Below are 57,671 nucleotides of genomic sequence, written 5' to 3'. Positions count from 1 at the left end.
CCTACCCTGTGATAAATATCCCAAGCATTTAAACATACTTGCATGGCTCTAGGGTCGGCATTGCCAATGTCTTCAGTGGAGATAGCTAATAAACGTCTTGCTACTGCTAAGGCATCACCACCGGCCGTTAATATTCTGGCGTACCAATATAAAGCACCATCAGCAGAAGAACCGCGAACGGATTTATGAAACGCCGACAGCATGTCATAAAATAAATCGCCGCCCTTATCAAACTGTGAAACTTTCTCACCCACCGCTTGAGCAACGGTATTGAGCTTTATATGACTATTTTCGGCAAAATCAGCACTGAGTTCTAAATAATTGAGCAAGCGACGGGCATCACCGCCAGCTAATTCAATTAAACGTTTTTGCGCATCTTCATCTAATTGAATGTTTTGCTTGCCTAAGCCTCTTTCATTATCCGTTAACGCCTGTTCAATAACTTGTTGTAAGTCATCGTTATTCAATGCCTGCAACACATATACTCGGGCACGAGATAACAAGGCGTTGTTTAGCTCAAAAGAGGGGTTTTCCGTGGTTGCGCCAATAAAGGTCACGGTACCGTCCTCTATAAAGGGTAAAAATGCATCTTGTTGGGCTTTATTGAATCGATGGACTTCATCTACAAACAAAATCGTTCGTTTACTTTTCACCGCGGCATGTTGTTTGGCGACTTCAATGGCACTGCGGATATCTTTAACCCCAGAGGTAACCGCTGAAATCCGCTCAATATGAGCATCACAGTGACTGGCAATGATCTCAGCTAGAGTTGTTTTACCTGTACCAGGTGGCCCCCAGAGGATCATCGAATGGCAGTTGCCATTTTCTAATGATTTTCGCAGAGGCTTATCCGGCCCAATAATATGTTGTTGACCTACATATTGATCAACGGTTTTAGGTCGCATTTTTGCCGCTAAGGGTTCAAATGAAGGCGTGTCGTTAAAATCCAATTCCATTTTTAACGTTGATCGTCCAAATCAAAACCATCGGGAATGGCAAAAACGAATTGCTCATCACCGATTTGAATATTTTGTTTTACATCTGAAAATGTAAGTTCACTTGTTTGTTGTTGACGATCGATAAAACTTAACTGGCTCAATTGATTATTTTCAAACTTTAGTTTTAATTCGCTGATTTGCGACTCTGGAGAAATTGCAATAATGCTATAGACCTCATCATCAGAGTAGCTAATGGTAAACTCTGACCACTGTTCATTGCTTGGATTGGTTAATAATACGATAGGGTTGTTGGATACCGAATCGGCTTGATTAATGGCTGTAACTTGTTCCACAAAAGGGTCTGAATACCAAAGTGTGGTTCCATCCGCGACCATAAGATTTTCATCTGGCGCGTTAACTTTCCATATCATTAAATTGGGTTGTTTTAATGTCATTTGACCGGAGGATTCTTGGACTAACTCCCCCTGCCCATCCGTAACTTTTTGTTCGAAGGCTGCGGTAAATGTCTTTAAGGTTAACAATTTTCGTTTTAACTGTTCACCAGCAAACTCTTGTTGTTGATTGGCATTTGCCAAACCGGCATTTAGTAACATCAGCATCCAGACGCTGATAAATAAAGAAGTTGTTTTGATTAATTTACGTCTCATTTTGATTAATCCTTTGGTGGCGGTGGTGCTAAAACTTCACGAGTACCATTATGACCCGCTGCACTTACGACGCCACTTTGCTCCATTTGTTCAACTAATCGTGCTGCACGATTGTAACCAATTCTAAATTTACGCTGCACACTTGATACCGATGCCCGTCTCGATTCGGTAATAAACGCTACGGCTTCATCGTAAAATGCATCAAACTCCTGATCTGCGCCCTCTGGTTGCTCACCGGGTAATAAGACTTCCGCACTGCTTTCGCCATTGAGGATCTCATCAATGTAATTAGGTTCGCCGCGTTTTTTCCAATCCGCTACCACTGCGTGTACTTCATGATCATCCACAAAAGCACCATGTACTCGAGTTGGTACGCCGGTACCTGGGGGTAAATACAGCATATCACCCATACCCAACAAAGACTCAGCTCCTTGTTGGTCTAAAATAGTTCGAGAGTCAATTTTCGACGATACCTGAAACGCAATCCGAGTAGGAATATTTGCTTTTATCAAGCCGGTAATTACATCCACTGAAGGACGCTGTGTGGCAAGAACTAAATGAATTCCTGCGGCCCGGGCTTTTTGTGCGATTCGTGCAATCAATTCTTCCACTTTTTTACCAACAATCATCATCATGTCAGCAAATTCGTCTACCACCACCACTATAGCGGGTAATTTTTCTAAATCAGGGGCTACGGTTTCCATGCTTTCTTCAAATCTCCACAGGGGATCTTTGATAGGATTACCGTCTTCAATAGCCTGTTTTACTTTTGCATTATAGCCTTTGAGGTTTCGCACGCCCAAGGCTGACATCAACCGATAACGGCGTTCCATTTCGCCAACACACCAACGTAGTGCATTCGCCGCTTCTTTCATGTCTGTTACCACTTCAGACAATAAATGAGGAATACCTTCATATACCGAAAGTTCAAGCATTTTCGGGTCAATCATGATCATGCGAACATCTTCAGGGGAAGATTTGTATAACAAACTGAGGATCATTACATTGACCCCCACAGATTTACCAGAGCCGGTGGTACCCGCCACTAATAAGTGAGGCATTTTAGCTAGATCCACAATTACCGGTTTACCGGATATGTCTGCACCTAACACCATAGTCAATGCTGATTCATTGCCTTGGAACGCTTGGCAGGCAATAACTTCACTCAAACGTACCATTTCTCTATTTTTGTTCGGCAGTTCAAGGCCAATAACAGATTTGCCGGGGATCACTTCCACCACTCGCACCGACATCGCCGACATGGCTCGCGCCAAATCTTTAGACAGCGCAGTAATTCGACTAACTTTTACACCAGGAGCAAGATCTAGTTCGAACCGAGTAATCACCGGGCCTGGAAAGACACCAACCACTTTAGCTTCAATATTAAAATCTGCTAATTTTTCTTCCACTAAGCGAGAAACCATATCTAACTCTTCTTGAGTAATCGGGTTTTTCACTTTGTCGGCGCGCTCTAACAAATCGAAAGACGGTAATGGACCTAATGACTCATCACCCTCCCCTACCGTGTCAGAATTTGTATTGCCATTCAAATTTGGCGTTGAGGTATTCTGAGTTGGTGTTGGTGTTGGTATTACCTTGGGGGCATCGTGACTAGATTGCTGCCTGTGGTTTGACTCAGTGTCATCTGACTTTTGTTTGTCCTTTTTACCGGATATTTTCTTTTTAAGCTCAGAGACAGACAAAATACTGGGCTTCGGCTCAGGCTCTGGCTGTTCAAAAATTTCATCGGGAATCGTAATTGATGGCTCAACAGGTGTTGCCCGCTCAGCGGCTTTAAAAGTGGTAATTTCTACATCATTGTCTTTTTCTTCCTTATTGGAAGGTTTAAATGACAATCTAGCTATCGGGCTTTGCTCAATAAGTTTAGGAGCTTGATACAAAAATAAGCCAGACTTAATGCTCACTTCACCCAGCTTGTCGATTACGGTAACTAAGGAAATCCCCGTAACCAACGTCAAACCAGTTAATAAAAAACACAAAAGTAATAAGGTGGTCCCCACAAGACTAAAATAAGGGATTAACGAGGTGCTAATGACATCTCCAATCATACCGCCCGCTGAGAAGTGGAAAATATCATCGAAGTTAATACTCAAAATGCCCGAGATGCCCACTAAGAACAATATAGAGCCGATAATACGCAGACCTATGGTTAGGTAGTCAATTTGTTCAATACGTTTAACTTGCTGAAACAAAAACCAACCAGTGAAGGCTATGATAAACGGTAAAATATAGGCGAATCGTCCAAAACTGAAAAAAAGCACATCGGCGAACCAAGCACCAATGGTTCCTACCCAATTGTGGATATTGCCTTGAAAACCAGCTTGAGACCAACTTGGGTCTGCACTATTAAAAGATGCTAGAGCAAGGAGAATAAAAAATGCGAAAGCACATGATAAAATCATGCCGACTTCCATTATTCGTTGTATTCCAGTCAGACGCGCCATAAAACTATAATTCAATTCAAGGTGTTATTTTTATACCCTTACCTTACCAGTGACAGTGCCAAAATCCTAGCTAATGCACTATCAATCAGGGTGATTTACTTCAGATTGATTTTAATTTGAGCAGTATGCTTCACTTCTTCCATAACTACGTAAGTTCTTGACTCACTTACTCCCGGTAATCGCAATAAAGTATCTCCTAATAACTTCCGGTAACTGGACATATCTGCTACCCGCGCTTTAAGCAGAAAATCAAAATTACCTGAAACCAAATGACATTCTTGAATATCGTCATGTTTTCGCACGGCCGCAGAAAATTCTTCAAAAATATCGACACTGGTTTTAGTTAGCGTTATTTCTACAAACACTAACATAGCTGCGCCTAATTTTTCAGGATCGACTTGCGCATAATACCCTGTAATATATCCTTGTTGTTCTAGACGCTTTACTCGCTCCAAACAAGGACTGGCGCTTAAGCCAACGGATTTTGCCAGATCGACATTTGAGATTTTGCCATTTTTCTGCAATGCAATCAGAATGTTACGATCGATTCTATCGAGGTGTTTAGGCGTCTTTATCAACATTATAAAAATCCGTTAAAATACAATTTTGCAATATAATACACTGCATATTTAATAATTACAGGACAAAACTTCTTTTAATGTCGCATATACTGCACACTTATTCTTACAATAAAAAGGTTGGGTTAAAAAATGCTAATTGGAGTTCCTAAAGAAATTAAAAATCATGAGTACCGTGTTGGTTTAACACCTGCTGCAACAAAAGAGTTTGTTACACATGGACACGAAGTACTGATCGAAAACAATGCTGGTGCTTCAATAGGGTTTGATAATGAACAGTATATTGCTGCTGGTGGCGTGATTGTTGATACTGCAGAAGAGATTTTTGCTCGAGCAGAAATGATTGTGAAGGTAAAAGAGCCTCAGCCTAACGAATGTAAAATGCTTCGTGAAGGACAAACTTTATATACCTATCTACACCTTGCTCCTGATCCAGTACAAACAGAGCTATTAGTTGCATCTGGCGCAACTTGTATTGCTTATGAAACAGTTACAGATAATAGAAACGGTTTGCCTTTATTAGCGCCGATGAGTGAAGTTGCAGGCAGAATGGCCGTGCAAGCTGGTGCTCATTACCTTGAAAAAGCTCAAGGCGGCAGCGGCACACTACTTGGTGGTGTACCAGGTGTTGCCCCCGGTAAAGTTTTAGTAATTGGTGGCGGTGTTGTAGGAACGAATGCAGCTAAAATGGCTATTGGTCTAGGTGCTGATGTGACTATTTTAGATCGTTCATTGACACGTCTACGTGAACTGGATGATATTTTTGCGAACCAAGTAAAAACGGTTTATTCCACCATTGATGCGATTGAATACTACTCTTCTAAAGCAGATTTAGTGGTTGGAGCGGTATTAATTCCAGGGGCTGCTGCGCCAAAACTACTTACTCGTGAACATATCACAAACATGAAAGAAGGTTCTGTAGTGGTAGATGTCGCGATTGATCAAGGCGGATGTTTCGCCACCTCAAAAGCAACGACTCACCAAGATCCTGTTTACATTGTTGATGGCGTTGTACATTACTGTGTTGCGAATATGCCTGGCGGTGTCGCTAGAACCTCTACAATGGCATTAAATAATGCAACATTGCCTTTCGGTTTAGCGTTGGCCAATAAAGGTCCTAAACAAGCTATGCTAGATGATGTTCACTTATTAAATGGTTTGAACGTGCATAAAGGCAAAGTGACATACAAAGCTGTTGTTGATGCTTTAGGTGAAGAACTTAATCTAGAGTATATGGATGCTAGCGCTGCATTAGAAATGTAGTACCGCTGCATTTTAAACAATAAAAAAGCTGCTTTTAAAGCAGCTTTTTTGTTACCTCAAATAAATCAATCTATACCACTGACAGGTTAATATCTAACAGCGCTCGCAATGGATCAGCTGCTTGGGTAATAGGTCGACCAATCACCATATAATTTACCCCTGCTAAAATAGCCTCTGGCGGTGTCATAACCCTTTTCTGATCGCCGTTATCGGTACCTAAAGGACGAATTCCAGGGGTCACTAGTAGAAAATCTTTATCTAGTGAATTTCGTAAAATCGGCGCTTCCTGTGCAGAACAAACCACACCGTCTAAGCCACAATCTTTAGTTAACTTAGCAAGCCTTAACACCTGCTGTTCTGGAGAGTCTTGTATACCAATGGCACTCAGTTGGGTTTGCTCCATACTTGTGAGTACGGTGACCGCAATCAATTTCGGCTGCTGAGCACCCAATGTGGCTAATTGATTTTTGGCATTTTCCATCATTTTAGGACCACCGGATGCATGTACATTCAACATCCATACACCTAAGTCTGCAGCCGCCAAACAGGCTTTACCCACAGTATTAGGAATATCATGGAATTTAAGGTCTAGAAATACATCAAATCCCCTTTTCACCAACTCCTTAACAAATTCTGGTCCAAAATAGGTAAACATTTCTTTGCCAACTTTTAGTTTGCATAAATCACTATCTAGTTGGCTCACTAAATTTAAAGCTTTGGCTCGATTATCAAAATCTAAAGCAACGATGACTCTTGTATCACTCATAAATCGATTATTCTCCGTCTAATCCTTTTATGGGTTTTACCACACCCCATTTCTTACATGATGGACACAACCAATGTATTTGACGTCCCGAAAATCCGCAACTCAAACAACGATATTTTGGTCGCATTTTTATTTGTTCTTCAACTAAGCCCTTAACCATTGTTAGGCTTTCACGGGTTTTTTCATCCACTTCATCTTCTATGAAAAAGCCCATCAAAGTTTTGAAGCCTTTCATAGTCGGTGTTTTTTTCAACTGATCGAACAATACTGTTTCTGCGGTTTCAGTATTTTCTTTTTTCGCTAACAGTTTTACCTTGGCTAAATACGAAGTCGCACATTGCTGCCAGTAAAGATCTAACACCTCTTCTAACTGGTCATCATTGCCCAATTTCGCTGCACACTCTTCTAATTTAGGCACAGCTTCACTAAACCAAGTGATATCACGAACAGGTATTTCTTTCAAATAATCGAAAGCTTTTTGATATTCAGCTTGTTGAATGGCAAGGTCGCCTAAAATCAACCAGGGGCGAACACCATGTTCATAGGCTGATACTGCTTTTTGCAAGGATTTTTCAGCTTCATCGTACTTCTCTGCTTTAATTAGTTTTAAAGCTTGTTCACAATAAAAATGTGAAATACGTACGCATAATTCATCACTATCACCATGACAATCCATCATTCGCTCACCCAGCTCAATAGCTCGGTCCCACTCTTTAGTGGTTTGATAGATACTAAACAATTGCTGTTGAGCGTCTAAAAAATGTTTATCACTATCTAATAATTCTAAAAAGGCATTTTCTGCGCGCTCTAAAAAGCCGGCCATCATGTAATCTTTGCCCAGTTCTCGAAGCGCTTGTCTGTTTTGAGATTCGGAAAGCTCTTGTTTACTTACCAAATTTTGATGGACACGGATGGCGCGATCTAATTCACCGCGATGTCTGAAAAAATTACCCATAGCAATATGTGTTTCAACAGTATCACTATCAAGACTCATCATCTTCATTAAGGTATCAACGGCTTTATCTGGTTGATCGGATAATAAAAAGTTTAAGCCTTTAAAGTAATGGCGGGAAAGAATACTGGACTGTTTTCGTTGTGCTTGTCGAACGCTATTGCGCCCCATAACATAACCATAACCGGCAGCAACTGGTAGCAGTAAAAAAAGTAATTCAAGCATCCAGATTAACTACTTGCAATGTCGGTAGTACGGTTACGTTTCTGTAACCTGTTTATACGCCATTTCAACCTAAGCCAAATTAGTGTAAAAACCAACGAACTGAAAATAACGCCAGCAGCGAAAAAAGCCATTAATAAAATTGAAAGGCGCATTTCCATCGAGCTCATTAAATAATCAAACATAACTGCTTGATCATTTTTTGCACCTAATAGTGATGCTACCAGCATGATAATAATGAAAATGATAACGATCAGGAATATTTTCAATCTCAAACCTCAAATTGTTAGGGGAAAACGCTAATTAAAACGAGCAGAGGTTATAGTACAAAACTATCGACCTATTTGTCACCCAAACAAAAACGGCACTCTAAAAAGAGTGCCGTTTTTTACAAATAAATAAGCTTAATGTGCCAGACCTTCGTTTACACGTTCACGCAATTCTTTACCAGGTTTGAAATGAGGTACATATTTGCCCTCAAGTTCAACTGTTTCACCTGTTTTAGGATTACGACCTACTCTAGGAGCACGAAAATGCAATGAAAAACTACCAAAGCCACGTATTTCTATGCGTTCACCCTTTTGCAGAGTTTGCGCCATTTGCTCTAGCATTTCTTTAATTGCAGACTCAACATCCTTAGCAGGAACGTGACGAGCTTTATCGGCAAGTCTTTCAATAAGTTCAGATTTAGTCATTGGAAATCTCCGTTACTCAAAAAATACTATACCGATGAGACTGACAAACAGGCACTTTAGTTCAAGTGCCTGATATTAGCTTTATTCTTCGCCTTTAGCAGCTTTGAATGCTTCAGCCATCGCGTTAGCAAATCCAGCATCATCTGGCTGTTGATTTACTTTTTCGATAGCTTCTTTTTCGTCTGCTTGGTCTTTCGCTTTAACTGACAAGTTAACAACGCGGTTCTTACGATCTACACCCATAAATTTGGCTTCAAGATCATCACCAACGTTAACAACTTCAGAAGCATCTTCTAAACGTTCAACAGTCAAATCACCAACTCGAACGTAACCATCTACTTCTTCTGCCAAGTTAACCGTAACACCTTTAGCGTCTACAGCGGTAACCTTACCAGTAACGATAGCACCTTTCTTGTTATCTGTCAGATACTTATTGAACGGGTCTTCTTCAATCTGTTTAACACCTAGTGAAATACGCTCGCGCTCTGGGTCAACTTGAAGTACCACAGCTGAGATTTCATCACCTTTCTTGTATTCACGAACAGCGTCTTCGCCAGTCTTGTTCCAAGAAATGTCAGATAAGTGAACTAGACCGTCGATGCCACCGTCAAGACCGATGAAGATACCGAAGTCAGTGATAGATTTGATCTTACCGCTAACTTTATCGTTCTTCTCGTGAGACTTAGCAAACTCTTCCCAAGGATTAGCTTTACATTGCTTAAGACCTAGAGAGATACGACGACGTTCTTCGTCAATTTCAAGAACCATAACTTCAACAACATCACCTAGGTTAACAACCTTAGATGGGTGGATGTTTTTGTTAGTCCAATCCATTTCAGAAACGTGAACCAATCCTTCAACACCGTCTTCGATTTCAACGAAACAACCGTAGTCAGTAAGGTTAGTAACCGCACCAGATAATTTAGAACCTTCAGGATAACGGTTAGCAATTTCTTGCCAAGGATCGCTGCCCATTTGCTTCATACCAAGAGAAACACGTGATTTCTCTTTATCGAACTTCAATACTTTAACGTTAATTTCGTCACCAACGTTAACGATTTCACTTGGGTGCTTAACGCGTTTCCAAGCCATATCGGTAATGTGAAGTAGACCGTCTACACCGCCTAGGTCAACGAATGCACCGTAGTCAGTAAGGTTCTTAACGATACCTTTAACTTCATGGCCTTCTTCAAGGTTAGCAAGTATTTGATCACGTTCTGCACTGCTTTCAGCTTCGATAACAGCACGACGAGAGACAACAACGTTATTACGTTTAGCGTCTAACTTGATAACTTTAAATTCTAATTCTTTGCCTTCAAGGTGAGTTGTGTCGCGAACTGGGCGAACATCAACCAATGAACCAGGCAAGAATGCACGCACTGTATTCACTTCAACAGTAAAGCCACCTTTGACTTTGCCATTAATTACACCAATGATGGTTTCTTTTTCTTCGTAAGCTTTTTCCAGTTCAACCCAAGCTTCATGACGCTTAGCTTTTTCTCTGGAAAGAATAGTCTCACCAAAACCGTCTTCAACCGCGTCTAGAGCAACATCTACTTGGTCGCCAATAGCTACTTCAAGCACGCCTTCAGCGTTTTTGAACTGCTCAACGGGAATTGCGCTTTCAGATTTAAGACCTGCATCAACAAGAACTATGTCTTTATCAATTGATACGATAGTACCTTTAACGATGGCACCAGGACGTGTTTCAAGTTCTTTTAAACTTTCTTCAAATAGATCAGCAAAATTTTCAGTCATAGATTACTTTAATAGTTACTTTTAAGTGTATCCACGAAAAATCCAATTAACGTGGGGTTGTTATTCAAAACCAGTTTAATCCTTTATCTGGCGGGTAGAGCAATTAAAGAGCGCATTGGACACTAAGTTTTGAACCAACGAATTCTTTAACCTTTTCAAGGACTTGCTCTACATTCATATTGGTAGAATCAAGTACTAATGCGTCATCAGCAGGTACTAAAGGAGCCACACTTCGGTTAGCATCTCTATCGTCTCTGGCCTTGATGTCGGTCAAAAGGCGCGCAATATTAACATCATGCCCCTTATCTTTCAACTGATTGTATCGCCTCTGCGCCCTTTCTTCTGCGCTGGCTGTAAGGAAAATCTTGGCTTCTGCATTAGGAAATACTACGGTTCCCATATCGCGACCATCAGCTACTAATCCAGGTTCTTCACGAAAAGCCCGTTGGCGTCTTAATAATGCTTCGCGAATTCGTGGCAAAGATGCTATTTGTGAAGCAATACTGCCAACTTCTTCGGTACGAATTTCGTAAGTTACATCCTCGCCTTCAAGGATAATTTTACTACCACTGTCTGAGGTTGTAAAATTAACATCTAAGCTACTGGCTAAGGGTAATAGCGCATCTTCATCATCGGCTTCAATTTGATGGTGAATAGCAGCTATGGCTAAAACCCGATAAATCGCACCACTGTCCAGAAAATTCCAACCCAATGATTTTGCCAATAATGCACTCAATGTTCCCTTTCCTGCACCGCTAGGACCATCGATGGTGATGACGGGTGATACTTGCATGTGCTCTCCTGAGCTGTATTAAAAAATCGGGCGGAATTATACTCGTTAACGAAACTTAAGCAATGCAAGCTATCTAATTAGCGCTTAAAGGCTTGATTTAGAGTGTAATTTTAACCATATATTTACTTGTAGGCATAAAAAAAGAGATGGTATTAACCATCTCTAATTAGTAGAACGAATAAACGTTAGCTGCTGATGCTAGCAAATCGCTCAAAATAATCGGGAAAGGTTTTCGCGGTGCAAGCAGGATCATTAATTACTACAGCAGTATCACTTAATGCCACCAACGAAAAGCACATGGCGACACGGTGATCATTGTAAGTATCAATTTCCGCTTCTTGCAATTGTGCAGGCGCCGTAACTTCAATAAAGTCATGTCCCTCATTAACCGTTGCGCCTAATTTACGTAACTCAGTGGCCATAGCCGCTAAACGGTCGGTTTCTTTTACGCGCCAGTTATAAATATTAGTCATTTTGGTTGTCCCAGAGGCAAACAATGCTGTAGTTGCAATTGTCATAGCTGCATCTGGAATATGATTCATATCCATATCAATGGCGGTCAATGGTGCTCCTGTGACTTCGATATAATCATCACCCCAAGTCACTTTTGCGCCCATTGCCGATAATACGTCAGCAAACTTAATATCACCTTGAATACTTTTCGCACCCACACCAGTGACCTTTACTGTTCCACCTTTAATCGCACCGGCGGCTAAAAAGTACGATGCGGATGACGCATCCCCTTCAACTAAGAACGTGCCCGGAGACTGATAAGTTTGCTTACCGGTTATTTTAAAACTTTGATACTCATTGTTTTCGACGGTGACACCAAACTTGGCCATAGTATCTAAGGTGATATCAATATAAGGTTTAGACACCAACTCGCCGATTATTTCAATCTCACTATCAGCAGAAAATAATGGAGCAGCCATTAGAACAGCAGTTAAAAACTGACTTGAAACACTACCATCAACTTGGATTTTTCCACCTGATAGGGCTTTGCCTTTAATATTCAAAGGTGGATAACCATCGTTCTTCAAATAGCTGATTTCCGCTCCAGCTTGCCCTAAAGCATCGACCAACGCACCGATTGGTCGCTCTTCCATCCGAGGCTCGCCAGTTAATACGTATTCGCCATTTGAAGCAGCCAATGCCGCACATAAAGGACGCATGGCCGTACCGGCATTGCCTAAAAACATCTCTATTTTGCTGTCGGTATTGAATACACCATTGTTACCTTTAACTACGCACTGGGTTTTATCTTCGCTAAGTTCATAGGAAACGCCTAATAAACTCAACGCATCCAACATATGTCGAATATCATCACTATCCAGCAAGTTGGTCAGTGTTGTTTCACCTTGCGCTAAAGCAGCTAAAAGCAGTGCTCGATTAGATAAACTCTTTGAACCTGGTACATTGACTGTACCTTGTACTTTAGAAATGGGTTCAAGTCTTAGTTGTTGCATCTTTTATCCATTCCTTTTAGCAAAATCATTCATAAACTCGGTTAAAGCTTTAACCCCGTCGATAGGCATTGCGTTATAAATACTGGCACGCATACCACCGACAATTCGGTGACCTTTTAACGCTTTTAAACCAGCAGCTTCTGATTCTTGTAAAAACAAAGCGTCTAACTTTGTGTCTGCTAAATGAAATGGCACATTCATCCGAGAACGGTTTTGAACCGCCACACTATTGGAATAAAAATCGTTGTTATCAATAGCCTGATACAACAAATCAGACTTTTCTTTGTTACGTTTTTCAATCTCAGCAACACCGCCTAAATCAAGCAACCACTCAAACACCAAACCTGCTAAATACCAAGCAAATGTTGGCGGTGTGTTATACATAGAGTCATGTTTGGCAATCAGGCTGTAATTCAGAATAGAAGGCGTTTCGATTCGAGCTTTATCTAACATGCTGTTATGCACAATGACCACTGACAATCCTGATGGACCAATGTTCTTTTGTGCACCGCCGTAAATAACTGCGTAGTTATTGACATCGATTTGTTTAGACAAAATATTAGATGACATATCGGCAACAATAGGCACACCTTGGGTATCGGGTACCTCGTTTATTTCAATGCCTTCTACGGTTTCGTTTGGACAATAATGAAAATAAGCGGCTTTATCATTTAAATTCCATTGGCTTTGCGGCTGAACTTGAGTAATGCCGTCAACCACATCGATACCACCAACCACATCTGCGGTTAAGTAGTTATTTGCTTCATTTACTGCACCTTTAGACCAAGATCCGGTGACTAGGTGATCGGCATGATCGCCAGCAGCAGAAAGGTTCAATGGCACAGCAGAGAACTGCCCTCTTCCACCACCGTGGGTAAACAGTACTTGATAATCATCGGGAACCGCTAATAGCTTTCGCAAATTATGAGTAGCACGCTCAGCAACCTCAATATAAGCTTTGCTGCGATGGCTCATTTCCATCACCGAGCACCCTTGACCTTGCCAATTGATAAACTCTTGTTGTGCTTTCAACATAACATCAGTCGGTAACATCGCCGGACCTGCACTGAAATTATAAGTAACTGCCATAATTTGATTTTCTCCCGAAAAAAAACGAGCGGAATAAGCCACTCGTTTTAAGTATGATTAAAAACTAGCGTTTAAGATTTATTCAGTAGGGTCAGAGTCAACTTGTCCAGCATCATCATCTGCCACTTCCGCTTGTTCAGCTTCAACAACATCTTCGCCTTCTAATAGCTCTAAATCTTCTGTTTCAATCTCTTCAATTTTTTGTAATCCCACCACATGTTCGTCTGTACCTGTGCGGATCAATCTTACACCTTGGGTATTTCGACCCACGGTGGAAACTTCATCTACTCGTGTTCTTACCAAAGTACCTTGGTCACTGATCAACATAATTTCTTGACCTTCGAACACTTGTACTGCACCAACTACCGCACCATTACGCTCTGATACTTTAATAGATACAACACCTTGGGTAGCACGACTCTTAGCTGGGTAATCGGCAATAGGTGTACGTTTACCGAAACCATTTTCCGTTGCAGTTAAGATAGCACCGTCACCTTTAGGTACGATAAGTGAAACCACTTTTTGACCGTCTTGTAAACGAATCCCTCTAACACCGGTAGCCGTTCTGCCCATAGGACGTAACGCCAATAGCTCTTCACCCGTCTCTGGGTCGCGTTTTACTTCACCGGTTTCTGAGTCACGTTGTTTTTCGTTAAAGCGAACGACCTTACCTGCATCTGAGAACAACATAATGTCGCTTTCGCCATCGGTAATATCTACACCAATCAACTCGTCACCTTCATTTAAGTTCACAGCAATAATGCCGTTTGAACGAGGACGTGAGTATTGCGATAGAGCAGTCTTTTTAACAGTTCCGTTTGCCGTCGCCATCAACACAAATTTATCGTCTTCAAATTCTTGAATAGGTAAAATTGCTGTGATTCGTTCGCCTTCTTCAAGAGGAAGAATATTCACGATTGGACGTCCACGTGCATTACGGCTGGCAAATGGTAGTTGATACACTTTCAACCAATATAAGCGGCCTCGTGTAGAGAAACACAAAATGTGATCGTGGGTATTGGCGACCAATAATTTTTCAATGAAGTCTTCATTCTTCATTTTGGTTGCTGACTTACCTTTACCACCACGTCGTTGCGCTTCGTAGTCAGAAAGCTTCTGATACTTCACATAACCTTCACGAGACAATGTTACAACGACATCTTCACGTTCAATTAAATCTTCCATGTCGATGTCGTGTGTTGCCGCAGTAATTTCTGTGCGTCTTACATCGCCATATTCATCGCGAATTAATTCAAGCTCTTCTCTAATCACTTCCATCAAACGTTCAGAGCTTGATAAGATAAGTAACAATTCAGCAATAACGTCTAACAGTTCTTTGTATTCAGCTAAGATTTTATCGTGTTCTAAACCAGTTAGTTTATGTAAACGTAAATCTAGAATCGCTTGTGCTTGCTGTTCAGTTAAGAAATATTCGCCTTCAGAGATACCGTATTGCGGTTCAAGCCAATCTGGACGAGCCGCGTCATCACCAGCACGAGCTAGCATTTCAGCAACATCACCTAGTGCCCAGCCGCGCGCCACTAATGAGGCCTTAGCATCACTAGGGCTTTGCGATGCTTTGATCAACTCGATAATTTCATCGATATTAACCAACGCAATAGCTAAACCTTCAAGGATATGAGCACGGTCACGGGCTTTTTTCAGCTCGTAAACAGTACGACGGGTAACCACTTCTCGGCGATGCAGCACAAAGGCTTCTAAAATATCTTTTAGATTAAATACGCGAGGTTGATTATTATCGAGGGCAACCATGTTGATACCAAACACAGTTTGCAATTGTGTTTGAGCATACAAGTGGTTTAATAGTACTTCTGCTGACTCGTTGCGTTTTACTTCAACAACAATACGCATACCGTCTTTGTCAGACTCATCACGCAGTGCAGAAACACCTTCAATTTTCTTTTCTTTTACCAGTTCAGCAATCTTTTCAATCAGTCTTGCTTTGTTAACTTGGTAAGGGATCTCGTGAACAATAATGGTTTCTTTACCACTATCTTCAGTTTCGATTTCAGCACGAGCACGCATGTAGATTTTACCACGCCCAGTGCGGTAAGCATCATCAATACCCTTGCGTCCACTAATTAATGCAGCTGTTGGGAAATCAGGACCTGGAATATGCTGCATAATTTCTTCGATAGTCATATCGGGATTATCGATTAACGCGATACAGCCGTTTACAACTTCGGTTAAATTATGTGGGGGAATATTGGTTGCCATACCTACGGCAATACCTGATGAACCATTCACTAACAAGTTAGGAACACGCGTAGGTAATACATCTGGAATATGTTCTGTGCCGTCATAGTTAGGCACAAAATCAACCGTTTCTTTTTCTAGATCAGCTAGAAGTTCATGGGCAATTTTAGCCATGCGAACTTCGGTATAACGCATTGCCGCTGCGGAGTCACCATCAACAGAACCAAAGTTACCTTGGCCGTCAACAAGCATATATCGCAAAGAAAATGGCTGCGCCATACGAACGATAGTGTCGTACACTGCGGTATCACCGTGGGGGTGATATTTACCAATTACGTCACCTACAACACGAGCAGATTTTTTGTATGGTTTGTTATAATCGTTTTTCAACTCATTCATGGCGAACAATACACGACGGTGAACGGGTTTTAATCCGTCACGAACATCAGGTAGTGCGCGTCCAACAATGACACTCATTGCATAATCGAGGTAAGAATTTTTAAGTTCTTCCTCTATATTAATGGGGAGAATTTCGTTGGCATTGTCTGTCATATACAGCCTTGTCCCTAAATTATTTTCTGAATCTACTGATTAAACTGGTCAAGTCAGTTTTAAAAGTTCGACTTCACTTATAGTTATAGTGGGTTCTAAATCGACTGTGGATTCTACCACTGAGAAAACAAAATAAATAGCCGTGATTCGCTTATATAGTGTGCAATCAAACAATTTTTTAGCATATCTTCGGGTATAAAGGTCTGGTTATCTAAATTAATGACTGCTTATAATAGTAAATAGCGAAAATAAGGAGCAAACAATGACCAATCAAAACGTAGACGCAGCAGAAATAAACAAATTTGCAGCTTTAGCGTCTAGGTGGTGGGATTTGGAAGGTGAATTTAAACCCTTACACGAAATTAACCCCCTTCGAGGAGACTATATTCAGCAGCGCACCGAGGGTGTGTTTGATAAAAACATCATTGATGTTGGATGTGGTGGCGGTATCTTATCTGAATACTTAGCCAAACAAGGTGGTCATGTCACAGGTATTGATATGGCTTCAGAATCACTGGAGGTAGCACGTCTTCATGGTTTGGAATCTGGTGTTAAAGTTAACTATCAACAAATTACCGCAGAACAAATGGCCGCTCAGCACGCTAATCAATTTGATATTGTCACCTGCTTAGAAATGTTAGAACACGTTCCAGATCCTGCCTCTATAGTGCAAGCTTGCGCGGCATTGGTAAAACCTGGTGGTCATGTATTTTTCTCAACACTCAATAGAAATTTGAAATCTTACTTAATGGCCATAGTTGGGGCAGAGAAGATTTTAAATTTGGTGCCCAAAGGTACCCATGAATATGAAAAGTTTATACAACCTGCTGAATTGTTATCATGGGTAGACAATACAGATTTGATTCCCCAGCATATGACAGGGTTACATTTGAATCCGTTATCTAAACAGTATTATTTGTCTGAACAAAATGTGGATGTTAACTACATAGTTCATTGCCAGAAAAGTGAAGGATAAATATGAGCTCAACTCCCCCATTATTTAATAACAAGTTTGCCGGTGTGTTGTTTGATTTGGACGGCACTTTATTGGATACAGCTGCGGATTTAGGGAATGCCTTAAATCACGTACTAGCCCATTATAAGCGACCACTATGTCAATACGATGAATATCGATGTGTTGCTTCAGATGGCGCTTTAGGGTTATTAAAATTGGGGTTCGCAGATGACTATGACAATTTATCGGAACAAAAATTACTCAGTTGCAGACAAATGCTACTTGATCACTATGAACAAAATGTCTGTGTCGATACAACCTGCTTTGACGGAGTGGAAGATACCTTAAGCCATCTAAATCAACATTCGATTCCATGGGGCATTGTGACTAACAAACCCGGCTTTTTAACGACTCAGTTACTTACCCACTTTCCCATTATGGAAAACTGTGGGGTAATTATTAGTGGCGATACTTACATTAAACGTAAACCTCACCCGATGCCATTATTAGAAGCGGCAAGAATACTTGCGCTGCCACCTGAAAATACCTTGTATGTAGGAGATGCAAAGCGAGATATCGAAGCGGCGCAAAACGCAAACATGGTAAGTGTTGCCGCCCTTTATGGTTACATCAAAGATGCTGAAGAAGTTAGCCATTGGAAGGCAGACTATTCCATCAATGATTTTGCTCAGTTGTGCCATATTAAGTGATACAACAATTCATCAAATTTATACTTCAAAGCTTTGTCATAAATAGAGGATAGGAAGCATAAAGAATACCAGATATAGTGATTGTGAACATTTTTAACACTATATATCGTGATATTATAAAAATTGATTTCAACCTACAAAAATAATTTAACTTTAAAATTTAATAAAAAATAAGCTTGCAATCAGCTTAACTCGTTCAACAATACCCCTTCTAAGTTAGTCAACACTAACCTACCATTTGGTTCAGTTTTATTGGTGATAAAACCACCAGATATTGGGTTGCAAACGGAAGCAAACACCTCTATCTTGTGCTGGTCACACTTTTTCTAACTACTCAAAAAACAATAACAAGTAAACGCTGTTGAAAGCGATTAATTTACTCGCATAAGTGTGGACAGAAAACTACATCATTAATTTAAAAAGTTAATAAAAAATATAATGTGTTCGTTAAATTTATTTCTCAGAACATTCGGCGCTAATTATTTATACGGCTATCAAATACATGAATAACTCTCTAAATGTCACGAAACGCGATGGTGAACGTGAAGTCTTAAACTTGGACAAAATTCACAAAGTCATAACTTGGGCTGCGAAGGGATTAAAAAACGTCTCTGTTTCTCAAGTTGAAATCAAAGCTCATATTCAGTTTTATGATGGTATTAAAACCGAAGATATTCACGAGACATTAATCAAATCAGCTGCTGATTTAATTTCAACAGACACTCCAGACTATCAATATTTAGCTGCTCGTCTAGCCGTTTTCCACTTGCGTAAAAAAGCCTACGGTCAATTCGAACCGCCGGCGTTAGTTACTCATGTTAAAAACATGGTTGCCAAAGGAAAATACGACGAACACATTTTAGAAGACTATTCAGAACAAGAACTTAATGAACTAGATCAATATATGGATCATTGGCGTGACATGAATTTTAGTTATGCCGCAGTGAAACAATTGGAAGGCAAATATTTAGTTCAAAACCGTGTAACCGGTGAAATCTACGAAAGCGCTCAATTTTTGTATATTTTGGTTGCCGCTTGTTTGTTTGCAAATTATCCCAAAGACACGCGTTTAGATTATGTAAAACGTTTTTATGATGCAGCTTCGCTATTCAAAATTTCGTTGCCGACACCCATTATGTCTGGCGTTAGAACCCCTACCCGTCAATTTAGTTCTTGTGTATTAATTGAAGCTGGGGACAGTTTAGATTCGATTAACGCTACCGCAAGTGCCATCGTTAAATACGTAAGCCAACGAGCTGGTATCGGTGTGAATGCGGGCCGTATTCGTGCCCTAGGTAGTGAAATTCGAGGTGGTGAAGCCTATCACACAGGTTGTATCCCGTTTTACAAATACTTCCAAACTGCAGTGAAAAGTTGTTCACAAGGTGGCGTTCGTGGTGGTGCTGCAACCTTGTTTTATCCAGCCTGGCATTTAGAAGTTGAGTCTTTATTAGTACTCAAAAATAACCGTGGTGTTGAAGAAAACCGAGTTCGTCACCTCGACTATGGTGTGCAGTTTAATAAACTCATGTACACACGAATGATCAAGGATCAGCACATTACCCTATTCAGTCCTTCAGACGTACCTGGACTTTATGATGCCTTCTTTGCTGATCAAGATGAATTTGAAGCATTGTATGTTAAGTACGAACAAGACGACTCTATTCGTAAGAAGAAAATTAAAGCAGTTGAGCTATTTAGCTTATTTATGCAAGAACGCGCAAGTACTGGTCGTATTTATCTACAAAATGTAGATCACTGTAATACTCACAGTCCATTCGACCCTAAAGTAGCGCCAGTTAGACAAAGTAATTTATGTCTAGAAATCGCGTTACCTACCAAGCCTTTGCAGCACATTAACGATGAAAACGGCGAAATCGCCCTTTGTACATTGTCAGCGTTCAACTTAGGTGCAATTGAAAGCCTTGACGAATTTGAAGAAATGGCTGACTTAGCAGTTCGCGCATTGGACAGCTTGTTAGATTATCAAGATTACCCTGTTCCAGCAGCATATCGCGCTTCAATCGACAGAAGAACGCTAGGAATAGGCGTTATTAACTTCGCTTACTATTTAGCTAAAAACGGTAAGAAGTATTCGGATGGCAGTGGAAACGCGCTAATTCATAGAACTTTTGAAGCCATGCAATATTATCTTCTCAAAGCGTCAAATAACTTGGCAAAAGAGAAAGGTGCTTGTCCTAAGTTTAATGAAACCACTTATTCTCAAGGTATATTGCCCATTGATACCTATAAAAAGGATTTGGACAAAGTATGTAATGAACCCCTTCATTACGACTGGGAAACCTTGCGTAAAGAGATTGTTGAACACGGACTGCGTAACAGTACCTTATCAGCCTTGATGCCTTCTGAAACATCATCGCAGATATCCAATGCCACAAACGGAATTGAACCACCGCGTGGACACATAAGCGTTAAATCATCTAAAGATGGTGTTTTGAAACAAGTAGTACCTGAATACGAGCGATTGAAAGAGCAATACGAATTGTTATGGGATATCAACTCTAACGATGGTTACTTGCAATTATGCGCCATCATGCAAAAATTTATCGATCAAACAATTTCTGCCAACACCAGTTACGATCCTGGTAAATATGAAGGTGGAAAAGTGCCTATGAAGTTGTTGTTAAAAGACTTGCTGACCACCTATAAACTAGGTATCAAAACTTTGTATTATCACAACACTCGAGATGGCGCTTCGGATACATCTCAACTTGAGTTAAAGAAAGAAACCGCTACCCCATTGGCGCAAGAAGTTGTCATTGAAGAAGATGACGATTGTGCCGGTGGTGCATGTAAGATATAGACAAAAACCAAGTTTGGTGGCGCATTATGCGCCGCCTAGTGTTAAACCTCACAGAGTACTGACGGTAAATGAAATATACCACTTTTAATCAAAAACCAACGAATCCTCTATTGGAACCTATGTTTTTCGGCAATCCAGTGAATGTTGCTCGCTATGATCAACAAAAACACAGTATTTTTGAAAAGCTAATTGAAAAACAAATTAGTTTTTTCTGGCGTCCAGAAGAAGTTGACGTCAGTAAAGATCGCGTTGATTTTCAATCTTTAAGTGACTCTGAAAAGCATATTTTTATTTCTAATTTGAAATATCAAACATTGCTAGATTCAGTGCAAGGAAGAAGCCCTAATATCGCTTTTTTGCCGATAATTTCATTACCTGAATTAGAGACTTGGACTGAAACTTGGTCATTTTTTGAAACTATACATTCTCGCTCATATACTCACATTCTGCGCAATTTATTCACTGATCCCAGTGCAATTTTTGACGACATTGTGGTGAACGAACAAATCAAACAGCGTGCAGGTGATATTTCAAAATACTACGACGACTTGATCTTTTATACACAACTTTGGCAAACCCAAGGTGAAGGCGTTCATACAGTCGACGGTATTGCACATACCGTGAACATGCGAGAATTAAAGAAAAAGCTGTATCTTTGCATGAACTCAGTGAATGCATTGGAAGCGATTCGTTTTTACGTTTCTTTTGCTTGTACCTTTGCGTTTGCAGAGCGTGAATTAATGGAAGGAAATTCTAAGATAATTCGCTTGATTGCTCGTGATGAAAACCTTCATTTAACCTCCACTCAACACATTATCAACCTTTGGCAAAAAGGCAAAGATGATCCCGAGATGGCAGAGATTGCTGAAGAGTTAAAAGACGAAGCAAAAGCCATCTTTATGCAAGCAGTTGAGCAAGAAAAACAATGGGCCGGTTATTTGTTTGCACAAGGCTCAATGATTGGCTTAAATGAAGAAATACTCTGTCAATATGTTGAGTACATTGCCAACCACCGTATGTCTGCCATTGGTATGGGCCAACCTTTTGATATCACCAGCAATCCTCTCCCTTGGATGAACAACTACTTAAACTCAGACAACGTTCAGGTTGCACCGCAAGAATCTGAAATAAGTTCTTATTTAGTGGGTCAAATTGACTCAGAAGTAAATGCGGGTGACTTTGACGACTTCGATCTTTAATGAGTCAAAAGAAACAATTTGTGATCACCATCCAAGGTGATCACAAACCTATTACTACCAATACTTCAGACACTATTCTAGAGAGCTTAGAGCAACAAAATGTAGAAGTGCATTATCATTGCCGCGAGGGTTTCTGCGGAGCATGTAGAAGTAAGCTTATATGTGGTGAGGTAGATTACACGACTGACCCCCTAGCCTACATAGATGATGATGAATTCCTGCCTTGCTGCTGTATCGCCCTTGGCGATATCGAAATTAAATTAGTCTAGCAACACGTTACTGACCGAATACACATTTGCCCGCATACCCTGAACGTACCTTGTGCAAAAGTCTAAATTCATTGCCATCAAATTGATAATAATAGGTGAATGCCCAATCTGGAGTTTCATCACCAAAGTCATTAAGCCTGGGATTAACAATTAATAATGAACTATCAGCTTGATGACAAAGCCCCAGCCCTGAAGTAACAGTGTCAATAATCTTGCCGGTCTCCACGTTAACCACAAGGTTATGTTGACATCCAGTACCGCATCCTGTGCCAAAAATAGTAAACTTGCCGGCAAAATTGGCTGGCTGTCCAATAACAGATGCCATCATGCCATGCCAACTTTGTTCAACATAAACACCATCAGTATGGCTATCAAAATCCACTTCTTTTAGGGTCGTTAGGGAAATATCAGAAACCTTAAACTGTTCAAAGCTTGGCATGTCTTCAGCATAGATACTAACGCTAAAAGCTACACTCAAGCACAGAATAAGTTGCCTAAAACAACTCAGGTTAATTGGAAAATATTTATTAGTGCGAACCATGGTTTTATACCTAAATCATGCCAAATACTTTGAGTAAAAAGATCCCTAATGTTGTGGTCACTAAGGACAAAACACTGGTGACAGCGATAATAGCCGCGGCCAAGAAATGATTGCCATGCATAGCCTGCACCATGGGATAACTGGCGGCCGCAGTAGGTGATGCACACATTAGATATAAAACACCTAACTGCTCGCCTCTAAAGCCTAGTAACACTCCACCTAAAGTAATTGCAACGGGTACTAAAATCAATTTCATCGCGGAAGACCAATACAGCACGCTGGAAGAGTGAAACTCTTTAATCCGAATTGAAGCCCCTGCACATAACAGGGCTAAGGGTAAGGTCATACCCGCAAAATACTCACCAGTGTGTAATGCTATTTTAGGTATAGGTATATTTAACAATGACACCACAACACCCGCTACAATAGAGATAATCAAAGGGTTCTTGATAATCGCTATTAACATTCCCCCTAGTCGATTGCTGCCCCTTTGTTGCAAATGCCGAGACAAGGTCACTACAGATAAAACATTAAACAATATGGTTAATACGGCTAAGTAAATGGAAGCAATACCTAAGGCCTTTTCTCCATAGGCACTCACCACGAAGGCAAGGCTAATAATACCCATATTACTTCTGAAAGCGCCTTGTACAAATACGCCTTTGTCAGCTTTGTCATCAATCAATTTGGTTGCAAAAACGTCCAACAAAAGAAATATGAATAAGGTTGCAAAAAACGCATAGATCACCAATGCAGTAGGCAGACCATGGGTAAAATCAGTAGTGGATAGTTTAGTAAAAAGCAAACAGGGTAAAGTCACTTTAAAGACTAAAGCGGATCCCATTCTTGCAAAATCATCATTTAGCCAACCAATTCGTTTAAACAAAAACCCAAGACCAATAATAAAAAATATAGGCGTGGTAATTTGTAGTGAAAAATTTAGATCTGAGAGCAAACTCGCTCCTTATGATGATTTTAAAAATTAAAGTTAATTATATAGTTAGTGCGCTTGTCTTAAGCCTCTACTCTAGATAGGAATGACTTACTCGTCCCTGCCCATTTATTTCAATGACACAACGATAAGCCCCAAAAGTGAGCTTGCTATCCATTACAATCAAGGAATTTGAATCACTTTCTGTGACAGAAAAATTAGCTAAATGCAGTGTATTGAGCTGCCTTAAAACACTTTCTTTCGTTACTCCTTCACTAAAATTGCCACATAAAAATACCACTTCTTTACGTGCTTCATTCCAGTAAAAGGCGAATATAATCCCGCCAATGAATGTTAAGCTAATAATGACAAACTTTAGTGTAATCAAACGACGAATTGAATTAACAGAAATAGTCGCGACTCCTTAGCCAATATACACACATCATTAAGCCATGCTTTTTAGTTAACTAGTATTGATTCAGTTCGACTCTGTTCTAACTTAGCGCCTAGTCTAACTTAGAGCATTAGAACTTAGTCTACGGTTAACACCCAATTAGTACAATAAACGAATCTTTTTATCCGTTTTTGATTTAGATTTTGATGAACTTTATTGGGTTATTATAGGCACAAAAAATCCGATAAATCTTAATGAAAAATACAAGGCATTGAACAACAGCTTATATTTAATTCAAATCGATATTATCGGATTGAAGGCTACAAATGTTCTTAAACATTAGATAGCCATATTATTTTGTTTTCAGCAAACTAACCACTGCTTAAAGTAGCTAGCAAATGATGCTGTTTTACTTTTCTAATTTAAGAAAATAATCGAAAATTTCAGGAACGTTACCGTGACCCATACCTTCGTCGAAAGCTGCTTGAAGGTTATGTGAAGTCCCTTCTGCAATCTCGGCGCGAGTACCAAGATCTTCAACCATCTTAAGGAAATAACCCAAGTCTTTATTTGCATTAGCAATAGAGAAACCTAAGTCACTTACACCATCAACTGCATAGTTCTTACAGAATTGCATAAACGGTGAATTAGATGGGCCAGTTGACATAATATCGAACAACTGTTGACGATCAACACCAGCACGGTCAGCTACAGCGAAAGCTTGTGACATAGTACAAACTGTTGTCATACCCATGAAGTTGTTAATTAGTTTAGTAGTATGACCTGCACCTAATGCGCCAAGATAAAAGATGTTTTCGCCTTGTTGGTCAAGCACTGGCTTAACTTTGTCAAACGTCTCTTTATCTCCAGAAGCCATAATATTGAGCAAACCGTCTTTAGCGTGAGCTGGCGTACGACCTAGAGGTGCGTCAATCATGCCTGCGCCTTTTTTGGCTAGATCAGCGCCGATCTTACGAGTAGATGCTGGAATTGAAGTACCAAAATCAATTAAAACAGCACCTTCTTTGATGCCAGCAAGGATACCGTTATCACCGTAAACAACTTTCTCAACAATATCAGAAGTAGTAAGAGCAAGCATAATGATATCACTAGCAGCTGCTAATTCAGCAGCAGATGATGCGGCTTTACCACCACGAGCAACAACTGCGTCAACAGCGTCTTTGTTTAAATCCATTACGATTGGCTCGTAGCCTTTTTTCTGCAAGTTTTCTACCATATTGCCGCCCATCAGACCGAGGCCGATGAAACCGATTACTGGTTTTGTCATTTCTAACTCCTGGAGTTTTGATATGTAAAGTTGAGTATAAAGAATATACACCTGTTAAATTTTAAAACCTGATGAACAGCGCACAAAGTTGCTATTCTTTAATGACGTAATTGGTGATCAAAAATAGAATTTAATCAAAAAGATGTTTGCTCACCTAACGATTACGAAATAAAAATCTCGTAAAATACAGGCTTGCCTTTTGCAAAAATATCTAGACTTATTAAAGCCAACTTTGATACATCGCCGTTAACACCAATCAGCAAATTTAAAAAATCACAAATGCTATGTCATTACCAAATTATCATACCATTGTAGGTTAAGTAAAACCACATGTCATTACCAAATTAAAAATAATGGTAACCAATTGGTAATAATAAATACTTGTTAACAGAGTTTTAAATTATTAGCGCAATTATTAATTAGTTAAACGGCCCAAATCATTGCTTAGTCGAAACGGTTTAACTATATGACTAAATTTTAATAATCTTCAAAGCCTAGTCTAATTTAAAATATTCGTGACTGTTTTTTTAATGACAATAATTAACAATCAAAAGAGCGTCGCCTTACTTCCACTTCAATTGTTGCTTAGCTAAAGACGTTTTATTGATTAAGTGCCTGGTTAAAAGCTTCTATAAAGGCTGGATAATCTTCATAGTGTGGCATATGCCCTAGCCCTTCCAACTCATATAAAACCGAACCTTTTATTAATCTCTGCGCTGTTTTGCCTAATTTAGTGTAATCACCTAAGGTTCGAGTTACCCCAGGTTTTAACCAACCTCGACCTGGTCCCGTCTTATCGCGAGTGCCAATAATTAAAAAGGTTTTATTTTTAATTTCCGAGAACTTAGCCACCATATTTTCAGAAAAAATCGGACCGTAGGTTAATGCGTTATTCCAAGCAACAATTTCCCAATCATTGCCAGCTAACATTCCTTTTAAAGGAATAAGAAGCTTCTCGTATTCCGCAGACCACTTACCATCGTAGTAATTATTCTTTTGGTAATTGATAGCCCCTTCCAGGGTTGTTTTAAGCTGGTTTTGATAGAAAAAATTAGTATCTTTAAATTCAACGTATTCGCTGTAATTTTCCAACCCAATAGGATTAATAAGAATAAGTTTCTCAACTGTCTGGCTATAATTTGCAGCAAATGTCACTGCCAACATGCCTCCCATCGAATGACCAACAATATCAAACTTTTTAATATTTAAGCTGCCCAATAATGAATAAGTATTTAAAGCTAGTTGAGCAAAGCTATACTGATAAGCTCGTGGTTTGGATGATTTCCCAAATCCAATTTGATCAGGAATAATAACTCGATAACCTTGCTTAACTAGATCCTGTGCAACTCTCTCCCAGTAGTATCCAGCAAAGTTTTTACCATGTAATAACACAATTACTTTATCTGAAGCTCTATCACCTATATCCATATAACGCATTTTCAAACTTTGATTTTGCGAGTTGAAATTAAACGTACCAACTGAAAAAGGATAGCTGAAACCATCTAGCTCTTTATTAAATTTAACCGATTCATGAGCACAAATTGGTAAAGTCACAGCAAAATAAATCACTACTAGTAAAACACTAAAAAAGGATTTCATTCTTTGATTGCCTTGTTTTATGGTTTGAAGAATTGTGCAAAAACGCGCTCTGCGTATATAGTTATATTATTCGTTAGTTTGTTTTCATGAGCACCAGGTAAAGTGCATTTGTCCTCAGTTAGAGTAAAAATTAACACAATTTCAGCTAATTTTTCTTCCAATTAGTAATACAACGATTATTATATTGACCAGAATATATACTTGAGGCTCGCTTAGTATTTTCGTGGCTCAAGTTTAATAATACTTATTTGAATAAACTATCTCCACAAACCCTATTAACACAACGCACGTTCTAATTTAGTTGTAAGGTGAACTAAATTCCCTTAACTTAGCTCTTTAAGGATACAACACTTGGATTTTTCATTTTACTCAGATAAGAGTAAATAAACGAGTTGATAATACATGAAGTATAAAGAAACTATTCTCTATGTAGAGAATAATGATGACACCCGTGCGCTTTACGCAGAATTCCTAAGAGGAATATTCACTACCGTTCTTGAAGCTTCAAATGGACGAGAAGGTCTTTCAAAATATCTCACGCACAGACCAGATGTTATCATAACAGAAATTCAGATGCCCCATATGAACGGGCCGGAACTCATTCAGAAAATTCGCAAAACAGAAGAAAGTATTCCCATCATTGTGTTCAGCGCACATATTGAAGAAGATTTCATTTTAGATACGATTAAAGAGCAAATTAACGGTTTTATAAGCAAACCCGCTGACACCAAAAAATTAAAGCGTGTAATCGATGGTGTTCTATTAGGTGACAAAGACGAAGTTAATGACAGCGCCAAAAATACGGGCGAAAGCTTTGCATTAAATAATGAAATTGAAGAAGAGTATGGGCTTTTTACCAACAGTATTATGGTGGTAGGAATTGGTTCAAGTGCCGGCGGATTAGAAGCCTTAACCACGTTAATTAAAGGTCTTCCACTTAACAACAATACAGCTTACATCATTGCTCAGCACCTAAGTCCTAAGCACAATACGATGTTAGTTGAGTTGCTTTCCCGAGAATGTAGCCTGATAGTTAAAGAAGCCGAGCATAATGAGTTTTTAGAAAGCGACACTCTGTACATCACTCCGCCCAGTAAAAATGTAGAAATTAATGATAGTAATCAAATTATTCTTTCTGCACCAGAAAAGCACTCATTTCTGCCAAAACCCTCTGTTAACCAGTTGTTTATATCAATTGCAAAACACAAACGAGAAAAGTCTGTAGGTATCATTTTATCCGGAACAGGTTCAGATGGATGCCAAGGAATGCGAGCCATCAACTCCGAAGGTGGTATTACTATTGTACAAGAGCCAAGCACAGCGAAATACGACGGTATGCCAATGGCCGCAATCAATGGCTCCGTGGTCGACATACTAATAGAAGCAGAAAAAATTGGTGAAGAATTAGTTGCTTTAGCTAACTTTCCCAGAAACAAAGTATTAAAGAAACACCAAGTTACACCCGCGAACGATCATATTTCGGTTATTTTTGCTTTGCTTTATAAATATAAACATGTGGACTTTTCTGTCTATAAAAAAGCCACAATTGGCCGCCGTATTGAGCGTAGAATGGTGGCTTTGAAGGTCACAAATTTAAGTGAATATGTAGAGCTAATAAAAAAAGATGAAAACGAAGTTGAGTTGCTTTACAAAGATATTCTAATTGGAGTTACTAGTTTCTTCAGGAACAGAGACGCTTACGACTCACTCGAAAATCTACTAGATAAATATTTAGACGAAATACCCGATGCCAAAGAGCTTAGAATTTGGATGCCCGGCTCATCCACTGGCGAAGAAGCATACTCCGTTGCAATTATCGTAAATGAACTGTTGAATGACCGACAAAACTCTCTTGATTTAAAAATCTTTGCCACTGATATTGACGAAGATGCATTAAAAATTGCCCGTCAAGGTGTTTACAGTCAAGCCTCCATGACTGAAGTCTCGGATGCACATATTAAAGACTACTTTCACATAACCAATAATGAGTTTGAGGTTAAGAAAAGCTTAAGACAATCCATTGTGTTTTCGTACCATAACTTGCTCTCAGATCCCCCTTTCAAAGATCTAGATCTAATAGTTTGCCGAAACCTACTTATTTATTTCAATATTGATGCGCAAAAATGGATCATGCCTGCTTTCCATTATGCGCTCAAAACTAATGCTTTACTTTTCTTAGGAAAATCGGAAAACGCCACTTATTTTGAGCACTTATTTGCGCCTGTCGATAAGCACAATAAAATATTCAAAACAGTAGCCAGTTCTAAAAAAAATCATCAGTCAATAAACGTTAGTCCGCCCAAATACGTCAAAATGTCACAACAAGAACAATCTAAAATTCCAGAAGGAACTCCACTCCAAGAGACGATTGTTACTGAAGCTGCAAAGCTTTTAATGCCAAATATCATTGTCACGAACGAACAACTTGATGTGATATATAAAAAAGGTAATCTTGATTTTGTTTCAGTACCAGAAGGGTATGTTTCGTATAATCTATATAAGATTATCGATTCTCGGCTAGCAATTGACTTAAGAAAATTAGTCAGCGATGCCAAAAAAGTATCTAAAATTAGTGCCAGTAGTTATATCCCTCTACCTCAAAAAGATGGAAAGTCGCGTCTTATAAAAGTGCATATAGTGCCCGTATTAAACGGCCGCAATCAAATGTATATCTTTTATTTCCAAAGTGTCTCCGTAAATGATCTCCCTATGATCAACACCGAGATTGATGAGAAAAGCGTATCCTCTACCCACGAGTTAGAATTCGAGTTACAACGCATTAAAGAGCACATGCAAACGCTGGTTGAAGAACTTGAAACCTCGAATGAAGAGTTACAGTCGACAAACGAAGAATTGCAAAGCGCCAATGAAGAGTTACAAGCGACCAATGAAGAAATGGAAACCAGTAACGAAGAACTTCAATCAACCAATGAAGAGCTTCAAACGGCCTATGCTGAACTCAAAGAGATGTTCAATGAAAACTCTTTAATTAAAGAGAAATTTGTATCCCTTAATCGCCGCTATGAATCCGTTTTAGAAAACATACATGACGGCGTCATAATTACCAATTTACAAGGCATGATCCTAAAGACCAATCACGCCATGCAAAAATTTACGGGGCTAAGTAAAGAGCAGTTATTAGCTAAAAGCCTTTTAAATATATACCCCATAGACGATACCGGCTATTTTTTAAGTCGACAAAAGGAACTCATAGAAAAAGGCACCTTTGGTCCTTACATTATCGAATTAAACTCAGCAAGCAATGGCAATAAAATTCTTGAAATTGAAGATTATCTGAGTCGAGACGAATCCGGTAATACTCAAGTTTGGTCTTTTGCGTCTGATATTTCAAAAGAAAAACATGCCCTTGCAGAGTTGTCTCTGAGCCAAAAGAAATATAAAGCAACCTTTGAAAATGCCAATATCGGAATTGGCCACGTCGCCTTAGATGGTTCATGGGTTTCGGCAAACAATGTATTAGCCTCTATGTTGGGTTATAGCCACGAAGAATTGTTAAAACTATCTTTCCAAGACATAACCTTCAAAGACGATCTGAAAGAGGACTTAGATCTTGCTCAACAACTTATAAACGGCGAGCGAGACTCGTATAAACTAGAAAAGCGTTATTACAAAAAGAATGGCAAGATTTTTTGGGCGAACCTTTCCGTTGCCATCGTAAGAGACAACGGTGTTCCTTTATATTTTATTTCAGTTGTAGAAGATATTAATGATAAAAAACGTGCTTCTTTAGAGAATGTGCAAGCCAGAATGGTATTTAACTCTACCCAAGAGAGCATTGTAATAACCGACAAAGAAACGCGAGTTATTAATGTAAACCCTGCATTTGAAAACCTAACAGGTTACTCTTTAGATGAAATAAAAGGTGAAAAAATCAGCATCCTAAAGTCTGAAAAACACAGCGCAGAGTTTTTCAGCGAAATGGAACGCTCATATAAACAAAGTGGTTTTTGGTCTGGTGAGGTCTTAAATAAATCAAAAAGTGGTGATATTTTTCCAGTCTTTTTGAATATAAGTGCAGTTAAAGATGATAAAGGCAATATCATTCAGTACATTGGCGTAATAACCGATATTTCGTTGATCAAACAATCTCAGAACAAAATTCAATACCTAGCTAACCACGATTCTTTAACCGGTTTACCCAACCGAACCCTATTAGCTGACCGTTTAGAGCACGCTTTACAGGAATCTCGACGAACTAAAAATCAACTTGCGATCCTATTTATCGATTTAGACCGATTTAAAATTGTGAATGATGGATTAGGACATAACATTGGCGATGCGGTTTTAATCGAGGTCGCGAAACGATTTACCGATATACTACGTTCTGTTGATACCGTTGCTAGAGTGGGTGGCGATGAATTTATTGTTATTGTTCAAGACTTAGAATCAGCCTTAAATGCATCAAAGATTGCCACCAACTTAATTCAAGCCGTTAAACGAGAAATCGTTGTCAAAGAGCATAAAATTAATATCGGAGCAAGTATTGGCATCAGCATCTATCCAGATGATGGCCATACAGCAGATGACTTGATACGACAAGCAGATATAGCCATGTACGACGCCAAAGAAAATGGCAAAAATATGTATCGTTATATCTCGCAAGAACTTTCTTCATTTGCTTTTGAAAAAGCCTCTATGGAAAGCTTGATCCGTGAAGGGTTAAATAAAGATGAGTTCGAAGTTTATTACCAACCTATTATTGATTTGAAAACCATGAAGGTGTCTCATTTAGAGGCGTTAACTCGTTGGAATCATCCTAAACTTGGTTTGGTTATGCCCAACAAGTTTATTCCCCTAGCAGAGGAATCTGATTTAATTACTGAAATCACTAAGTATGTGGTTTTCAAAGTAATGAAAACCATCAGCGAATTAAACCGTGAGAACAATTACCAGTATAAAATTGCTATAAACTTTTCATTAAAAGATTTGGAAAGTGATGCCTTATTTTATTCATTTAAGAAATACCTACAGCAATTTAAAATCAAAGGAAATGCCATTTCTTTGGAAATCACCGAACGTAAAGTGATTTTATCGAATGAGAAGAATCACAAACATCTAGAACGTTATAAAAAGTTAGATGTATCTTTTTCCATGGATGACTTTGGTACGGGCTACTCAAACTTGGGTTACTTAATCAACAAGCCGTTCGATATGTTAAAAATTGACCGCTCTTTTATATCTCAAATTGGTACAGTTAATAAATCTGAAGAGGTAGTTAAAGCCACTATATCCATTGCTAAAGCCTTAGGGTTAAAAACCATAGCTGAAGGTGTGGAAACAAAAGAGCAATTCGAATTTATCAGCAATCATCATTGTGATTTTGTGCAGGGCTTTTTGTTCCAGACGCCAGAACCCATTCACAAACTAATTAACTATCTCAAGAATGACGATAAAAAAGAAATTAAGGAATAGCTAAGCATAAAATAGCCCAATTCACTTCCAAGGATGGAATGAGTTTGGTGTGTAAACTCTGTCGTAAAGCACGCCATAGTTACTAAGTACTTTAGCGGCTATTAAATAACTTACCCTTGTTTGCCCTATCTCAACCATTTAGCAGCGTTATCGTGGAGGATTCCATGCTTTTGTTTATCGGTTAAAAACGGCGCTGACTCGATCACCTCAATACTACCAGCAATAGCTCCCCAAAAATCGGAGCCAAAAACAATTCGATCCTCATGACCCGCCTCTATAAAGGCCTTTAAGGCTCCATAAACAAGTGGTTTGGGAACCGACATCATAGGCGACGTTTCCACCATCACATTTGGGTATTTATCTAATAAAGCGATGGCTTGTTGAACAAAGTCGGGCCTAAATGCATGGTACAACACCAACCTTAGCTGTGGATGCCGGGCAAGAATCGGTTCATATAGTTCGGGCCTCGCAAAATCTCCATTGAATGCTTCACAACACCCTGCAACACGACGCTCAGGTGGTGGACCTACATCGGCATGGACCAAAACCATGAGGTCGTATTGTGCAGCTAGCTCGTAATATGGCCTCATTCTAGGATCATCTGGCGCTACCCCTGCGTAAACATTGTAGAGCTCTCCGATTGCTCCTATTCGGCCTGCCTCGACCTCTGTACGCAACCAATCCACTTCCGGCCAATTGCCTCCATTTTCAAAACACGGAAAAAGATTTGGATCTAGTCCTTTAGAACATGGAAATGCGACGCTACCGATTAGCCGAGATGGATCTGCGCTTCGAATACGTTCGACGTCTGATGGAGGACCACCAATGACACCTTTGACGATAGAATGCGCCTTAAATGTCTCCAATAAATAACGTGTCTGAGCCCCATCAGTGGTTTCGTCTTTGCCAACAGAATACCATTTTGAGCTAGTTCCACTCGGTCCAGCGTGCAAGTGCAGGTCGATAACCGGAGACGGTGCGGCGTGGATAGGAGAAATGTAGATGATCAGTAACAGACTGACAAAAAAATAAATAGCTCTTAACGCAAACATGTAAAATCCTCCTGCAGATAATAGTCTCTTCTTTCATTATCTAACCTTTAAACAAAATGATTCTGTTGTTCGGTTTGCTCGGCTTAATAATCAACATAGATTCTCAATCTTGAAAGGACCAAACAATAACTGAGGGATTTATTAAACATAGCAAAGTGCTTAATGTAAGCAAGTTTGGCTATGGAAAACATCAGCTTTTTTAATATCCTGAGTTCTAGTAATACTCAATTATATATAAAAGAAGAGGTACAACCGCACAGGCCAAAGTGACAGCCAAACCGAATAATCCAGGTTTGACTAAATAGCTTTTCTGGGGAGCCTTAGGATTATAAAAAACATTGACGCTGCCATCATTATTTGTCTGGATTTTGTCTAACTGTTTATTGAGGATCATTTTCGCATTATGAGATGCAATGATGATCCAAGGTGATACCCGAGTACCACGATAATGCTTATTAGCAACATGGTATTCGTACAATGAATCAACTTTGTACTCTTGCTCTGAAACAATAGGAAGATGACTCCCCCACTTGTTTACAGACGCAGTTTTTAGAACTCCTCTAGCACTTGGCCATTGCCTCACAAAAACCTGCCAAATAAACGAATACAAGCACACGATCAGTAGATAGACAACAACGTAAAACAAAATCCCTTGCTTGTCGCCGCCAACAGCTAGCTGCCACATGTCACTAAAATACCCAATCATATGCTTAGAGGCCTTTTGATTTGGTAGGCTAAATCAATACTCTAGCCGAAAGTTGAGTACAAAAGATAAAAAATAGTAAAAAATTTTTATTTATTTATCCTTTAAGTTCAAAGCCTAAGACAGCTTCGCAACTGTATTTGGGGGGGATAAATGGAGATGTAGACTAGTAGTATGAAAATACGGAAAGTGTTAAGTAAGTCAACCTATTCAGTGTGCCCCTTTAGCGCTGTTTGTACTGAGTAGGACAATACCCACGTGTGATATTCTTGCTGCGTAATTTCATATGTTTAGTTGTTCGCCCAGAAACCCGCTTGCGCCATAACTTAAAACTACTTGGTTTTAACCGACTTCGCATGAACCGAATCACTTGGGGCTCAGTTAAACCAAATTGCATTTCAATTGCTTCAAATAATGTTCGGTCTTCCCAAGCCATTTCAATAATTCTTGATTCACTTTCTTCACTAAACAACATCTACTTGCCACCTCAATTTACGATGACACCTTGTACGGATTTACTGGATGTTTAGTTCAAATATTGAATCTTTTGTTGGATTGACGAATATCAGTAACTAGATCACAACTCCCCTGGGACAGGTTGGTTGTTTTTACGTTAAACAAAGTAAAATAAATCAAAAGTATTTACACAAACTCAACTCAGTCTTAAGCATTTTTCCCGCAACATTTTTTAAATTTCTTTTCGCTACCACAAATACAAGGATCATTTCGCCCAACTTTAGGGTGCTCACGCTTAATTGTTCCTTGAGCAGGCGGGCAACAACTTGTATTGCTACAGCAGCTATCTTCTACTTTTTGATTTTCACTACTTGGGCTATTCATAGGTGTAAGCTTTCCTTTTGTCGAATTAATTTTGGTTTTTCATGATGACTAAAGCGTCTGCAGCCTAGCATGAACAAAAAAATTATGGGTTTCTTGTTTAAGTGCATATTTAGCAGCGGATGCATTGTAAAGGCTTTCATCTGCTGCACCCTCCAAATTTGCGAAACCTCCATTTAATTCGAAGCAACACAACAAGAAAGAGGCAACTTTAAGAGCAATTTTAAGATTGATTTATTTTACACTATTTGGTTTTTTAGTTTAAAGCTTAATTCAGACTATTCAGCTTTTACAATGGGTAGGGCTATTTAGCGTCTCGATGAAAACGGACGCACCTTAAATGCGTCCATGTTACTTTATTTGTCTATTTAGCTAGCTTTACAATAAACTTTGACATCCCGAGGTGTGTAGATACCATAGGTGATAAAGCCAAGGAAACCATTTAGAAAAGAATATTGAGTTTCTACCTTAATAACATTTTCTGCACCGCCACAAATTTCGGCAGCGTTGGTTATTTTTTCTTGTCCAATTCCATTAACAAAAAAGTGGTCTGACTTTTTATATGTAGGAACCTCACCCCCTTCACCATTGATAGTGAACGTTTGAGTAGCACATCCTGCCAAAAGTGTCGTCGTTAAAAATAATCCCAAAACCTTTAAATGCATATTCCATCCTTTAGCATACTAATTAAAAATCCGTTGTGAGAGAAACATCACAACAGGTAAGTATATTACCCTACCAAACCAATTCTGCAACAAAATAAAGATTATCATTGATGTGGTTAGTACTCCCTGTCCGTATGATTTTACTAGGTTTTAACAAGCCGTAGATAGTACCAACGGCACTGCCCCTGCAGTTTTGTCCCTACCGCTTATTATCAACTCATAGCACTAATTTCAGCCAAGGCTGTTTCAATCTCCTGCTCATTGTTAATTAATGAAGGAGCGAATCGAGCGTAACTCGTTCTATAAGGAGTACTACTCATAATTATGCCTTTATCGTGCATTCTTTTTACCACACTTTCAGGATCGACTCCTCGTACATCAAAACAGACTAACCCCGATGAAAGTTCGCTACTATCGGGAGTATATAAGGTCACATTAGGCATTTTAGCTAGGCCATGTTTGGTTTGCTGATTCAATTGATGGATGCGGTTTTGAACATTTTTTTTGCCTAACTGAAGATGTAACTTAAAAGCTTCAGGAAGCGCCCAACGATGCTCAAAAGAATGGAAACCGCCCGGAGACATATGCTCACCTACCGGAACTTGTTCTTGCTGCATTAATCCCATCCAAACGGTGTATGAATCACTAAAACTTGGAATGACAGCTTCACTTTGTTCCCACGCTTTGTCGTTTCCCCAAATGACGCCGGTTCCTCTTGGACCAAAAATCCATTTATGAGTACCTGCAATAAAAAAATCACAGCCCAGTTCGCTCACATCCTGATTTTCAATCCCAAATCCATGCACCCCGTCAACACAAAACAAGATTTGTTGAGTAGACTTACGGGTTTTATTAATTCGCTTAATTGCGTCTGCCATTGCTCGTATTGGGAGTTTAACCCCAGTTGACGAATGTACCCATGTGGCGGCAAAAACTCGCGTATCGCGGTTTATTCCTTGTTCTAAACGAGCGACGACGTCCTTGATACTCACTTTCGCCGGGTCATCATAAAGCGAAATACGCTGGATTTTCACTCCGCTTCGGTTCGCCCGATGAGCCAATGACATATCCGTAGAATAATGATCATGAACTGTTTGCAGAATTTCATCACCAGCTTGCAACTTTAATCCGCTGTAAACCATGGCTAGCCCCATAGTTGTACTGTCGGTTAAAGCAATATTCTCACTTTTACCTCCCATGTATTGGGCCGCACTTTTTGAAATTTCACTATCAATGGTTAAATAGTTATCGTGCCAATAATCTGAAGGGTTCTCATCAAATGCACGCCGATGTTTTTCGATGGCATCCGCTACGGGTTTTGGGTGAGATGCCAACAAAAAAGTCGATAACTGTATGTAATCGTGTGTCAGTGGAAACAGTTTTCGTAATGCTTTCCAATCACCAGCGCGAACGATTGCCCCCTCCATACTCATGTCTGCAGATTGTGCTATTACTGAACCGGGGGCTAATAAACTTGCTCCGATCCCAAAACCTAAACTATTCAAAAATTCCCGTCGCTGCATCTCTCTGTCCTTTTATTTAAATAATATTTTCGACCATGAGTTTAGATAAACGAAAGCAACAAGTTGGGTTAACTGCAATGACAACTAATATCGTTGATAAACCATTTATTAGGGTCATTAAGTATAGACCACTTTCAAAATCGTGGTTTTAACAGAGAGCAGAGTGAAAAAAGGGAAGATGAAAGCCATCTATTAAGCTAATGTTTTATCAATCTATCAACTAAAGTTCAGAAGGATGTTGAAGTTGCATCGGTACATCCCCTTTTAAATAAAAAAGTGTTAGCGTCATCAAAATATTTGCTTTTAATTTAGTGCGAAATTGGCTGGCAAGGAATTAATCAACAATTTTAAGACACACTACCGAATGGCATTTATCAAGGCTTTTGCTCATCGGCAAGCATTGCCATGTATTTTACAAATCGTCTCTGTCTCGTTTCGGCTTTTTTTGCACTTATTAAACCATAAGCAATGACAAATCGACTGGATTTGTTGAGGGTCTCAAAAAATTGCTTTGCTTTAGGATGATTTTTCAGTTCAACAAGAAAGTCATTAGGCACTTCCATATCACTTACTGCATAAGCATTTTCCCAACGACCATCAGCTTTAGCAGCACGAACATGAATGAGCCCTGGCTCCTTCATCCGCCCTTCCCTCAGCAAGTTTTCAACATGTTTAGTGTTTCTTTTAGACCAGTTACTTCGAGCTGTTCTAGGAGTGATCCTTTGAAGGTAAGCTTGCTCATCAATTGACTTTTTTACCCCATCTATCCATCCCACACACAAAACTTCCATCACCACATCGTCCCAAGAAACGCTCTGAATACCTGAGTTTTTCTTGAATATTTTTATCCACAACTCGTTTTCAGTTGCGTAGTTTAAACTGAGCCAATCTCGCAGCGCTTTCGGTGTATCAAATGTCATTGTTTTCATTGATTGAACTTCACGTATTTTCTTTAGTGCCTGTAATAACAATGGAACGACAATCACCAATGGCATAAGGGCCTTTAGTAAATTTTAACGATACAAAGTGATACTCCAAATCACAATACTCATAAATCGACTCTATTTGTGAATTTGTAGTATCAAATCTAGCAACAATTAAGTTTTCACTTTTATGAAGAATTAAAATTGAGTCGAGTGAAATAGAAGTTAAAAAGTCTTCTTGTGGCATCCCAACTTTAGGTTTAGGTGCGTTAATAAAAGTAGCCACTAAAATATCCCTAAAGGTTAACGGATTATTATTATCAGCTGTTATTACCTCTTTTACTTCTGGTTTATGCAGAGCAGAACATGCACCGAGTAAAACCACCAATGTAGCCACTAGACAAACTCTTACTATCTTCACTCGCCCTCCTTTAATAATTAATCGTAATACTGTTTAAATTTATCAATATTGTTATTTCAACCAACTAAAAATCAGTTAGGTGATACATTATCATTCTGGCAGTTCATCAAATTTTGACACATTATTTAGCTCTTTATGCCAACTTGCTTCACTTCTCAAAAAGATTTGTGCAGTGGGGAGTATTGAAATCTTGCTGTCCAAACTTCCAGCCGGAACAACAAGCATATCGTCGCTCTGCGCACTGGGTAATGCCGAGCCACATATTTTACAAAAGCTTTTGTTGTGACGTGTGCCAGGAAGAGTAAAAGAAGACACAGCGTCTGCACCAGAACGCCAAATTAATTTAGCTGAATGTGAGAATAAATTTGCAGCATGGGCGGAACCTGTATCTTTTTGACAGTGCTTACAATGACAAACATAAAAACTATCAAAGTCCCCTTGCACTTCAAATTTTACAGTTCCACACAAACAAGAACCGAAATGATCACTCATAACCCCTCCTAAATATTACCTCTTACAACACCAAAATGAATCGTCTGTTTTAACGCTAAAAGTTAGTAAAACATACTACAAAGAGCAATTCCAAGAATGCTCATTTTTCATATACAACGTTCAACTGACATTGCTAATTTTTCAATACCATGTGACGGAGTCCATCGTTTAAACTCCACAAAACCATGCTTTTTGTATAAATTAATTGCAGAGGTATTGGCAACAGCTGTTTCCACAATGGCTTCTGAAAAACGAAATTTCTGTAGCACATAGATTAGCAATTTATCAGCAATGCCTTGCCTAAAATAATTTGGGTCAACCGTTAAACTATGAATTTCTAGGCAATTGTCATGTAATTCAAACTCGATAATTGCGGCGAGATTTTTATTCGCAGTAAAACCATAAAATAATGATTTTGAATTTTCAATATGATTGATGTTGCGAGACAGTGGAGGAAAATCAATCACTCCAATAAGCAAAGCTTCAACTTTATAAGAATTTTGAAATATAGTGAAAATTTGAGCTGCCACTTTTTCATGGGAATTATTAAGTTTGTTGATCATGCTAGTCCCTTTCACAATGAACACCCACAATGGCCGCCAGTATAACCCAAGATATTAACGCTAAAAGTGAGCCTAATACCTTTGCTATTGAACGTAATTCATCCATGGTTTTAGCGTAATACTATCATGTAGAAATGAAACCGGAGTAGTAACCTACTCTACGATACCCACTGTTTTAGTTTCCGCTGGTGTTTTGATTATATTTACAATTTAATCAACGCTGGCTGCTCACCTTGGTACAAATAAACCGGGACAATTTCTTTTTTCCCGTTGTGTTCCCTAAGTTGAAAATAGTTTTCAGTACATTCGTAAGAATACGAGTTATTTTCTCGCGGGATAAGTTTTTGCTTAACTTCACCTTTATATTGAGAATAAAGTGTGCCGTCTTCAAATGAAATATGTAAAACGTTAGAGTCTGGAGCACGGTAATTACCCACTAGAGACTTCGCCGTAGCACTCACTTCTTTTTCACCTACTGGTTTAGGTGATAAACCTAATTGCAGCGCAATCATGTCTAATAACACAGGACCGGGATGCTTAGTATCTATGTTAGTAAAAGCTATTGCGGTTAAGTCTTCACTTGGGAAGTATACATTCCAGGCAAAAAAACCGGGCACCATGCCTTGATGACTATAACTTTCTAAGCCGCTGATTGGGTATATATCCAAGCCATACCCATAATGAACAGAATCATTATTTTCCAATTTAGCTCTGGTAGACATTAACTGATAACTACTCTTTGAAACAACTTCACCTGATTTTAATGCATTATTCCAACGGTTCATGTCTTCGAGGTTAGAAGCAATGGCACCGGCCGAATAGATCCAGCTACGATCAACTTTCCAAGGTCTTTCTGTAAATTCATCGGGGCTAAGATACGTTTGGGGTTCATTGCGGCTACTTGTGTAACCCTTTACATTATCTAAAGAGGTTCCTTTAGTAATAACAAAAGTATTATCCATTTTCAGGGGTTTAAAAAAGGTGTTCAGCATAAACTTCTCATAAGAGGTGCCAGATGAAACTTCAATCACCTTACCGAGCAGAATGTACCCCAAATTTGAATAACTATATTTTTGACCTGGCTCAGAAATAACAGGTTGCTTACTAATATTATCAATAACCTCATCAAGCCTAGCATATTTGTTATACACCCTACTGACAGAGGGATCGCCCAAATAATCTGGTAGGCCTGAAGTATGACTTAGAACACTATCAAGGGTTAAGTCTTTATATTCTGGATTAATATCAGGTATAAACTTCCCAAGCGTATCTTGCAACGATAGCCTATTTTTTTCTGATAGTTTCAATATAGCGGCCGCCGTAAACGTTTTTGTAACTGAGCCAATTTGAAATATATCGTCTACATTAAGGGGCTCCATTGTTTCGATATTCCCTAGCCCCACACCCCGCTATAAATATGTTTTCCTGATTGTTCCAACCTAACAACCATTCCTGGCGCTTTAGCAGTATTATGGCACTGTAGAATTGCTTCAAAATTAGGTTGTTGTGCTATAGCATTTAGTGCACATACTCCAATACACACACTAACCAATTGGGACTTAAACACGTAGGAAACACTCCATTACTTGATGTAAATATAAGGTTTTTATAAATGGTGGGCGTTATTGAGCGTCCAATAAAGGCCGTTTTTAGCCTCAAACCATATTTAATAAATTAGTTATGTGATGAATTCAACATCACTAAGACCACCGCTAAGGTGATTTTTAAAAGATTCATTTTTAACAATGGGAAAACCAATGGGAAAAGTAAAACTTGGTATTATGCCGGAAGAAATTTGATTATAAGGTGAAGAAAAATAACCAACATCCCCTGCTACTTTTTTAACTCTTTCAAGTTTGATGATTACTTCACCTACTTGTATTTCATCTTCTATCTTTCCATAGCCACTTAATGCTTAAGCTTATTTATTGTTTCCACCTTGCTTCCCGAATGCGGGTTTAAGTCTATCGGATAGATCATCTTCGATGATTTGCAGTACTTCCTTACACTCGGAATACTGCTTAATGGTTATTTTATAGTTTGAGCGAAACCAATGTTTGAGATGCAGAGCGTAGGTACCGGCATGTCCCTCACCTTTATGCTGTTCGATTCTTTTTCGTACGCCTGTTGTTGATGAGCCTACATACATAATTTTTGATGGAGAGTTTAACTTTGCGCACTTCCTCTCGTTCTTATTTTTATACCGAGAAAACACCTCAAAAACGGCTTCTTCACTCCCGTCGACTTGTTCGATAACGTAAATTGCCTGCTTCATTCCATCGAGTTGTGACAAATTTTGAAGGACAAACTCGTTTACTGGCGATGCTGCCTTAGCCTTTTCGCAATTTTCTATCAGTCTATCGATAAAGCTCTTATTACTTCTAGAATAGGATGAATCCACGTACCTTAACCTGTAAAACTAACGGTGAAAATATAGGGTTTACATGCCCCATTTCTTAGACTTAAAAAGCAGAACAACTTTTGGCTTTCGATATATCTATTTAAACGCACGTACTGTACTGCTAATTAGTGCATTTTGCTTTATTTTGTTCAGAATACGTAACCCAAATTAATCAAAATGCCAACGCCTTTATCTTTGCTTTCTTGCTCTCCACCAAAAATTTGTGTGTACTCATCTTCTTCATAATAAGTTATACCTGTGCCTAATTCCCAGCCTTTGTTATTAAAACCATTAAAGTGATAATTATAGGTTATGCCTCCAAACACAGTGTCTGAACTGAGGATCCCATACATTTTTCCAGCATTAAGCCCCCATGAGTGATGTGTATTCTCAGAAAACTGTCTCTTCATTCCAACGGAAAATCCCGGGAAACCCAGCCCTACAAAATATTTAGTTTTATCACTCTTAATGGCAAATTGCGTACCAAAACCACCGTATTGACTACCAGCACCGACTGAAAAGTCATAATCTACTGCCTCACTCATCGTTGAGAAACTAACCAGCAAAATCATCATTAAAAATTTATACATTGAACCTTTTCCTTATTGTATAAAACTCCCCCTAACAGAGTGCACAAAAACATGTATTGCACTTAGTTAGGCACAAGCATTAGCCGATGGTTGGGATAATTGTGACAGAAAAAACAATCCCATATAGCTTACTAGAATAAAACAACCCAAGAGAACCAAATAGAACATTAAGAACAAACTGTTTCAAGTAGCTTTTTATACCGAGAAAACGCCTCGAAAACTCATTCTTCACTCCCATCGAGTTGTGACAAATTTTGAAGGACAAACTAGTCTACTGCCGATGCTGCCTTAGCCTTTTCGCAATTTTCTATCAGTCTATCGATAAAGCTCTTATTACTTCTAGAATAGGATGAATCCACGTAACTTTACCTGTAAAACTAACGGTGAATATATAGGGATTTTAGAAGTGCTTTTAAATTCCCTCAATGATGATTTGTTATTTGCAATCAGCCCAGCGAATGATAAATAAGCGCAGCGTATTAAAAGCAAGCGAATCCCTCCACTCACCTACGCTTTCTGCCCATTTTAATCCCAAGGGCTTTATTTCTAGCCTGTTTTTTTTGTTTACCTGTATTGCTTCTTTTTTCTGCTTGATTTTGTTTAGACAAATCAGGTTCATACCCGGGCAACCATTGTGATATCAATGCTGTACCCAGTACTTTTTCAACTGCGTCAAGTAAATATTTTTCATTAGGGCTCATCAAAGAGACCGCCAATCCGGTATTACCAGCTCGGCCCGTGCGTCCAATACGGTGAATATAATCTTCAGCTACAAAGGGTAATTCGTAATTGATTACATACTGCAAATCAATAATATCAATACCTCGTGCTGCTACATCAGTGGCGACAAGTGCTCTGACTTTACCTTGCTTAAATTCCGCTAATGCCCTTTCTCTAGCGCCTTGTGATTTATCACCGTGAATAGATTCAGTTTTAATGCCGTCTTTACACATTTCTTTGGCTAAGGCATCTGCGGTTTGCTTGGTGCGCGTGAAAACAAGCACTTGTTGCCAGTTTTTTGAACCTATTAGAAAAGACATGAGCTCTCGTTTACGATCTTTATCTACCGTGTAAAACAGTTGTTCAATTTGTGTGGCTGCGGCATTGCGCTCATTGACTTCAATTAGCACAGGATTTATGAGTAAAGTTTTACTCATACGAAAAATGGCATCGTCGAAAGTGGCCGAAAATAGTAACGTTTGTCGTTGCTCAGGCAAGCGCTTCAAAATACGATTGATTTCGTCTTTAAAGCCCATGTCTAACATACGATCGGCTTCATCAAAAACGATGACCTGGAGCTGGCTTACATCAACACTGCCTTTGGCAATATGATCTAGCAATCGCCCCGGCGTAGCGACTAAAACATCAACACCTTGCTCTATAGCGGCAATTTGCGGATTAATACTAACCCCACCGTAGGCAACTGCCACATTCAACTGAATATTTTCAGCATAAGCAACAAAGCTGTTAAACACTTGCTGCGCCAACTCACGTGTTGGTGTTAATACTAACGCACGGATCGGCCGTAAGCTTTGAGTGTGTGTCAGTAGAAGTTGCAAAATTGGTAAAGCAAACGCTGCGGTTTTACCGGTGCCTGTTTGCGCACCGGCCATTACATCTTTACCTTCCAGAATTTCTGGAATTGCTTGCGCTTGAACCGGTGTAGGACACTCATAACCTAAAGCTTCAACAGCATCAGTCAGAGATTTATCTAAAAATAGTGAAGAAAAACGCATTAATAACAATCGATGTTTGATGAATTATTCTCTTTATACCATCTCTGACTTGTATCCCAAACACTTAAGCCATTTATTCAATCAGTTATAACAATTTCACCATTCGCTTAATGCCATTTTTTATTAAGTGCTATTTTTATAAAATGCGACTTAACTCAACCGACACGTTTTTATTGCAGCCAACCTAAAAAGACTCCCACTGCTAATGACTTTTTGTTTATGAGAAGAGCAAAATTGAGTAAGCTGAAATTAAGCAGAACTACGGTGATGTATAAAACGATAGAAATAGGCTCGGGTCACTTGAGGCTTTTAGTCAGCAAGTCGTTGTCCAACTACAGCAATAACATAGAATGTGTCCAAAAAGTTTATTATATAATTTTATGGCAAACGTAAAATCACCTTGTTGCATAATGCAGTAAAACTAATAGTAAATGAGTTGGTCGAAATGTATGATTTATATAAAAGAACAATAATAGATCTTGATATTTTGTAATCAACATAGAACTTGCTTGTTAGATATCACATACTTTATTGTAAGAAATCGGATGCAAAGCCCGCATAAAAAGGAATCAGTATTGCGTTTATGGATTAGTTTAGCATTTATTTTGGGAATTATAGCAAACGCACATGCTTCGAAAGTCGATGAAGCTTTGCAATTTAAACGTACTTTAAATACCCAAGACGGCTTGTCTCAAATAACCGTTTACGACATCGAACAAGATCTTAATGGTTTTATCTGGCTGGCGACTCAAAGAGGAATAGATAGATTTGACGGGGCATCTTTCGTTAATTTTGAGCAAACTGCTACTACAGAAAATGGCTTACGCTCTACCCGTGTTAATGATCTTGAATTAAATAAAGAAAATGGCAATTTGTGGTTGGCCACCGCAAACGGACTACACCAGCTAAATGCTGAATCAGGAAAAATGGAAGATATTAAGCTTTCATCCGGCACAGATAAGAGTTACCAACGTGTAACAGCTTTGCATTTTGATCAAAACAACGACCTATGGCTTGAAGCTGACTCCAAATTATTCACCAAATCAAATTTAGCAGACAATTTCCAAGAAGTAATAATACCCAACCCTCCCGAACATCTAACAGTATTTGAAATAGTATCAGATCACCAAAATATTCTGTATTTTGCCACTAATGCTGGCGTACTAAGGCTAAATACACAAACAAAAGAGTGGTTACCCGCTTTAATTAGTGATGTTTTAGTGTGGTCAGTATTTATCGACTCAAATCAAAATTTATGGGCTGGAACAAATGGTAAAGGAATCTTTCACTTTGCCTCTGACGAAAATTATGAACAGGTTTCAAAACAAAATATTTCTACAGAGCAAGGTTTGTCTCATGGCATTGTTAATGATATTGAACAAACTAAATCCGGCGATGTTTGGGTGGCCACTAATTTCGGCATAAATATTTTCCCAAATGTAAAAAATGAAAAAAACCTTTCACCAATACAAATTCCCGAATCAGACTCAGATAGTCAATCAAAAATAAACACCTTGTTTATTGACTCTTCAGACCAAGTTCTTTTTGGCACGTTAGTCAATGGTTTTAGTATTGTTTCTCCGCAATCATTGCTATTTCAAAAAGTTTTAATAGATAAAAATAAAGTCACTTATGCTACCGAATTTGACAAACATGGAACGCTCTGGGTGTCTTCCCCGGAAGGTCTTTGGAAAGTACCACCAACCCTAGTTGCTAACCAATTATTGAACTTTGAAAAAGGTGATATCAATCAAGGCGCTAAAAATATTCTTTTAGGAACGCATTATTCAGAGACCAATGACGTTTTATGGATAGGTACCAGAGTGGGATTAGCCCGCCTCAATGACAATAAAATCACGCTATCAAGTGCAGGTTTTGAGGGTATACCAATATACTCAATAGAAAGTGATAAGCAAGGAAACCTATATATTGGGACCGTATCTAACGGCTTGTATCATTATAATCCCAATAGCAGAGAAATAATTCATCATTATGAATCAGACAGGGTGTTGGGTATTCACGTCAGTGGGCCAGACAAAGTATGGTTAGCAACGCCGAAAGGATTAATAAAAGTAAACCCCCTTAATAAGACTCAAATCAACTATACCCATCACGCTAGTGGGGCTAACTCTCTACCTGGCAATTATGTAACGTGGATCTCAAAAAAATCGAATAATCAGTACTTAGTGGCAATTCAATCAAAGGGCTTGTTTGTCATGACTGAAGATGAAGCCACTGGCAGTTTACAATTTACAGCGTTATTTCCTTCAAGTGGATTAAAAGATGCTTCGATCGCCGCAATTGAACAGGATCAGCAGCAAAACTATTGGGTTAGCAGTATTAAAGGCATAGCTAGAATATCAGCAGATTTATCAACCTTAAAATTTTATGACACTACTGATGGAACGGCTGCTGGCGGATATTTTATTGGTGCTAGATCTATTGATGTAAACGGTCGTATATTTTTTGCAGGGGCAAATGGCGTAACACATTTTCATCCGGACGAAATTGTCAGACCGAATATTGACCCAAAGTTACACCTAACTAACATCGATATTTTAAATGAAAAACGTGGAAGTCGACAAATAAACGCAGCCAACAAACCTTTGTCATCAATAAGTGATTCAACTTTGGCTTTGGAACATAGTGATATTGTTGTGACATTTGAATTTGCGGCTACTGAGTTAGTTGCTCCTGACAGAATAAAATACGCCCACAGGCTAATTGGCTTCAACTCCCAATGGCAAGAGCTTAAAAGCAATAAACGCTCAATCACCTATACTTCTTTAGATGCTGGTAATTATGTACTTGAAATTAAAGCAACTAATAGATACGGCACATGGTTAACTGAATATGTGTCAATGAATATAAACGTTTCACCTGCCTGGTATGGGTCAAATATCGCGATAGTATTTTGGATACTATTAGCCGTGCTCACTGTCTATTCTTATGCGCGCTGGCGGTCTTACAGTCTTTTCGTGCGTTCCCAAAAATTAGCAAATGAAGTGACGAACAAAACAAGGGATTTAGCACTAGCTAATGACAAACTACGCAAGCTATCAGATTTAGACCCCCTTACTAATATCTATAATCGCAGAGGTTTTACCCACGCAGCCTTAAGCAAACTCGCTGAATCCAATGAAAGTAATAAGGTTTTTAGTATTGTTTTATTTGATATAGATTTTTTCAAAAGTATAAACGATAACTATGGCCATGATGTGGGTGATGAAGCTTTGATCGCGATATCTCAAAAAATTGAAAACTCTTTAGGTTTAGATGACAAACTAGGCCGCTGGGGAGGCGAAGAGTTTATTGCATTGTTGGTCACCGACAATATTGAAATTGCCTTTAAAATAGCAGACAGAGTAAGGCAACAAGTGTCGACGTTAAGGCTCAAAGGTCTAGCGAAAGACTTTGAAATAACACTTTCAGGTGGTGTAGCAATTATGCCGGCAGATAACAATTTAACTAGCTGTATAAAACAAGCTGATACATTGCTTTTTCAAGCTAAAAAAAATGGGCGGAATCAAATTGCATATGAGCAGCTAAGCTAGTTTAATAAGCCATATTGAGGACAAAAATCAAACAAATGGTGTTTAAGTTACATCCATATTGGTAAAATAAGGTTGTTATTCAGGGTTGCTAGCATTGCAAGTCAGATGGGACGGTTGAATAACGTTCATCGGAAACATCATGTCAAATGGCTATTGCATTACAAAACGAAGTAAAAAGTCCTAAACACAAAATTAAGAGTAAAGGAAAAGTTGACCATTACAGGGCTTGAATATTTCAGGTAAATCAGTGGCTAACAAAAAGCCTGAATGTTCTGTGAAAACAACTTTTTCGATGTACTGAATATTATGCCATTTTGCTTTGCGTACAGGTTTAATTCATCGCTATTTTGTTTCGCTCCTAAAACTAAAAGCACAAACAAACTCATTGATATTAACTACTCTTTCTTAAGGTATTAATTTAAATCTATATCGTCTTACACAACAAGTTGTGTTTTTAGGATGATGTAACTTGTTAGGTGATTTTAGTCGCAAAAAACCCAAATGTTAGTTTTTGATTTTAACGCTTTTTTGTAAACCCTTAACAATATATCTAGTTGTTGAATTAATTGATTATTGTCAGAAAACAGCTCTTTTATTTGGTTTGTTTCCTTTATTAAAATTTCTAACTCGTCAGCAGTATATTTTGCGTCTTTATAGTAATCCCCTAGCCTATTAAATAATGGAAATCTCCCTTCTGGTAAGCCATAGCGATTAAATATTAATTTATGAGACTGTAAATCAAATGATGCATCCACACTTTGATAAGTCGCTTCTTTGCTATTATTCGCAATGTGAAAGTCTAGTGACATTTTTTAACTCGACCTTTTCCTACAACCTTAACTTCCCGCATAACGGGCAAAGCGGGTGTTTATGCACTTGTTGAATGCCATCCCATTAATTGACTGGTTTTGCATTTTTGTATTTAAACCGTCTTAGGTTTCTTTGCCGGTTATAATCACTCACTGAGGCAAAGCCAATGATTATTGAAATCGGCCAGTCAACAATTATTCCAAAACCAAATGCCAGAATGGTTGGGATAATTGTGACAGAAAAAACAATCCCATATAGCTTACTAGAATAAAACAACCCAAGAGGACCAAACAGAACATTAAGAACAAACTGTTTCAAGTAGCTTTTTGTTTCAATTCCACTTTTCAATTAGATCTACCTTGCAATTATTGAACTTGCTGTTCATTCCCCCCTAACCCTCCAAGGTTACAGACAGCTTTGTGACACCGCATATACCTTACTTTTTTTAGTGCGTTCCAGCGCACCCAAAAGGTGTGTTAAATATGTTGCTGATTCGACACATACATTGTTTTTTCACCTTGGAAATCATTAAATAATTTTTCATGGGCAAGTTTGGAAAAGGTATCTGTACGAGCAGTATATTGCGCAATCCAATCGATTAGCATTTCTAAATTTGCATCCTGAGCTTCTTTGTTTTCATATTTGTGAGGCTCCCATGGACGATTTTTGGCATTTTCAATACAAGCCGAGACTGGCAAATTAAGAAAAATGACTTCCGTTGCTTGTGCTGTTACAAGTTCCAATAGATCGGAGTAACAACCCTCAATAACCCAGCCACTGTTGGTCGATAAAAAATCATTAATCAACTTACCCGACTCTGACATAGGCAATCGTTTTGGTGGAGTAATAGGTTTCCAAGCCACAGTATCGAGATCCAAGTGAGCTAGGTTATTTTGCAACGATAACTCTTTTGCTAACGTTGATTTACCTGAGCCTGAATTTCCGAAAATTACGACTTTACTCAAAACTATTCCCTCAATGTAAAACACCTCATTATGAAGCTTTTAAATAACGATTATAATTCGAAGTTCAGCGAATGTTAATTCACTGTAGCATGAACACTTAATCATCTACATCAACTAAATATGTAGACGGTTGTCCATTTTCAAAGCAGCTTAGCTGCTGCCTCAGACATCTTTTTATAATCGTGACCGACGTCAGACACTACTTGCAAACGCCAATTGAATTCAATTTTCTGATTAGTCCGTTCTTTACAATAACGCCATTGTATCTAGTTTTTTGCATAGCTCATTTAAACCTGCAATACGCTGGCATGCAATTGTTGGTGGTTGCGAATTTTTACTGTTTAACCAAATTGCTGTTACACCTGCTTCTATTGCGGGAATAATATCGTTTTCTAGGCTATCCCCAACCATTATCAAGTCTGATGGTTTTGTATTTAGTACGTGAGCTATTGTAAGGTAAAACTCTTTGCTTCCTTTGCCAATACCAATATTCCCTTTGCAAAAGTAGCCGGAAATAAATGAGGATAAGCCCACTTTTTCAAATGCAGTTTCGATTTCTGCTTCAGTTGAATCTGCTGCATTTGTAGCAATGTACACTGGCGAATGTGAAGAAATTGATTTTAAGGCCTCAAGAGCACCAGAAGTAGCCTCTACTTTTTTCCAATGGCACATTTTTCCTTTTTGATTTGGAAAGTCGACCATAAGTGTGTTGCCCCAGTCAAAAAGATACGTTTTAGACAATGATTTCTCCTTGCACATAACATTCGCATAACGGGCAATAACACCTAGGTTAAAATGGGAGCGAACCGACCCAACTCAAGTGTTGTTCTCCCTATGAACCCGCGAGCGAGTTTATGGTTTTGTTGTGCGATCGTTTGCTGTAAATGTTGGATACGAGAACTCGGAAAGTTTCTCACTTTCGCCCCACAGCCAATCTGAAAGGGCTTTGCTATTCGCAAGCTTGCTTACCTTTTTAGGTTGACAGTCTTTATAATAATTACCAGTCTTTGAATTAGGCTGTGAAAGAAAAACTCCGGTTTGCGCTCCCTTTTCTGGGGTTCTCGCGATTACCTTTCTAAAAAGCGGATAAATAAAAGCCAGAGTTTTTGGAAAAGCTTTTTTTAGCATTTCTGTATCAACAATACCCGGGTCAAAACAGTTAACTGAAATTTGTGTATTGTGGAGTAAGGATGCAAGCTTTTGGGTAAATAAAATTGAATACAATTTGCTATTGCAATACGCTTTTTCGGAACTATAGCGTTCCATTAATTGGATATCATGAGTGGACGGACTTGCATCCTTGTGCCTGAAAGATGCTGTATTTACGATACTTGCTTTCTCTGCTTTTAACAGCAATGGAAGTAGTTTTCCTGTTAATACAAAAGGTGCAAGGTGATTTACAGCAAGCGTCATCTCAATATCATCTTGTGAAAACGCAATTTCATCACTAGACCATACACCGGCATTATTTACTAAAATGTCGACTTTAAATGCCTTAGTTTGAATTTCCTTGACTGCGCTATCAATTGAGGAAAAAGAATCTAGTCTGCAATGAATAAAATGGACGTCATTTTTTAATGGCTTATCTGAGATTAGACGTTTAAATTTACTTTCATCGCGTCCAAGAACGAAAAAACAACATTGTTTGGACTCGTCCATTTGATAGAGCCAATTAACTCCAAACCCTGAAGTCGCTCCAGTGATCACAACTGTTTCCATTTTAACTCCATGTATGACGTCCTGTTAACAGGCTAAATAAAGTTGGCTAAAATTAAGCGACAATGGAGTAAAAGCAAAGGTATTTAGTCATTGCTAAACAATTTGTTAACTGCCTTTTCGTATAAACCTTGCGATTTCGCAGTCTTCCGGCACTCGTTCAACACGTTTATCAATATTATCAGAAACAGATACCAATTCAGAACGTTCTGGAAGTTGCTTGGGTAATCTTATGTTTTTAACTACTCTGAGATTGTGTAAAGCGTTTAAAACCCACCAACCAGGATCTGGTTCGTCCTTGTACAAACCTAACATTGCAGAACCCGGATAGGCATGATGATTGTTATGCCATGCTTCGCCCATGGATAGGAAACCCGCAATTCTAATATTATGACCTTGCACAGCAGCTCCCTCAACTTCCCAAGTTCTATCACCTTTATTGTGAGCAAAATAACCAATTAACCAGTGACCGCCCACAGAGATTACTATTCGGACAGAAACTCCCCATACTAACCAAGAAATACCACCAATAAGATATAGAGGAACTGCTATAACTAATTGTTGAAGCAACCAAGTTTTTTCTAAGAATAGGTAAAATTTATCTAATGATACTGATTTTTCTATATTGAACTCAGGAGGATCTTTTAGTTGAAGATCACAGTTTAACTGCCACCAACCGTCCTTTAATATTTTAGAACCATGTAATAAATAATCATGGCACTTCTCTTGTCTTTGTGCCCAATCTCGAAGGTCATGTTGAATCATCATGCCTATTGGGCCCGCCATTCCAACTAATACACCTAGATATACAAATAAGTATTCCATCCTTTTCGGACATTCATATGAGCGATGGATGAGTAATCGATGCATTCCTAAAGAATGCCCAAAACATAATGTAATACCTGTAAGCATAATAAATATAAAAACTGCTGAAAGAGATATAGTGAACGGGGCGATAAAAATAGTCATCAATAGATGAGTTAGAAACCAAACCGATTTAATCGGCTTCCATTTTACGGTGCCTGTAAAAGCACTCATTTCATCATTTGAATATACTCTTTCCGTATTGAGCATGACTATCCTGTAGCTACTAACGCATACAATAACGGGAAAAATTGAGTGCTTTGACACAAAGTGCCAGCAAGGCTTTTTCCCAATGAGCGAAGCGAATGATGTTTATTATTTTGTTAGGTACGTGCTTCATACGGGCTAATGGTGCTTTTACCAACACTCATTATTAAAGAGCACTAAACAAAGCCTATAACAGTGTTTTAAAGAATCCAAATAATGCCGATATCAATACAAAAAGACCACAAAAAACTATTAATGCCCAATTGAATACCATGACCGCCCGCCAACCGATAGATTGAAATCTAAAATACTCTCTATTCTTTTTTTTCAGCAATATTAAAGACGTCGGAATTACAGTGACAGCATAAACCATAAAAGCTAAAACATTTGTACCTATAAACCCCATAGTTACGGCAGCACCTGAGTAAAGCGGTGTCTCCGGTGATATATCTTTAAACACGTATTCACCAATTGCGATTACAAAAACAGGAAATAGCAGTCCGAGAAACTGAAAAATTTTAACTATCATGTGAGTCCTTAACGCTTTTTATAAATGGCGCTCGTTTTTTGCGCGTCCAGTGAAAGCCGTTTTTTGGCCGTAACAGTGTTTAATAAATTTGTTATGTGGCTCATTGCGTTACCATATATGGCTCTACAATTAAGAACCATCCTTTTTGCGACATACATTCAACTATAAAGGCAAACCTGATATCTCTTTTTGGTATTTGGTCATCTATATACCGTTTCGTGACATTTTTACTACACGTACTAAAGTCTAATTCTGCAACGTTTAAATCACTTACGGCAGAGGGAACTCCAAGCTTTCTGGTCCAAGTAGTTAAGTAGCCAAAATAGCTAAAACGTTGTTGGTTAGAAAATTCAATTTCAAAGTTTTGGCTTTGGTTAGTGGAACAGCCTAGCAATGTATAAAGAATCAAAATAGTTATAAAAAATCTCATTCGTATAAAGCCACATAACGCTTAAGCTAAGCGGGAAACGCGAACGTTTTGCCGCAGCCAGTGAGTGGTTTTCCGATTGAGCTTTTGTTAGGTGCCATAGTACCGCCGAACCTTATTTGACATAAAAAGATATACCGTAATTGCTGAAGGAATTATTGCAAAAAATGCTAGTGCGTAATAGTTAGCAGCTAAAAGTGATGGAGTTAAGATAGCAAGAGCTACTACAACACAATAAAATTGACGAGAAAATTTAAGCCGCCAAAGAAGTGATATCCCTGCCATTGGCATAAAGCTCCCTATTAAAATCAGTGGTACACCAAATCCTCGCTCCCAAATTTGAGGGTACTCCAATATCTCTCCGTTATAAGAAAAGGTTCCAAACATTCCCGGAATTAAAGCTTTGAGCAGCAGTAATATACAAAACAACGCCATACCTGTTAGGACTTTTAAAACTGAGGGCATTTCCTTGAACGAATTGAACATGCCAAGATTTTCAACTCCCACTGTTATGCTTTTCTTTTAATATTTCCATGATTATGTGGGATACTTCTTTTTGTACATCGTCATCGTACCTAATAGATCCGTCTTCCCAAATTTCGTATCTTATATCTCTTTTCTCTAACTCTTCAATTAGCAATACACGCTCTTCGCCATTTATAGTTGAACCAGCTTTCATTGGCTTCGCACAAAATGAAAGAAAAAACGATATTAAAACTACAATCAAATATTTCATAATTAACTATTCATATAACACCGTGCTAAGCGGCAAAAAAGGTTGACTAAAATTAGCGACGAAGGAGCGCAAGCCAACCTTTATGGGGACGCCCCTGAACACTTTGTTATATGCCGGTTTCTTCACACTTTTTGATGAAAATATCGGATAATTCACCTTGCAAAGGTTTGTCAGATTCATCAGAAAGCTTAAGTTCCGATTCTAGCTCTGAGTAACCACTACCATCAATAATTGAAAGTAAAGATGCAATTGAATCTTGAGAAACTTGCTTCATCAACTTAACAATTAACTCGCGTTCACCTTGATTACTTTTGTCGTAGAAAGCTAATAATTCTTTCCAGTAAGGATCTGTGACCTCATTTCTAGGTATCTTTTCCAGCATACTCTTATAGAAAGTAACATTCTCGTTTACTGTACGAGTCAATATTTCATCAACTAAATGTTCAGATTTCACTGGAATCCTTAAGCATCATTTTTTGCGTAATATATGATGCGTTCAATGAGTTGTTTACTACTCTCTGACTTCAAGTCTTGAACTAACTCAGATACTAAAAACACCTCAAGAAAATATTCGTATGTTGATGGAACAATATTAGGCGCACCACCATCTTTTTGCTCTTCAGCGATAACAACAGTTGAGTCTGCCGACCACTTTTTTGAGCTATCGATCCAGATAGTTTCCTCTGAATTCTATTTTTCAATTTGCGCGATAGCTTCCTGCAAAATCACAAAGTTTCCTTAGGCATATAACTTTGGCATAAACGGCACAAACACAGCGAGCGTAGCAAGTGTTTAATGCGCTTGTTATGTCACAATTGGTAGGCAAAACTCAGTTCTCTCAATTGATATTTAGTAACGTCCTCTGATCTATAGCCACCAATACCACTAAATTTCATATTAATAGTAACTTCATCAGTTCCAACGGAGATATTATAGGAAGGGCTACCTAATTCAATTTCTAATGCTTCTTCGACTGCTTTAAAATTCTGCTCGAAAAATGGCTTACCATTGATAGTTAAATTACTTATTTCGTATTTAGTGTTAATGGTATTAGGATACTCAGCTAGTGCTTCAGAAAGACTACCGCCGATACTGACTGCTCTAAATCTGTCTCTAGAAATCAGTAAGCTTACCGATTTGCCGTAAAACAAAAGAGTTCGATTCTTATTAATTCGATAGTAGCCATTTGGCTTACCAAGCGCAGCCTCAACTTCTTTTTGAGAAGAAAGCCATTTAGCACCTAAAAAACCTTCATTTACATTGATATCTAGATTGTCTGCATTAACCAAACTAGGTAGTAAAAAAATAATTAGTACAAATACTTTCAAAAAATCCTCCGTATTACATAACTCTTCAATATGGAGCGCGTGCTGTTTGCGCATCCCAAACCAACTTGTTGGCTGAACATAATTGACTTGTTATGAGTCAATGCCCAACACCTTTAAATCTAGTTTTAGCCCTTGCCGAGTTCTTGCAGCGACATAGATTGCTCTATTAAGCGCATCAACTAATTCTTCTTCTCTAGGAGCAATCTCATGAACCACGTAATGTCCAAAACTTAAGTCATAGAGCTTTTGCCTATCGCTGTTTTTACCTTCAAAAAATGAAAATAACCAGTTTAATTGGTTTTCAATAGATTCAAACAATTGCGGCAGAATAGCTGAACGCTTTTCCCTACACATAATTAGGGCTTGTTATGGCGTAAACCGAATTACCGCGGCTTTGCCGCCACAATCAGTTTGAACAACAACATTGATTAAAATTATTACCCTAGACTAAACCAAACTGCCAGAAAACTGCAACTATTGATAAACGTTACTTTGAACTGATTTTGATAAAACTGGTTTGAGATAAAAGGATTATGAGTTGAATAATACGCTGCCCGATTGTGGAAAAAGCAGTAATTACCTCGGAGAAATACGGAAAATATCAGCCTTTGCGCTAAACAGTAATCTGAAAGGCTAAAGCGCTATAACTTTTAAATAAGGGGCGCAGGCATAATGGCGAAGCCGCCTTGCGTGTTTACGTTCCAGTCCGCGCAGCAAGCGAACTTGATTTTTTGTTAAGTGCCAGCCACTTTCTACTGCCGCCATAACTTTACTGTGCCCAATAAATAAAACGTACCATAAATACAGCATACAATTGAGCTTACTAACCAAAAGGTTATTGAATTTTGATGTACCACAGGGTCTGAAGTTAGAAATGGACCAACTAAGCCTGCGATGCCTCGTAACAAATAAATGGCAGTGATTAAAACTAAACAAGTTTTAAGTAGTGGAAATTTAACGATGATACCTGCACCAGAAAAAGCATATAAGCCCCAACCGGCAAGTATTGAAGTAATAATCAAAGTCACAATTGTTGGATACGGGTCACCCTGCGCAGCGAGTTGAGCCATGCGTTGACCAGCACCAAAAAAAAGATACCAATCTGGACCGCCAAAGATACAACTAATATGAAGCAATGCAGCCAAGATGCTTAGACTGCCGGCGATTATTAGTTCATTATTCCTGCGCATTCAAATTCCTTTTGGCACACAAACCTTAACATATAGGGATTTTAGGAGCGCTTTTTCAGCGACTAAAATTCCCACCCTGATGTTTTTGTTATATGCCGTTTAGCATAAGAAAAAACTGAATTAAACACAATAAAAACAATGAAATAGAAACTTTGAAAGTAATTTTATACTTTTTAGCAAGCTGCTCTGCACTTGATTTATATATGGGAAAGTTTTCAGGCTTACCAAGCAAAATACCGATAAATTGGTCATGATATTCAAAGCCTGAACGCAATGATAAAACGCTATTTTCACCTAGCAAATGTACTTTAAGCCTCACGTAAAAAAACATAAAGATTAAAAAGCTAACAACTAGCAACATAAATGTTAGAAGAGCCAAAACTACTTGAATATTCATAGGCATATGACGCTTAAGCTAAACAAAAAACGCGAGCGCATTTGGGCGAAGTCCAGCAAGTGCTTTTCCGGTTCTTTTGTTTGTTAGAAGTAAATTCTTTAACCATTACTTTGAGTCGTTGATAGGTCACGTTTAAAAACCAAAACAATCAAATAGATTAATGCTATTGGCGGAATGATTGCTGTAAAAAAGCCGATTAAAGAGACTAAAAACGGTGTTTCTGTTTTACGCTTGCCTAAGTAGTAACAAATTACAGCCATAAATAAAGCTAAGACTACTATTAATTCACCGAACAATGTCGCGTTGATATTCATTATCTAAAATTCTCCTTTTACTTTGGTGTTACCCACTAAAAGTGGACATCCTAATTATGCATGACGCGCTTCAAACTCCATTGGACTGACATAGTCTAATGTCGAATGTTGTCGTATGCGATTATAAAATATTTCTATGTACTCAAAGATACTGGATTTCAGA

General features: G+C 38.7%; 54 protein-coding genes (1 of these 54 running past the window's edge). 8 read left to right on the top strand and 46 right to left on the bottom strand.

Features of this window, described 5'->3' with window-relative positions; all coding sequences use genetic code 11:
* From ABJV04_RS06875 to lrp, 4 genes are all read right to left on the bottom strand, one after another.
* A protein-coding gene (locus ABJV04_RS06875) for a replication-associated recombination protein A (RefSeq protein WP_348490576.1) crosses the window boundary here: on the bottom strand, positions 1 to 956 show its 5' portion. It extends 352 nt beyond the left edge of the window; the window shows 956 of its 1,308 coding nt (coding positions 1-956); it begins with the start codon at positions 954 to 956; its stop codon lies beyond the left edge, outside the window.
* Between the two features lie 2 nt (positions 957 to 958).
* A complete protein-coding gene (lolA, locus tag ABJV04_RS06870) occupies positions 959 to 1,606 on the bottom strand; it encodes an outer membrane lipoprotein chaperone LolA (protein WP_348490574.1) in 648 nt (215 codons plus the stop codon).
* 5 nt (positions 1,607 to 1,611) lie between these two features.
* Positions 1,612 to 4,071 (bottom strand): DNA translocase FtsK 4TM domain-containing protein, encoded by a 2,460-nt coding sequence (locus ABJV04_RS06865; protein ID WP_348490573.1) that lies wholly within the window; start codon positions 4,069 to 4,071, stop codon positions 1,612 to 1,614.
* Between the two features lie 95 nt (positions 4,072 to 4,166).
* Positions 4,167 to 4,652: a leucine-responsive transcriptional regulator Lrp gene (gene lrp / locus ABJV04_RS06860; protein ID WP_348490571.1), complete on the bottom strand. Its 486-nt coding sequence runs from the start codon at positions 4,650 to 4,652 to the stop codon at positions 4,167 to 4,169.
* Between the two features lie 129 nt (positions 4,653 to 4,781).
* On the opposite strand from lrp, the gene ald reads away from it, so the two are divergent.
* Positions 4,782 to 5,912 (top strand): alanine dehydrogenase, encoded by a 1,131-nt coding sequence (gene ald / locus ABJV04_RS06855; RefSeq protein ID WP_348490569.1) that lies wholly within the window; start codon positions 4,782 to 4,784, stop codon positions 5,910 to 5,912.
* Positions 5,913 to 5,982: 70 nt separating this feature from the next.
* Here ald and pyrF read toward each other — a convergent pair whose 3' ends face one another.
* The 8 genes from pyrF to gyrA all read right to left on the bottom strand — a co-directional run bounded on the left by pyrF (position 5,983) and on the right by gyrA (position 16,422).
* Positions 5,983 to 6,678 carry an orotidine-5'-phosphate decarboxylase gene (gene pyrF, locus ABJV04_RS06850; protein ID WP_348490568.1) on the bottom strand — a complete coding sequence of 232 codons (696 nt, stop codon included), beginning with the start codon at positions 6,676 to 6,678 and terminating at the stop codon, positions 5,983 to 5,985.
* A 7-nt stretch (positions 6,679 to 6,685) separates the two neighbouring features.
* Positions 6,686 to 7,855 (bottom strand): lipopolysaccharide assembly protein LapB, encoded by a 1,170-nt coding sequence (gene lapB / locus ABJV04_RS06845; RefSeq protein WP_348490566.1) that lies wholly within the window; start codon positions 7,853 to 7,855, stop codon positions 6,686 to 6,688.
* A gap of 401 nt (positions 7,856 to 8,256) precedes the next feature.
* Positions 8,257 to 8,547, bottom strand: a complete 291-nt coding sequence (gene ihfB, locus ABJV04_RS06840) for an integration host factor subunit beta (RefSeq protein ID WP_348490565.1) — start codon at positions 8,545 to 8,547, stop codon at positions 8,257 to 8,259.
* Between the two features lie 81 nt (positions 8,548 to 8,628).
* Positions 8,629 to 10,305, bottom strand: a complete 1,677-nt coding sequence (rpsA, locus tag ABJV04_RS06835; protein ID WP_303472214.1) for a 30S ribosomal protein S1 — start codon at positions 10,303 to 10,305, stop codon at positions 8,629 to 8,631.
* Between the two features lie 103 nt (positions 10,306 to 10,408).
* Positions 10,409 to 11,098 carry a (d)CMP kinase gene (gene cmk, locus ABJV04_RS06830; RefSeq protein WP_348490563.1) on the bottom strand — a complete coding sequence of 230 codons (690 nt, stop codon included), beginning with the start codon at positions 11,096 to 11,098 and terminating at the stop codon, positions 10,409 to 10,411.
* 185 nt (positions 11,099 to 11,283) lie between these two features.
* Positions 11,284 to 12,564: a 3-phosphoshikimate 1-carboxyvinyltransferase gene (gene aroA, locus ABJV04_RS06825; RefSeq protein WP_348490562.1), complete on the bottom strand. Its 1,281-nt coding sequence runs from the start codon at positions 12,562 to 12,564 to the stop codon at positions 11,284 to 11,286.
* A 3-nt stretch (positions 12,565 to 12,567) separates the two neighbouring features.
* Positions 12,568 to 13,653 carry a 3-phosphoserine/phosphohydroxythreonine transaminase gene (gene serC / locus ABJV04_RS06820; RefSeq protein WP_348490561.1) on the bottom strand — a complete coding sequence of 362 codons (1,086 nt, stop codon included), beginning with the start codon at positions 13,651 to 13,653 and terminating at the stop codon, positions 12,568 to 12,570.
* A 78-nt stretch (positions 13,654 to 13,731) separates the two neighbouring features.
* Positions 13,732 to 16,422, bottom strand: coding sequence for a DNA topoisomerase (ATP-hydrolyzing) subunit A (gyrA, locus tag ABJV04_RS06815; RefSeq protein WP_348490560.1), 2,691 nt, complete (start codon positions 16,420 to 16,422; stop codon positions 13,732 to 13,734).
* A 262-nt stretch (positions 16,423 to 16,684) separates the two neighbouring features.
* Between gyrA and ubiG the strand changes: the two genes are divergently transcribed.
* The 5 genes from ubiG to yfaE all read left to right on the top strand — a co-directional run bounded on the left by ubiG (position 16,685) and on the right by yfaE (position 22,379).
* Positions 16,685 to 17,398 carry a bifunctional 2-polyprenyl-6-hydroxyphenol methylase/3-demethylubiquinol 3-O-methyltransferase UbiG gene (gene ubiG, locus ABJV04_RS06810; protein ID WP_348490559.1) on the top strand — a complete coding sequence of 238 codons (714 nt, stop codon included), beginning with the start codon at positions 16,685 to 16,687 and terminating at the stop codon, positions 17,396 to 17,398.
* Between the two features lie 2 nt (positions 17,399 to 17,400).
* Positions 17,401 to 18,087 carry an HAD-IA family hydrolase gene (locus ABJV04_RS06805; RefSeq protein ID WP_348490558.1) on the top strand — a complete coding sequence of 229 codons (687 nt, stop codon included), beginning with the start codon at positions 17,401 to 17,403 and terminating at the stop codon, positions 18,085 to 18,087.
* Between the two features lie 502 nt (positions 18,088 to 18,589).
* Complete coding sequence (gene nrdA / locus ABJV04_RS06800; RefSeq protein WP_348490557.1) at positions 18,590 to 20,911, top strand: class 1a ribonucleoside-diphosphate reductase subunit alpha; 2,322 nt, start codon at positions 18,590 to 18,592, stop codon at positions 20,909 to 20,911.
* 68 nt (positions 20,912 to 20,979) lie between these two features.
* Positions 20,980 to 22,110: a class Ia ribonucleoside-diphosphate reductase subunit beta gene (gene nrdB / locus ABJV04_RS06795; protein WP_348490556.1), complete on the top strand. Its 1,131-nt coding sequence runs from the start codon at positions 20,980 to 20,982 to the stop codon at positions 22,108 to 22,110.
* Positions 22,110 to 22,379, top strand: coding sequence for a class I ribonucleotide reductase maintenance protein YfaE (gene yfaE / locus ABJV04_RS06790; RefSeq protein ID WP_348490555.1), 270 nt, complete (start codon positions 22,110 to 22,112; stop codon positions 22,377 to 22,379). Before nrdB ends, yfaE begins: the two co-directional genes overlap by 1 nt.
* 7 nt (positions 22,380 to 22,386) lie before the next feature.
* On the opposite strand, the gene ABJV04_RS06785 is transcribed toward yfaE, so the two are convergent.
* From ABJV04_RS06785 to ABJV04_RS06770, 4 genes are all read right to left on the bottom strand, one after another.
* Positions 22,387 to 22,920, bottom strand: a complete 534-nt coding sequence (locus ABJV04_RS06785; RefSeq protein WP_348490554.1) for a hypothetical protein — start codon at positions 22,918 to 22,920, stop codon at positions 22,387 to 22,389.
* 10 nt (positions 22,921 to 22,930) lie between these two features.
* Positions 22,931 to 23,875 carry an AEC family transporter gene (locus tag ABJV04_RS06780; RefSeq protein WP_348490553.1) on the bottom strand — a complete coding sequence of 315 codons (945 nt, stop codon included), beginning with the start codon at positions 23,873 to 23,875 and terminating at the stop codon, positions 22,931 to 22,933.
* A 779-nt stretch (positions 23,876 to 24,654) separates the two neighbouring features.
* Complete coding sequence (locus ABJV04_RS06775; protein ID WP_348490702.1) at positions 24,655 to 25,557, bottom strand: NAD(P)-dependent oxidoreductase; 903 nt, start codon at positions 25,555 to 25,557, stop codon at positions 24,655 to 24,657.
* A 576-nt stretch (positions 25,558 to 26,133) separates the two neighbouring features.
* The gene (locus ABJV04_RS06770; RefSeq protein ID WP_348490552.1) at positions 26,134 to 27,132 is read right to left on the bottom strand and encodes an alpha/beta hydrolase; all 999 of its coding nucleotides are present in this window, start codon (positions 27,130 to 27,132) and stop codon (positions 26,134 to 26,136) included.
* A gap of 402 nt (positions 27,133 to 27,534) precedes the next feature.
* Between ABJV04_RS06770 and ABJV04_RS06765 the strand changes: the two genes are divergently transcribed.
* Positions 27,535 to 32,565 (top strand): EAL domain-containing protein, encoded by a 5,031-nt coding sequence (locus ABJV04_RS06765; RefSeq protein WP_348490551.1) that lies wholly within the window; start codon positions 27,535 to 27,537, stop codon positions 32,563 to 32,565.
* A 125-nt stretch (positions 32,566 to 32,690) separates the two neighbouring features.
* Here the strand turns inward: ABJV04_RS06765 and ABJV04_RS06760 are convergent, their stop codons facing one another.
* From ABJV04_RS06760 to ABJV04_RS06695, 14 genes are all read right to left on the bottom strand, one after another.
* Entirely contained in the window at positions 32,691 to 33,617 is a 927-nt protein-coding gene (locus tag ABJV04_RS06760; RefSeq protein ID WP_348490550.1) for an amidohydrolase family protein, read from the bottom strand.
* 214 nt (positions 33,618 to 33,831) lie between these two features.
* Positions 33,832 to 34,302 (bottom strand): DUF3592 domain-containing protein, encoded by a 471-nt coding sequence (locus tag ABJV04_RS06755; protein ID WP_348490549.1) that lies wholly within the window; start codon positions 34,300 to 34,302, stop codon positions 33,832 to 33,834.
* Positions 34,303 to 34,543: 241 nt separating this feature from the next.
* A complete protein-coding gene (locus ABJV04_RS06750) occupies positions 34,544 to 34,795 on the bottom strand; it encodes a TIGR03643 family protein (protein ID WP_348490548.1) in 252 nt (83 codons plus the stop codon).
* Between the two features lie 188 nt (positions 34,796 to 34,983).
* Entirely contained in the window at positions 34,984 to 35,160 is a 177-nt protein-coding gene (locus ABJV04_RS06745; protein ID WP_348490547.1) for an SEC-C metal-binding domain-containing protein, read from the bottom strand.
* Positions 35,161 to 35,525: 365 nt separating this feature from the next.
* On the bottom strand, positions 35,526 to 35,822 hold the full coding sequence (locus ABJV04_RS06740; protein ID WP_348490546.1) for a Bor family protein: 297 nt from the start codon (positions 35,820 to 35,822) through the stop codon (positions 35,526 to 35,528).
* Positions 35,823 to 36,034: 212 nt separating this feature from the next.
* Positions 36,035 to 37,345: an aminotransferase class V-fold PLP-dependent enzyme gene (locus ABJV04_RS06735; protein ID WP_348490545.1), complete on the bottom strand. Its 1,311-nt coding sequence runs from the start codon at positions 37,343 to 37,345 to the stop codon at positions 36,035 to 36,037.
* Between the two features lie 374 nt (positions 37,346 to 37,719).
* Positions 37,720 to 38,274: a YdeI/OmpD-associated family protein gene (locus tag ABJV04_RS06730; RefSeq protein ID WP_348490544.1), complete on the bottom strand. Its 555-nt coding sequence runs from the start codon at positions 38,272 to 38,274 to the stop codon at positions 37,720 to 37,722.
* A gap of 10 nt (positions 38,275 to 38,284) precedes the next feature.
* A complete protein-coding gene (locus tag ABJV04_RS06725) occupies positions 38,285 to 38,689 on the bottom strand; it encodes a hypothetical protein (RefSeq protein ID WP_348490543.1) in 405 nt (134 codons plus the stop codon).
* A gap of 90 nt (positions 38,690 to 38,779) precedes the next feature.
* On the bottom strand, positions 38,780 to 39,181 hold the full coding sequence (locus ABJV04_RS06720) for a GFA family protein (RefSeq protein ID WP_348490542.1): 402 nt from the start codon (positions 39,179 to 39,181) through the stop codon (positions 38,780 to 38,782).
* Positions 39,182 to 39,288: 107 nt separating this feature from the next.
* Positions 39,289 to 39,744 carry an N-acetyltransferase gene (locus ABJV04_RS06715; protein ID WP_348490541.1) on the bottom strand — a complete coding sequence of 152 codons (456 nt, stop codon included), beginning with the start codon at positions 39,742 to 39,744 and terminating at the stop codon, positions 39,289 to 39,291.
* A gap of 203 nt (positions 39,745 to 39,947) precedes the next feature.
* Positions 39,948 to 41,123 (bottom strand): serine hydrolase domain-containing protein, encoded by a 1,176-nt coding sequence (locus ABJV04_RS06710; protein ID WP_348490540.1) that lies wholly within the window; start codon positions 41,121 to 41,123, stop codon positions 39,948 to 39,950.
* Positions 41,124 to 41,665: 542 nt separating this feature from the next.
* A complete protein-coding gene (locus ABJV04_RS06705; RefSeq protein ID WP_348490539.1) occupies positions 41,666 to 42,145 on the bottom strand; it encodes a GIY-YIG nuclease family protein in 480 nt (159 codons plus the stop codon).
* A 149-nt stretch (positions 42,146 to 42,294) separates the two neighbouring features.
* The gene (locus ABJV04_RS06700) at positions 42,295 to 42,735 is read right to left on the bottom strand and encodes a hypothetical protein (RefSeq protein WP_348490538.1); all 441 of its coding nucleotides are present in this window, start codon (positions 42,733 to 42,735) and stop codon (positions 42,295 to 42,297) included.
* 503 nt (positions 42,736 to 43,238) lie between these two features.
* The gene (locus tag ABJV04_RS06695; protein ID WP_348490537.1) at positions 43,239 to 44,471 is read right to left on the bottom strand and encodes a DEAD/DEAH box helicase; all 1,233 of its coding nucleotides are present in this window, start codon (positions 44,469 to 44,471) and stop codon (positions 43,239 to 43,241) included.
* Positions 44,472 to 45,016: 545 nt separating this feature from the next.
* Here ABJV04_RS06695 and ABJV04_RS06690 point away from each other — a divergent pair.
* Positions 45,017 to 48,025: a diguanylate cyclase gene (locus tag ABJV04_RS06690; protein ID WP_348490536.1), complete on the top strand. Its 3,009-nt coding sequence runs from the start codon at positions 45,017 to 45,019 to the stop codon at positions 48,023 to 48,025.
* Between the two features lie 482 nt (positions 48,026 to 48,507).
* On the opposite strand, the gene ABJV04_RS06685 is transcribed toward ABJV04_RS06690, so the two are convergent.
* The 16 genes from ABJV04_RS06685 to ABJV04_RS06610 form a co-directional block, all read right to left on the bottom strand.
* Positions 48,508 to 48,834, bottom strand: coding sequence for a hypothetical protein (locus tag ABJV04_RS06685; RefSeq protein ID WP_348490535.1), 327 nt, complete (start codon positions 48,832 to 48,834; stop codon positions 48,508 to 48,510).
* A gap of 85 nt (positions 48,835 to 48,919) precedes the next feature.
* Positions 48,920 to 49,183: a hypothetical protein gene (locus ABJV04_RS06680; RefSeq protein WP_348490534.1), complete on the bottom strand. Its 264-nt coding sequence runs from the start codon at positions 49,181 to 49,183 to the stop codon at positions 48,920 to 48,922.
* Positions 49,184 to 49,311: 128 nt separating this feature from the next.
* Entirely contained in the window at positions 49,312 to 49,800 is a 489-nt protein-coding gene (locus tag ABJV04_RS06675) for an AAA family ATPase (RefSeq protein ID WP_348490533.1), read from the bottom strand.
* 246 nt (positions 49,801 to 50,046) lie between these two features.
* Positions 50,047 to 50,541, bottom strand: coding sequence for an HAD family hydrolase (locus tag ABJV04_RS06670; protein WP_348490532.1), 495 nt, complete (start codon positions 50,539 to 50,541; stop codon positions 50,047 to 50,049).
* Between the two features lie 111 nt (positions 50,542 to 50,652).
* The gene (locus tag ABJV04_RS06665) at positions 50,653 to 51,519 is read right to left on the bottom strand and encodes an SDR family NAD(P)-dependent oxidoreductase (protein WP_348490531.1); all 867 of its coding nucleotides are present in this window, start codon (positions 51,517 to 51,519) and stop codon (positions 50,653 to 50,655) included.
* A 105-nt stretch (positions 51,520 to 51,624) separates the two neighbouring features.
* The gene (locus ABJV04_RS06660; protein WP_348490530.1) at positions 51,625 to 52,590 is read right to left on the bottom strand and encodes an acyl-CoA desaturase; all 966 of its coding nucleotides are present in this window, start codon (positions 52,588 to 52,590) and stop codon (positions 51,625 to 51,627) included.
* Between the two features lie 184 nt (positions 52,591 to 52,774).
* Entirely contained in the window at positions 52,775 to 53,116 is a 342-nt protein-coding gene (locus ABJV04_RS06655) for a hypothetical protein (protein ID WP_348490529.1), read from the bottom strand.
* A gap of 517 nt (positions 53,117 to 53,633) precedes the next feature.
* Positions 53,634 to 54,050, bottom strand: a complete 417-nt coding sequence (locus ABJV04_RS06650) for a hypothetical protein (RefSeq protein ID WP_348490528.1) — start codon at positions 54,048 to 54,050, stop codon at positions 53,634 to 53,636.
* Positions 54,040 to 54,279, bottom strand: coding sequence for a hypothetical protein (locus ABJV04_RS06645; protein ID WP_348490527.1), 240 nt, complete (start codon positions 54,277 to 54,279; stop codon positions 54,040 to 54,042). Before ABJV04_RS06645 ends, ABJV04_RS06650 begins: the two co-directional genes overlap by 11 nt.
* Positions 54,280 to 54,385: 106 nt before the next feature.
* Positions 54,386 to 54,733 (bottom strand): hypothetical protein, encoded by a 348-nt coding sequence (locus ABJV04_RS06640; RefSeq protein WP_348490526.1) that lies wholly within the window; start codon positions 54,731 to 54,733, stop codon positions 54,386 to 54,388.
* 355 nt (positions 54,734 to 55,088) lie between these two features.
* A complete protein-coding gene (locus ABJV04_RS06635) occupies positions 55,089 to 55,607 on the bottom strand; it encodes a hypothetical protein (protein ID WP_348490525.1) in 519 nt (172 codons plus the stop codon).
* A 90-nt stretch (positions 55,608 to 55,697) separates the two neighbouring features.
* The gene (locus ABJV04_RS06630; RefSeq protein ID WP_348490524.1) at positions 55,698 to 55,961 is read right to left on the bottom strand and encodes an immunity protein Tsi6 family protein; all 264 of its coding nucleotides are present in this window, start codon (positions 55,959 to 55,961) and stop codon (positions 55,698 to 55,700) included.
* Positions 55,962 to 56,359: 398 nt separating this feature from the next.
* Positions 56,360 to 56,797: a hypothetical protein gene (locus ABJV04_RS06625; RefSeq protein WP_348490523.1), complete on the bottom strand. Its 438-nt coding sequence runs from the start codon at positions 56,795 to 56,797 to the stop codon at positions 56,360 to 56,362.
* An 88-nt stretch (positions 56,798 to 56,885) separates the two neighbouring features.
* Positions 56,886 to 57,194, bottom strand: a complete 309-nt coding sequence (locus ABJV04_RS06620; RefSeq protein WP_348490522.1) for a hypothetical protein — start codon at positions 57,192 to 57,194, stop codon at positions 56,886 to 56,888.
* A gap of 98 nt (positions 57,195 to 57,292) precedes the next feature.
* Positions 57,293 to 57,508: a hypothetical protein gene (locus ABJV04_RS06615; RefSeq protein ID WP_348490521.1), complete on the bottom strand. Its 216-nt coding sequence runs from the start codon at positions 57,506 to 57,508 to the stop codon at positions 57,293 to 57,295.
* A 54-nt stretch (positions 57,509 to 57,562) separates the two neighbouring features.
* Positions 57,563 to 57,671: IS3 family transposase (locus ABJV04_RS06610; RefSeq protein WP_348490700.1), on the bottom strand; the 109-nt coding region annotated here is incomplete at its 5' end.

It is taken from the genome of Aliiglaciecola sp. (assembly GCF_039982535.1).
GTDB lineage: Bacteria > Pseudomonadota > Gammaproteobacteria > Enterobacterales > Alteromonadaceae > Aliiglaciecola.
The sequence above is the reverse complement of the archived record's forward strand: the minus strand, read 5'-3'. Positions and strand labels throughout refer to the sequence as shown.

Excerpts from the sequence above, each read along its gene's own strand:
- lolA (WP_348490574.1), bottom strand. The coding sequence starts at position 1,606 with ATGAGACGTAAATTAATCAAAACAACTTCTTTATTTATCAGCGTCTGG.
- ABJV04_RS06865 (WP_348490573.1), bottom strand. The coding sequence starts at position 4,071 with ATGGCGCGTCTGACTGGAATACAACGAATAATGGAAGTCGGCATGATT.
- lrp (WP_348490571.1), bottom strand. The coding sequence starts at position 4,652 with ATGTTGATAAAGACGCCTAAACACCTCGATAGAATCGATCGTAACATT.
- ald (WP_348490569.1), top strand. The coding sequence starts at position 4,782 with ATGCTAATTGGAGTTCCTAAAGAAATTAAAAATCATGAGTACCGTGTT.
- pyrF (WP_348490568.1), bottom strand. The coding sequence starts at position 6,678 with ATGAGTGATACAAGAGTCATCGTTGCTTTAGATTTTGATAATCGAGCC.
- lapB (WP_348490566.1), bottom strand. The coding sequence starts at position 7,855 with ATGCTTGAATTACTTTTTTTACTGCTACCAGTTGCTGCCGGTTATGGT.
- ihfB (WP_348490565.1), bottom strand. The coding sequence starts at position 8,547 with ATGACTAAATCTGAACTTATTGAAAGACTTGCCGATAAAGCTCGTCAC.
- rpsA (WP_303472214.1), bottom strand. The coding sequence starts at position 10,305 with ATGACTGAAAATTTTGCTGATCTATTTGAAGAAAGTTTAAAAGAACTT.
- cmk (WP_348490563.1), bottom strand. The coding sequence starts at position 11,098 with ATGCAAGTATCACCCGTCATCACCATCGATGGTCCTAGCGGTGCAGGA.
- aroA (WP_348490562.1), bottom strand. The coding sequence starts at position 12,564 with ATGCAACAACTAAGACTTGAACCCATTTCTAAAGTACAAGGTACAGTC.
- serC (WP_348490561.1), bottom strand. The coding sequence starts at position 13,653 with ATGGCAGTTACTTATAATTTCAGTGCAGGTCCGGCGATGTTACCGACT.
- gyrA (WP_348490560.1), bottom strand. The coding sequence starts at position 16,422 with ATGACAGACAATGCCAACGAAATTCTCCCCATTAATATAGAGGAAGAA.
- ubiG (WP_348490559.1), top strand. The coding sequence starts at position 16,685 with ATGACCAATCAAAACGTAGACGCAGCAGAAATAAACAAATTTGCAGCT.
- ABJV04_RS06805 (WP_348490558.1), top strand. The coding sequence starts at position 17,401 with ATGAGCTCAACTCCCCCATTATTTAATAACAAGTTTGCCGGTGTGTTG.
- nrdA (WP_348490557.1), top strand. The coding sequence starts at position 18,590 with ATGAATAACTCTCTAAATGTCACGAAACGCGATGGTGAACGTGAAGTC.
- nrdB (WP_348490556.1), top strand. The coding sequence starts at position 20,980 with ATGAAATATACCACTTTTAATCAAAAACCAACGAATCCTCTATTGGAA.
- yfaE (WP_348490555.1), top strand. The coding sequence starts at position 22,110 with ATGAGTCAAAAGAAACAATTTGTGATCACCATCCAAGGTGATCACAAA.
- ABJV04_RS06785 (WP_348490554.1), bottom strand. The coding sequence starts at position 22,920 with ATGGTTCGCACTAATAAATATTTTCCAATTAACCTGAGTTGTTTTAGG.
- ABJV04_RS06770 (WP_348490552.1), bottom strand. The coding sequence starts at position 27,132 with ATGAAATCCTTTTTTAGTGTTTTACTAGTAGTGATTTATTTTGCTGTG.
- ABJV04_RS06765 (WP_348490551.1), top strand. The coding sequence starts at position 27,535 with ATGAAGTATAAAGAAACTATTCTCTATGTAGAGAATAATGATGACACC.
- ABJV04_RS06760 (WP_348490550.1), bottom strand. The coding sequence starts at position 33,617 with ATGTTTGCGTTAAGAGCTATTTATTTTTTTGTCAGTCTGTTACTGATC.
- ABJV04_RS06755 (WP_348490549.1), bottom strand. The coding sequence starts at position 34,302 with ATGTGGCAGCTAGCTGTTGGCGGCGACAAGCAAGGGATTTTGTTTTAC.
- ABJV04_RS06750 (WP_348490548.1), bottom strand. The coding sequence starts at position 34,795 with ATGTTGTTTAGTGAAGAAAGTGAATCAAGAATTATTGAAATGGCTTGG.
- ABJV04_RS06745 (WP_348490547.1), bottom strand. The coding sequence starts at position 35,160 with ATGAATAGCCCAAGTAGTGAAAATCAAAAAGTAGAAGATAGCTGCTGT.
- ABJV04_RS06740 (WP_348490546.1), bottom strand. The coding sequence starts at position 35,822 with ATGCATTTAAAGGTTTTGGGATTATTTTTAACGACGACACTTTTGGCA.
- ABJV04_RS06735 (WP_348490545.1), bottom strand. The coding sequence starts at position 37,345 with ATGCAGCGACGGGAATTTTTGAATAGTTTAGGTTTTGGGATCGGAGCA.
- ABJV04_RS06730 (WP_348490544.1), bottom strand. The coding sequence starts at position 38,274 with ATGAAAACAATGACATTTGATACACCGAAAGCGCTGCGAGATTGGCTC.
- ABJV04_RS06720 (WP_348490542.1), bottom strand. The coding sequence starts at position 39,181 with ATGAGTGATCATTTCGGTTCTTGTTTGTGTGGAACTGTAAAATTTGAA.
- ABJV04_RS06715 (WP_348490541.1), bottom strand. The coding sequence starts at position 39,744 with ATGATCAACAAACTTAATAATTCCCATGAAAAAGTGGCAGCTCAAATT.
- ABJV04_RS06710 (WP_348490540.1), bottom strand. The coding sequence starts at position 41,123 with ATGGAGCCCCTTAATGTAGACGATATATTTCAAATTGGCTCAGTTACA.
- ABJV04_RS06700 (WP_348490538.1), bottom strand. The coding sequence starts at position 42,735 with ATGTATAAATTTTTAATGATGATTTTGCTGGTTAGTTTCTCAACGATG.
- ABJV04_RS06695 (WP_348490537.1), bottom strand. The coding sequence starts at position 44,471 with ATGCGTTTTTCTTCACTATTTTTAGATAAATCTCTGACTGATGCTGTT.
- ABJV04_RS06690 (WP_348490536.1), top strand. The coding sequence starts at position 45,017 with ATGCAAAGCCCGCATAAAAAGGAATCAGTATTGCGTTTATGGATTAGT.
- ABJV04_RS06685 (WP_348490535.1), bottom strand. The coding sequence starts at position 48,834 with ATGTCACTAGACTTTCACATTGCGAATAATAGCAAAGAAGCGACTTAT.
- ABJV04_RS06665 (WP_348490531.1), bottom strand. The coding sequence starts at position 51,519 with ATGGAAACAGTTGTGATCACTGGAGCGACTTCAGGGTTTGGAGTTAAT.
- ABJV04_RS06660 (WP_348490530.1), bottom strand. The coding sequence starts at position 52,590 with ATGCTCAATACGGAAAGAGTATATTCAAATGATGAAATGAGTGCTTTT.
- ABJV04_RS06655 (WP_348490529.1), bottom strand. The coding sequence starts at position 53,116 with ATGATAGTTAAAATTTTTCAGTTTCTCGGACTGCTATTTCCTGTTTTT.
- ABJV04_RS06645 (WP_348490527.1), bottom strand. The coding sequence starts at position 54,279 with ATGAAATATTTGATTGTAGTTTTAATATCGTTTTTTCTTTCATTTTGT.
- ABJV04_RS06630 (WP_348490524.1), bottom strand. The coding sequence starts at position 55,961 with ATGTGTAGGGAAAAGCGTTCAGCTATTCTGCCGCAATTGTTTGAATCT.
- ABJV04_RS06625 (WP_348490523.1), bottom strand. The coding sequence starts at position 56,797 with ATGCGCAGGAATAATGAACTAATAATCGCCGGCAGTCTAAGCATCTTG.
- ABJV04_RS06620 (WP_348490522.1), bottom strand. The coding sequence starts at position 57,194 with ATGAATATTCAAGTAGTTTTGGCTCTTCTAACATTTATGTTGCTAGTT.
- ABJV04_RS06615 (WP_348490521.1), bottom strand. The coding sequence starts at position 57,508 with ATGAATATCAACGCGACATTGTTCGGTGAATTAATAGTAGTCTTAGCT.